The organism is Caballeronia sp. SL1002 (assembly GCF_057814995.1).
Genome location: NZ_JBYMUW010000001.1, coordinates 517,322 through 573,765, shown reverse-complemented (window position 1 = coordinate 573,765; position 56,444 = coordinate 517,322). Strand labels below are relative to the sequence as shown.

Here is a 56,444-nt window from a genome sequence, read left to right as displayed (position 1 = left end):
CTAGCGTGGGGCCATGGAAAAGCAACTACAGGAATTAAGAGCACTAACGTCCCGGGCTGAAAACAGGCGCACCGAGACGGGTATTCCGCGTGTCGCCATGGTCCAGGGAGAAATCCCCGAGCACCTGCTCGCTGCCGTCTACGAGCCTATGGTGAACCTGATCCTGACGGGATCGAAGACGATGACGGTCGGTGACCGGACCTTTCACTATGATCCGGCGACCTACTTCGTCATGTCCGTGGATCTACCCGCGGTTGGTACCGTCCATCCGACCGCGACCGGCGAACCGTATCTTGCAGTCAGCCTGACGCTCGATCCCACCATCGTCGCGGCGCTCATCCGCGATCTGCCGGTGCAGGTCTGCAGGACGCTGTTCGACTCTGGATTTTCAGTCGCACCGGTCAATGATGAACTGCTCGACGCCTGGATTCGGATGCTCCGGTTGATGGAGCGGCCGGACGAGATCGCGGTGCTTGCTCCCTCGTACGAGCGCGAGATTCTGTTTCGGGTGCTTCAGGGGCCGCTCGGCTGGATGCTGCGAGATATCGCATCGCCGGACACGGCGCTTTCGCGTATCGGCGTTGCGATTAACTGGATACGACGCAACTTCACCGAACAGATAAGGGTTGATGCCCTGGCCGAGATGGCGGCGTTGAGCGTTTCGGCATTTCATCGCCATTTCAAGGCGGTAACGGCATTGAGTCCGTTGCAGTATCAGAAGCGTATTCGGTTGTTGCACGCGCGGTCACAACTGATCTCCGGTCAGGGCAGCGCGACATCGATCGCCTTCAGCGTCGGCTACGAAAGTCCAAACCAGTTCAGCCGGGAATATGCGCGTCTGTTCGGCCTGCCGCCCTCTAGAGATCTTGCGAAAGCCGCGCAGGAACTCCAGGGTGATTAGCAAACGCACACGAAAAATATACCTTGGCGGTCTTCGTCCAGGTATCGAAGATTATTGACGCGCTCCAGGCGGACGACTGGACATCGACAAGTTGAGGGTCATTCGAGGTTCTCAGCCGATCGAATCACAGATCGTTGAGCCAACCGGAATGTTTGAGTTGAGCGTCCGGTATGTTGTTGTCAAGGGACGCTGGCAGGCTGGCCGCAATTGGCTGCTGAGGGTCGACTGCTGCCACCCGCCTTGCACCACCGTTTGAGGAGGGCGACGAGCTGACGTTGGAGTCATTCAAGCCCGGGCGACCTAACTCAAAAGACGAAGGCTTGTTACGCTCAGGTTGCGCGACGCGGGCACGGTGAGAGTCATTCACTCTCGATGCCCGCGCCGCGATGAAGCTCATGCGAGGGAGGGCTTACGCCGACCTTATGCCACACGAAACTGACCAACAGCGCTTGCCAGTTCGTTGGCCTGCGTTTGCAATGCCGAAGCTGCGGCCGCCGACTGCTCAACTAGCGCCGCGTTTTGCTGCACCATCTCGTCCAGTTGCGACACCGCACGGTTGATCTCCTGTATGCCGCGCGTCTGTTCGTCAGCCGCGTTGGTGATCTCGCCGATGATCGTCGTGACGCTAGATACTCGGCCAACGATGTCGTTCATCGTTTCACCCGCTTGCTGTACCAGCGACGCGCCGGCTGAGACGCTCGCAACGCTCGAGCCGATCAGTTCTTTGATTTCCTTGGCTGCCTGCGCGCTACGCTGAGCGAGCGTGCGCACCTCACCGGCCACCACGGCGAATCCGCGGCCGTCCTCGCCCGCGCGTGCCGCCTCGACTGCAGCGTTGAGCGCAAGAATGTTGGTCTGGAACGCAATCCCCTCGATGACGCCAATAATGTCGCTGATCTTCCCGGATGCGCCTTCGATTTCCTGCATCGTTGAGACGACGTCGGCAACGACGGAGCCGCCACGGGATGCCGCGCTCGCTGCGGTCGTCGCCGTTTGATCGGCTTGGCGAGCTGCGCTGGCCGACTGTGTCACCGTGGACGTGATTTCTTCCATTGAAGCGGCTGTCTCCTGCAAGCTTGCTGCAGCCGATTCAGTCCGACGCGACAAATCGTGATTCCCCGAGGCGATCTCGCTGGCGGCATGGCGAACGGATTCACTGGTGTCGCGGATCTGCACCATCACGCTGTTGATCTTGCCGACGAACGCATTGAAAGAACGGGCGATCTGCGCGACCTCATCATCGCCGGTCGCGGGCAACCGCTGCGTGAGATCTCCGCTCCCCGAGCCGATGCCCTCCATGGCGTCTCGCACCTTTGCGAGTCCTCTGAAGGCCGCGCCAGTGACGGCACTAATGATGGCGGCGGCGATCGCGGCGATCACCGCAAGGGAGGCGATCGATGCAGTCAGCAGCGAACACATACCGGCTGTCGCTTCCGACTTGTCGAGCGCAACGAGAGTCAGCCAGTTCGTTCCTGGCACCGCGCGAGTACGCACCAGCTTCGTCGCACCGCCGACCGTCGCCTCAATGGCGGTCGAATGTTGACCGGAAGCTGCCTTGATTGCGTCCGCCGTCAGTTCGTTGGCGACATCCGTCAGGGGTTTGAGCGTCAGTTTCGCATCAGCGGCCGCAACGATATGATCACTGTAGTCGACCAGCATGCCGAAGCTTGCGGGCGTCGGGTGGATCGACTTAATGTTCGCGACGACGCTATCCATCGCCACGTCGCCCGATACGACGCCTTTCACTGCGCCGTCGCGGACGATTGGCGCAGCAAAGGCGACCACGAGCTTACCGGTGCCGACGTCTACGTAGGGCGGCGTCACCACCGGCTTACCGGCCTCTACCGCCTGTTTGTACCAAGGTCGTCCTGTTGGGTCGTAGTCGGAAGGAATGCCGGTCGAATCCGAAAACTTCGCTGTTTTGTCGGCGTAGCCGACATAAACATTCGTGAAGCCGCCTGCGGATGCCACTTGTTTGAGAAAGGGTACAGGATCAGAACTTAGCGCTGCGTCTTCGACCGAGACGATCATCTGCGTTTTCGATGTGATCCATTCCTCGATACCCGCCTCGTGGCCGGTAAGGACCGCCGTGAGGCTGCTTTCGATGGAATCGCTGTTGTAGCGATGAGCAACGCTGTAATTGACGCCCGTATTGACGGCAAGACCGCCAACGACAATAGCGAGAGAAGCAGCAAGGACGCGACTGCGAATCGAAGAGAACATGTGAGCCGTGGAAAGATCAGGAATGGCTCAGTTAACGGCACGTCGGGCGCGCTCTTGACCCTACGCGGGTCAAGAACCGCAAGGCGCGAAAAATCCTGCACGCCGCTGCGGTCCTACGATGTCTGGCATCATCTGCGTCGGCAACGCTCAATGCGACTTAATCTTGCCATCAGCGATGGCCTTCGCAAGTTCGTCGGCAAGAGCCGCCTGCACCGACGCGTGTGTTTCTCGCACGGCCTCGGCGTCCTTCGTAAGCTCGGGAAGATCATGGACCAGAGATGCGATCTCTGCATCCCGTGCGGCCGCCAACTGCGCCAGATTCTCAGGCCGCAATGCGCGTTCGAGGAGTCCTGCGTCAATGCCGAAATGCTTGCTGATAGCGTCGCAAGCATGTACGAGCGCGAACGACACTTGTTTTTCCTCGTCCAAGCCTTTGCTCTTAGGGCAGAAATAGCCGGCGTACAAAACGTCGCCGACTATCTCCGTTGCCACCCAGTCTGTGAGGTCTTCCTCGAACGCTCGCGAGTCGCTGCTGGCTGAGGCGAACATGCGCACAGCGTCCGCCGTCGGTACTTCTCGCGAATAGATTTCGACGCGGCCGCCGCCGGCCTGCGCGTCCACCCATAACAAGGCTCTATCACCGTCCGACATGTTTGCCCTCTCTTGTCACCATCAGAAAAGTTCCTTCTGGGCGAGCGCAAGGCCTATCGCTTCGTTCTGTTCCGCCGTCAAGTTTCTAGCTTCGACGCGCTCTCGTCGATGAAAATCATCGTTCCGTAGACGTCTGCCAACATCCTTGCTCTTGGGCAGACAGCGAAGTCATCCGTCGCCGCCTGCCGCGACTGCCAGTAGTTGATGGCGTTTTCAATATCAGTGATCGAGTACTCGTTCATGCCGCTACCTGCCGTTGCTCTGCCAGGTGCGGATGATATTCCTCTTCGTCGCGTCTTGTTGCTGAGGCGTCGACGAATCCATCGTATTCCTCGGTGCATTCGCCAGCTAGTGCAACGGCCCGATCTTTGAACGCCGCACACCGCCGCGCGCCGTTGCCGTCGAGCACCTCGAAGTTATCAGTTACGAGTGGCGGCGACGGCTTAAACGCCGCCAGCCTCGCTGGACGCACAAGGGGCCAACAGCGTGGGCGGCACCGCTCCTAGTGCTTTACTTCGTCTTCCAACTCGATGGCCAGTTCCGCGGCCAACGCTGCCTGCACGGCTACGTGCCTCTCATGCAATGCTTTGGCACCGACCATAAATTTCGGATGGTCCCTCAGGAAAGAAGCTAGTCCGGCGTCTCGCGCAGGCTCTCAAGTTCGGCGCGCATCTCGAACTCCCCGAACCGCTCATACATCTTGACGAGCTGCCTTCCATCGCCCGCGCGGACGTTAATAGATGCCGCTAATTTGCCAAGGATCGTCGCCGCTTTCCGCTGCACGGCGAAGTGGGTCATCTGAGTGCCGACTCTTGACTTGATGATCTCTTCGACGGCCCGCCTTTTCATACTCGTGAGCACGCGCGCTCGTTCCATGTATGCGGCGGTTGTGTCCTGCGTGTGTTGCGTCGAATCTAGTCGGAAAAGCTTTAACCACAACGTTGCCGGTCGTCGGGGGCCCCGATGCCGAGCCTACCGGTGCATAACGGCATTCCCGGGCTGGTTTTTAGTACTTCTTGCACCATTGCCCTGACGCCAAAGCCTATCCAATGCCGCCCGAGGTCAAGCTTCCGTGCCAGATCGAGGCGCAGGCCGTCTCAGAGCGGCACCTTCGACGAGTCTTTTAATTGTGGTTGCATCACTAGTTGGTCGAGCACGGTCTTACCGGTCTTGCCGGGTGTCCCAGACACGAAGGATGGCTATTGCAATAGGTTCGTCCGCGTAGGCTGGCAGGACTTCGTAGTGAAGTTCGTAGCGTCCAGCGAGGCACACCCACCGATGCACTTCGCGCGCCGGGGGGCCATCGTAGCCGTCTAGTTCCTCCCCGATACGTTGAAAACGGTCCTGCCCCAGGCGCTCTGCCGCGTCGAGCAGCGCATTGACGACCTCGCGCGCGATGGCAGCGTCGTTGTATTTCTTCACATGCGCCGCGATCGTGCTCAAATCGGACATCGCTTTGCTGGTCTGGAGGACTTTGACGCTCACGCCTTCGGTACCGGCAGTTCGTTGTCCGCGCCCAGGCTATTTGCCCATGCACGAGCTTCGTCCATCGAGACCAGACGGCCCGCGGTGACGTCATCCAGACCTTCCTGAATCAAGCGTCGCTTCTCTGCCTCGCGAGTAAGGAACTGGACCAGCGCCTTCTTGATGATCCACTGGCGGGGCCGCTCAAGACGCTCGGACAACGCATCTACTTCCTGAGCAAGTTCGACGGGCACCTGTGCCGTCAACGTCCTGGTCTCTGCCACCATGCTTACTCTCCGTCGATGGTTCAATAGGAATTATTGTAGATCAATAATAGGCCTATTGTTACGCATGCGGTTTTGGCGGGTCCCAAGGTTCGTCCAGAGACGTCCGGCCGCATCGTCAGGTAGCTCGCCGGCGCGTTCCGACGTTCGGCGGCCGCCAACGCCGACTTTCCGCGACGTTCCATGCCTGATACTTCGTATTATCAGGCATGGTTTTAATGGGTAAAAATGGGGGGCAGGGCATCTAAGTTCCGTCCAGACGGGCCTCCAGACAACGAAAAGAAGCCGCTCACATGGCCAACAGACCACAGACCGTCACCGAAAGCCGAGCCGCGTATGCGCGCAATCACTTCGCGGCGCTGCGGGCGTACGTGCAGGGCATCCCCGCGTCGACGGTTGCGCGGCCGTACTTTTCTGAAGACGATCGATGCGGATTCGGGATTCGGGCATCTTGGTAGGGTGCCAAGCGAGCAGATCAGCCGGATGGGGCTCTCGTGAATGAACTGGCGACGAACGCTTGGAAGTATGGCGCGAAGTTCGTCTGAGTTGGCTTGTTCCGGTTGATGCCGGCCGGTACTGCCTGTCCGTCGCTGACGGCGGTAGGGGGCTGCCTGCCGATTTTAATGTCGATGCCTTGTCTGGCCTCGGCAACAAAGTCATTACGTCGCTGGTACGAAGTCTCGGCGGCACCGTTTGCCACGAATCTCATGCGCAGACAGGGGGCACACGAATTCTGGTGGCCTTTTCGCCGAACTGCGCGACGTAGCGTCAACCGAGTGCTGATATGTGCCTGTCGAAGGCGGTTTTTCCGGGCTGCACGGGAGATGCGGCGTGCGCAGTCGGCGATCAGTCGAACTTCAACGCGTCGAGGTAACGCACCGCGACCTGCCGCGCGGCTACCAGCGCCGCGCGGCCGGTGGCGATCGCCTGGTCGCTCTCTTCGTAACGATCCAGACCGCTCATCCAGTAGGCCCAGACCCAGCCGCCGCTCGTTGAAGGAAAAAGCCGGATGGTGACGGCTTGACCCCGGTATTCGAGATTCATCTCGTTCTCTCGTCGGTTTTCGGTTTTGAACATCTACGCCTGATGACCGCCGTCATCGCGCGTACTGATTGACTACGATGCTGCGTGCGCCCCAGCGCCGTTCGTCGATGCTGAAGCGCATCACGCGTCCGGCGCGAATGTCGCGCTTTAACCGGTCGATGCCATCGGCGTCGCTGCAACGGTATTCGCCCGTGTCGATCCGGCACGGCTCGCCCGCGAGACAGTCCGCGCGGATGTGCACGAGCTGCGCGATGACCGCCCGCGCGGAGCACACGAAAACGGCCCGTTGGTCCCGGCTCGCGAAAGCCTGTTGATCGTCGCGTTCCGGAAAACTCACGCAGCAGGCCGCGCGCACACCGGCGCACTGCCCTGAACGTCGTTCGTTGCGTTGCGCAAATCGAGCGCGGTCAGCAAGCGATACAGCGTCACGCGCGAGATGCCGAGTTCCTGCGCGGCATCGCCGAGGCGGCCGCGATGACGCAGGAGCGCCAGCTCGATCGCCTGACGTTCGGCTGCTTCGCGGGCCTGCGCCAGCGAAACCGGCGCGACTTCCACGTATTCGCCGAGTTCGAGATCGCGTGCGGTGATCTGCCGGCTTTCGGACATCACGATGGCCCGACGCACGCGATTGATCAGTTCGCGCACGTTGCCGGGCCAACCGTAGTTATGGATCGCGGCGATCGCGTCCGGCGCAAAACCGCGCAAACGGCGGCTCGCGTCCTTCTTGAATCGATCGAGCATGTGCTTCGCGAGCAGCTCGATGTCCTTGCCGCGTGCGCGCAGCGGCGGTTCGTCGATTTGCAGCACGCACAGACGGTGATACAGGTCGGCACGAAAGCGCCCTTCGATCATCGCGGTCTGCATATCGACGTGCGTCGCGGAAATAATGCGCACATCCACCGGCGTGGAACCGTGTCCGCCGAGACGCTCGACCTTGCGTTCCTGCAAAAAGCGCAGCAGGCTCGCCTGGCTTTCGAGCGGCAGATCGCCGATTTCATCGAGGAACAGCGTGCCGCCGTTCGCCGCTTCCACCCGGCCGATCTTGCGCTGGTTCGCGCCCGTAAATGCGCCGCGTTCGTAGCCGAACAACTCGGATTGCAAAAGATGCGCGGGAATCGCGCCGCAATTGATCGCGACGAACGGCTGCTCGCGGCGCACCGAACGCTCGTGGATCGCCACGGCCGTCAGTTCTTTACCCGTACCCGATTCGCCGGAGATAAACACGGGCGCGTCCGTCATCGCCACTTTGCGAATGGAGCGGAACAGCGCGAGCATCGCGTCGCACGAGCCGATCATTTCGCCCTCGGCAATTGCGCCCTCGACGTGGACTTCGCCTGCGCCGGCCGGATCGTTCAACGCGACCATGCCGTACGCGTGACCGACTGAATCGGCAATACGATCGTTCGATGCCGGCAAGGTCACATAATCCGAGCAGTAATTGCGCAGCACGCGCCTGACCGCCGGCTCCGAAACCAGATCCGGCATGGCGAGCCCGACCCAGCCAATTCGTGTCGACGAAAATAGCTGCTGTAAATCCGGGTGATCGAGTTCGTCCAGGCAGGCGGCGAAATCGACCAGTCCCGCGCAGGCCTGGATGTCGGATCGCGGGCTTTTGAGCCGCTTGCCCGGCGTTACTGATTCAATCGTCCAGCCGCGTTCGAGTAATTGTTCCCGCAATGGAGCGGGCATTTCGCGGCCTACGAAGTAAAGTGTTCTGATATTCCCCGGCATGGCTTTTCTCTCGTCGTTTTATTATTCGAGTTCAGTATGGGGGTTTACCATCGTTACGCGCAAAGAACGCAAACGTTTAGCGACCTGAAATATTTTTAGCTCGGATTCTTCATTTGATTTAAAACATTGCAGGATTTCTTGCCGGGCGGCAATCATCCCATCATTTCGCTGAGTAAGTTTTGCGGATATCAATCGACGTCAGGCGACAGTCGTCCGCCATACCGGAGTGTTCTCATAGCAATGCTTGCAACCCTCCTCGGTGGTGCTATCATTGATAGCATATCAATCGGGGATTTTTCAATGGCAAATCTACTAGTGCGCAACGTGGACGAGAGCTTGGCTCAGAGTCTACGCGAGCGGGCCGCGGCACACGGTCGTAGCGCCGAGGCAGAACATCGCGAGATCTTGGCAAGCGCGCTTCGCAAGCCGACGAAGAAGAGCTTCGCGGAAGTGCTGATGACTGTTCCTGACGTCGGCGTGGACTCGGATTTTGGACGCGTCGATGACGGTGAGGTGACGCGTGTATTTGATTGACACCAACGTTATCAGCGAGGTGCGGAAGTGGGATCGCTCAAATGAGGGCGTGCGAGCGTTCTTCCGCGGGGCGTTGCGAGATGGGAGCGACCTGTATATGTCGGTCGTCACCGTATCGGAACTTCGGCGTGGGGTTGAGTTAATCCGCCACCGCGGCGACATCGCGCAAGCAACGAATCTCGAAGCATGGCTTACTACGTGACAAATGCACCCGCTGCGGCACCCAAAGACGCTACATCGGCAGACCAGTCGCCGAGAAAACGTAGTCGGAATCAAAGTGGAATAGGAAGACAGAGTTACCCAATGATGAGATTAAACGTTGCAATGTTGGTTTGCGGGGGTGCGGCTAAAATCTTGGACTGTTATGCCGCAATTCTAAGACCCTCCCGGTATTCGAGGGGCTGAGAGAGCCGAGCGAACCTCATCCGCATAAAGAAGCTGCTGCATGATGACCGTCCTGCCCAGCGCGGATCTGGACGATGTGCTGCTTTCCGCGCGACGTCCATCGGGCGAGCGCACATGTGCCGCTTTCACGCATCGCTTGGTAAAGAAGCTGATAAGGCTTTCCGCCGCGCTTATCCGGCGCGAGATAGTAAGCCTTGTCCAGATAGATCAGGTCGATCGCCTCGTTGGGCATAAAGGAAACAATGTCAGCTCGCGATTACGACAATGAACGCGACTAGCAAGCGGTCTGATCGCAGCACACTGGTCGCGGATGCGAGAGCGCCAAACCAGGGCCGTCATGCCGGGTTGTTTTTGCTCATTTGATAGACACCTTGACACCGAATGGGCAAATTGCCATAATGGGCATATGGCCATACCCATTTGGAGACTGTGATGCCCGCGATTCGATCCTCGCCTAACAAGTCCACGCCAAGCGGCGCACGCGATTCGCGACTGGCCGCGTTTATTCAACTCGACCCGATAGCGCAAAGCCGCGAGATCCGGCTAGGCCTGGAGCCGAACATCATCGGTCTTGTTGCTTCTGAGGTCTTGAACACCAGCATCCAGTCCTTGCTTGCAAGCCTGCGTATTCCGTCGAGCACTGTGACGCGGAAACTTGCCGCTGGCGACCGCCTGAGTAGTGGAGAGTCTGATCGCGTGTCGAGAGTCATCCTGATCCATGCACACGCGGCTGACGTATTTGAAAGCGGTGAGCTTGCTGCAAAATGGATGCAGACTCCCCACGCGGAATTGGGCGGCGAAAGTCCCGTCTCGATGCTAGACACGCAGGCCGGGTACGATGAAGTTCAGAGAATCCTCCAGCGGATTGAGTTCGGCGTCGGTGTATGAGGCTCTTCCGTTTAGCCAAGAATAAGCCCGGAAAATATCACGCTGACGATCTGAGCGGCAATGGCGCTGCAATAGCCGGCGGACGCTGGAATCCGGCCGGAATGCCCGCCCTGGACACAAGTCTAAATGCGGCAACGGCGGTCCTTGAAGTGCGTGTGCATGCGTCGGGCATCCCTCCGGCTGGAAACCTCTTTCTCGTGGAGCTAGAAATCCCCGATCACCTGGTCGACAAAGGCTATGAACCAGTTCTGCCCGCAGACTGGACCACGTTGCCAATACCTGCGTCGACCGTTGACGTCGGCCGCCATTGGCTTATGGAGGGAACGTCGGTCGCGATGAAAGTCCCTTCTGTAGTGTGTCCGGCTGACTGGAACCTGATCCTCAACCCTCTTCACAGCGACTACGGCGAACTGAAAGTCATTCGTCAAGAGGCGTTTGGGCTCGATCCGCGACTGTTTTGCTGAACGCATTGGAAAACACGACGATGGGAAATACAACGATTTTGCTCCGCGCTTAAACAGAAAAGCGCTATGGACAACCGCGACGCTTACGCCCGACTCGTCAAGGAGCTAGGACACCTTTTGGTTGGCCATATCGAGCGGCATCACCCAGAGGCTTCGCGGTTTGCAAGGTTGACGCCAAATTGACGGTCGATTCATATGGTCGACGGCATTGCGTCTATTCAAGGCTCGGGCTTTCTCTTCTTCCTAATGCGCCCGTCTTCCCCTACGCCTAGCGTCTGAGCCATTCTTCGGTTCGATGTGAAGATGTCAGGCAGAACCGCCCGCTTACTACTTAGGAACAAAATACCACCGGCCATTATGCAGCCGGTCACAATCGGCGGAAGTGCACCTCACAAGATAAAGTCCAACGTGTTTCGACGTCGAATATCAATTATTCGCAGATCGAGGTTTTCATAGCGAGTCGCTCCCGTGACTGTCATATAGTCGCCCGGCGTCTCCTGGATCCGTCGTTCGACCGCATCTGTGAATTGGTAAAGCTCGCGTAGGTTGTCCTCCCGCCAAACACGAGTGTCCGACTCCAACTCCTCCACAGCAAACACATAGATTGCTTGGAATAGAAGAAAGAAAAACGATAACTGTTTGAAAGATATTGGGCTACCAGCGGTGTCCGCTAACGGTAACGTGACAGGTTCATGTTTGGTTTCCATTAGTCTTTTCTCGATAGGTTGGCAAGTGCAATGCTTGTATAAACTGTGAACGACAAAACAGCTAAGGTGAGCCCGACAAATACCCGGAGCAGGACCGATATCTGTGCTGGCCAATACGACGGGCTGATGTCGCCATAACCGACGGTAGTCATCGTAACGCTGCTAAAATAGAGCGCGTCGATTATTTTAGAAGCTTGATGGTTGTCTTTGAGCCAACAAGACGGCATCAGATAGTATAGCGTCGCGAAATTAAGTAACAATTCAAAATAGCTTCTGAACGCAAGTTTCAGCCGGTCGCCCGGGCTGAGTTCGCTTTTTGCCCTTTCGCCATTGAGTTTCGCCGCGGCATCGTTCAGAAAGGCAACGAAGATCTCGACGGCACGCGATGTTATTATAAAATATCCAAAACAAACGAGAATAATGTAGTTTACCCATTTACGATCGGCATCAAGAAACCAATCGCGTTGATAAAATTCCGAAGTTAGAAAAAAGCGCAAGAGCGATCAAAGATTAGAATAGGTTATATCGTTTTATGCCGGTTGTTAGCGCGGCGGCCCCGCCATCGGCCAGCAACCTGCGCTTTGTAAGCTCAGCCATCTTGAGCGTCGGCGATAACGGCCACAACAAGCCACAAATAATTTTTTTCATATCATCCGTGATTGCTTTGTTGGGTTGGCTTGTGTTCCCGCGTTGCGCACTGCTGAAATCTACACGTGCGTGGGCCGATTTGGAAAGGTGTAAGCTCTAACTGCGTGCTAGCCCTCCGCCGGCTTGCTAAGCCGCGAACGCGGCCGCGAGCTCGGTTGATATCGATTGGGAAAGCATGTCGCCCCCGGCACGAAGCTAGCAACGGAATCCTGAGACTGATGGACTGGCTCCGAGCTACTAGCTCAGTGAAAGTTCCGGCTCGACGTGGCCAAATTTCCAAGGAGCGCCGTCATGTCGACGAGTCGATTCGCGACAAGGTGCTTTACCTCGCCTTCCTTCTGCCAGACGCCGTAGACGCCTAGCAGCGAAGCACCGAGCGCCTCTTTCCTGAATTTCTCAACGAGAGATGGCCAGACGATGACGTTGATTTGGCCCGACTCATCTTCGAGCGTGATGAACAGCACGCCGTTTGCGGTTCCCGGTCGTTGCCTTACTGTCACGATGCCGCAGGCGCGCGCCAGACGCCCGTTGGGATAGGTCGCGAGCTTCGCGGCGTTGTAGATCTTCTTCGCATCGAGCCGTTCGCGCAGCAACGAAAGCGGATGCCGGTTGAGTGTCAGGCCGGTCGAACGATAGTCGCCGACAATTTCTTCTCCCTCACTCGGCGCGGCCAGCATGGGCGTCTCCTCTTCACGTGCCGTCGCGCGCAGCAGATCACGATCCGGCACGGCTGCCACCGCTTGCCAGAGCGCTTGACGGCGGTTGCCCGCGAGCGAGTAAAGCGCATTGGCGTCTGCGAGCACTTGCAGGTCGTGCCGATCAAGCTGCGCCCGGTTCGCCAGATCGTTGACGTCGGCGAACTGTCGCACCGCGCGTGCTGATTCGATGCGCGCGGCTGACTCGTCACGCATTCCGCGAACGAGCGAAAGGCCGAGCCGCACGGGCGCCATCGAGCCGTCGCCTTCGAGCGCCGAATCCCAGTTGCTGATGGTGACGTCAATCGGCAGGACGCGAACCTTGTGGCGCTTTGCGTCCTGGACCAGTTGCGAGGTGAGTAGAAGCCCATCGGCTGGCTGTTCAGCATCGCGCACAGGAACGCGGCCGGTTCATGGCACTTGAGCCAACTGCTTGCATAGACGAGCAGGGCAAAGCTTGCCGAATGGCTTTCCGGAAAGCCGTACTCCGCGAACCCCTTTATCTGCTCAAAAATCCCGTCTGCAAACGCCTTCTCATAGCCGCGTTCGGTCATGCCATTGACGATGCGGTCGTAGTACTGTTGCAGACCACCCTTGCGCTTCCAGGCGGCCATGGCTCTTCGAAGTTGGTCCGCTTCACCCGGTGTGAATCCGGCCGCGAGAATCGCGACTTGCATCACCTGCTCCGGGAAGATGGGTACGCCGAGCGTTCGCCCGAGCGCGACTTTGAGGGCATCGCTGGGATAAGTGACTGTCTCGAATCCCTGCCGACGGCGCAAATATGGATGCACGGCCCCGCCTTGAATCGGACCTGGCCTTACGAGCGCGACCTCGATCACGAGGTCATAAAACGTCCTTGGCTGAAGCCGCGGCAGCATGCTCATTTGCGCGCGCGATTCGATCTGGAAGACGCCGACGGTGTCGCACGGCAAATCATCTCGTAGGTGGCCGGATCCTCGGGCGGTATGTCCTGCATCTCAACCCGCTCGCCGCGCTGCTGCGACACGAGATCGAGCGTGCGGCGGATTGCCGACAGCATGCCGAGCGCAAGGACGTCGATCTTCAAAAGACCGAGTGCCTCCAAGTCGTCCTTATCCCACTGGATGACCGTCCGATCGACCATCGACGCGTTCTCGATGGGCACGAGCCGGGAGAGCTTGCCGCGCGCGATCACAAAGCCGCCCGTGTGTTGGGAGAGGTGACGCGGGAAGCCGAGCAGCTGAGAGGCGAGCGTGGCCCACTGCTGAATCATCGGCGCTTCCGGATCGAGTCCGGATTCAACGAAGCGATTCAGAAGGTCCGCGCTCGAATCGAACCAGTGGTGTGCTTTCGCGACCTTGTCGACGATCGCCGGGTCAATGCCCAACGCCTTGCCTGAATCGCGCAACGCGCTTTTCGGGCGATAGGTGGTGACGGCGGCCGCGAGGGCAGCCCGGGTGCGTGTGTACTTGCGATAAATGTACTGGATGACTTCTTCGCGGCGCTGGTGCTCGAAATCCACGTCGATATCAGGCGGCTCGGCCCGCTCTTTTGAAATGAACCGCTCAAACAGCATGCTGCTTCTTGCGGGATCGACCTCCGTCACGCCCAAGCAATAGCAGACGGCTGAATTCGCCGCAGACCCGCGCCCCTGACACAAGATTCCTTCGTTGCGAGCGAAGCGCACAAGGTCGTAGACCGTCAGAAAGTACGGCTCGTATTTGAGATCCGCGATCAATGCCAGTTCGTGCTCGATTTGCTTTTGTACTGCGTGCGGAATTCCGGCTGGAAAGCGCCGGTGCGCGCCGATATAGGTTTCTTGGCGAAGATAGTTTGTCGGTGTCACGCCGGGTGGCACCAGTTCGTCGGGATACTCGTATCGAAGTTCATCCAGACGGAACGTGCAACGGTTGGCGACGTTCAGCGTCTCCGAAAGTGCGCGCTCAGGGTAGAGATTCGCGAGTCGCAGCTTCGATCTCAGATGCTGCTCAGCATTCTGCGCGAGTTCAAACCCGCATTCAGCAATCGATCGATTCAAGCGGATCGCCGTGAGCGAGTCCTGTAGCGGTTTTCGCGAGCGCACGTGCATTGTCACCGCGCCAGTGGCCACGACCGGCACCTGATGCTTATCCGCGACGTACTCAACAATCCCACGATGGATATCGTCCATCGCGCGTGCGTGCAACGTGAGCGCCACCCAGCAACGGTCTTCAAAGGTTGAGGCAAGCCACTCCACCTGAGCATCGAGCCGTGCTTCATTCGCGGGAAATTCGGGCGACAGAATCGCGAGGCAGTCAGGCAGACCACGCAGGTGCGAGTAGGGAGCGTCCGGTCGCGCCAAGTCATTGGGCGTGAGGAGGTATGTGCCTTTCGATGTTCGCGTGCGCGCGAGCGTGATCAATTCGCTCAGGTTGCCATATCCGTCCCGGTTCTGTGCCAATGCGGTGAAGGCAAGGGCAGGGGTGCCGTCCGGATTCGTCACCTCAAAGTGCGCTCCAACGATCAACCGAATATTGGCTTCCTTTGCCGCGACGTGCGCGCGTACGACGCCGGCGAGCGAGCACTCGTCCGTGATTGCGACCGCGAAGTATCCGAGCCGTTCGGCGCGCTCGATCAGATCCTCTGCGTGCGATGCGCCGCGCAGGAACGTGAAGTTGGAAAAGCACTGCAACTCGGCATAGCCGGGCAGGCCGATAGGAACGGACGACATGGTCTTATCCGAACAACCCGTGCAGGAACCATCGCGGGTCCTCTTCGTCCCGGCTGCCGACGCGTTCTCGGTAAATCCAGTAGCAGGTACGGTCGTCTGCCTCGGCGACGAAATAGTCACGCGTTACGAGTTCGCCATCCCACCAGCCACCTTCGACGCGTTCGCCCGGCGACACCGTGCGCAGCGGGCTGCCGTAGAACGGCCGATGCTGGCGCGTCATCAGTTGGACGGGCGTCTCCAGCAGCCACGACGGCCGCGGCCGATCTCCCGGCAAAGCGCACCCTTTCGCGTCGCTGGTCACCGTCACCCAGTTCGCAATCACTTCTGGTCGGTGGTCGGCGATCGGCGCGGCGCGCAATACGTTCTCGGGGCCGAGCCGGGCGAATAACAGCTCCATCAACCGGTTGTGGTCTTCGGCATTGCCTCCGGGTTCAGGAAAGAGCGTGTCGGACGGGGGAGCCGCCGCCTCCACGTCGTTGACTTCGAGCCGTAACGCGATGACAGCGGCGACCAGTTCGATCCTGCCAAGGCGCTCTTTGAGCAGCCGGGTCAGGTGTTCTTCGTGCCATGTCGGCTCAGCAAGCGCGATCTCGATCGCGGTCGGCGGCAGCGCCGCGCGACCACGTTCGTGTTCGAGTTGTACAGTGAAACGACGACAGCCTCGAAAAATGCAGCATGCGCGTGGCAGCAAAGCGTTGCTATTGCCGATGCCGCGAGCCGACGCGGAGGCAATGGCGTTGCAGTTCCGATTGTCATTTGAAGCGATTCGCAACCAACGCGGCAGCCGAGCCCACGCCATTTGCATGGCGCAATCCGTTCTCTTGACAAGCTTTCTAACGCAGAAGGGGCACGGTCTACTTGACCTTCGGGCCATCCGAAAGGTTGAAGCGGACGTGCTTGCGGAACTGGACCGCAACGGCGCTGGCAACGGGTGGAACTTCCCAGACCAGCTTCTTCAGCCCCTACTCGATGTCGTCAACGAACACGACCGGCAGTTGAGAGAAGTGCGTTTCGGCGCAATTGTGGACGCACTTGAGCGGCTCGACCGGTTGATCGGAACGATGAAGAAAACGAGTTAGTTCATCGTGTAAGCGGGCCGAAGAAACTCAGGATCTCGGGCAAGCCAAAGGCGGGATTTCGGCGCCTTCGCTTCAATAAGCTTCGCTTTCTGCCGCGCCGACGGCCTTTTCATTTCGATGACGTACAGCTCGAAGTGGAGGAATAGGTGCTGCAACGCAGGGTAATTTGCGACCGCGTTGCTCACTTCCAAAGCATGCCGCAGGTGTTTCGACGATGCGTCAAACCCGTAGCGTATGGTATCTTTTCCCACTCAGCTTTCGCCGTCACGCGGTCGATCGACAGCATCGCGAGTTGCAGCGCATTGCCGGCCGCAATTAATTTTTTCGTGTGCGAATCCATCTCGGGGGTAACGGCTCCTTTCCTGAAAACTTGAATCAGCGCCGTTGCCATGGATCGGGGGGCGGGCGGCTGGCAGCGCGTATCTCCTCGTCGGGGTCATCGTCGCGTGGCCATTCCCACGCTTGCGAAACCCAGTCGGGGAAGGTTTCGCACGTCGCGAATTCGAATTCGCCCGGATTCTCGAAAATGTCCGGGAACGTTTCTTTGAGTATTTGCTGCATGTAGGCAACATGCTCAAGCAGCATCGGAGTCCAACGCTTATACCGTCTGTCCTAGCCCGCCAAAACAGTCTCGGTCGTTAGATCCAAGACGATCCGGTGGCTCACAGAGGGTTCGCTCGCCCACAAGGACTCCCAGCGCCCAACTGCATAACGTGCCGTCATTTCGCGCCTCGTTGTTACGACCGGCTCGACGGCGGCCGTCGAGCCGGAGCGCTCACCGAAGGATTTCGGCGAGCGCCTCATCAACCTCGCGGACGCCTTCGCGATCAACAAAGAATCCGACCGAACCACCGACAACGTCATGAGAGCGGATGTGGATCGCCTTTTTCTTCCCCGTACCTGTGACCGACACCGGGTTGCCGCGTTTTTGAAATTCGACCGCGTTGAAGTTGATCGGGTATTGCAGCAGCTTCGGTCCGGTCTGAACGACGAGTGTTATGCGGTCGAGACGGATCCCTTCAACCCCCGCTCTACGATTCGGTCGAGCAGTAGATCGAGGGCTGATTCAAGCGGCGAGTGATATGCGTGCGCCAGGTCGTCTTGCAGAAACTGGGTGACTGCAGAGACCGTATGCGTCGGCTCTGCGGTGAGCACAACACGGTATCGCGTGACGCGCGGCTCTCGAGTCGGTTCCGGATAAATGATGTCTTTGAAGCTGCCTTTGTAGACCACGCCAACCCTCGACGTTGCGCGCCGAATTGATTTTCGACGCACGGCCCAGTCTATTGAGCGCGAGAACAAGTCAAGTCAGCGGGGAGGGTAGGCATCGAGGTCGCATTTCGACCCGATTCGGCCCGTGGGATTTCTCCTAAGCGGACGTTCAAGCGCTTGGGTGGCAAGCGCGGCGACGCCGCGCATACCCCACGTATCGCCTAGCTCCACAGCGCGACAAACATTTGGCGCGCCCTCGGATTTTCACGATTTCGTTGCACGCGCATCAATTGCCCGCGATTCAGATGTTTGCGCCGACCGGCCGGTTGCTGCCGAAGGTCGCCCCCTGCTTACCCGTCGAGCCTTAATTTGCTGGAGGCGGCTCGAGCCAATGTTTATTTCATTTTCTAACCATTTCTTCATAGCCATGTAACACAACTTACATAGAATTCGCGCGTGTCAAATGCCGTCGGATCGATCCGGCCTATAACGAGGAGAAGTTGTGAAACATGCAGGGTTGCGCAGAGGTATGCTCTCGATGCTGGCAAGCATCGGCGTAATGGCAGGATTGTCTGCCTGCGGTAGCAGCAGCAATGGTTCGGACGCCGGTCCGAAGGTCAGCGGTCAGGTGCTCGGCAGCTATATCCAAGGTGCGGCGGTCTGCCTGGACGTAAACAACAACGGCAAGTGCGACCAGGGCGAGCCTGTCGCGCGCTCGGATGCCCAAGGCAAGTTCTCGATCGCCGATACGAGCAATGGGTCTTGGAAGTATGTTGTTGCCGATCTGAAAGGTGCAACGGAGAATGACGCATCGGGCAAAAACATGGGCACGGTGTTCAACAGCACGGCTACGTTCCGTTCGCCGCGTGGCGTCAGTTCCCTTAGCGCGATCACCACGCAGCTTTCACAACTGATGGACAGCGGCCTGTCGCAGGCGGATGCTCAAACGCAACTGGCGACCAAGATCGGCACGACGTCGGATGCCCTGCTGGGCGACTTCAACACCAACGGCAACGCCGTAGTGAAGGCCGTGAGCGACCAGTACATTGCAACCGTCGCATCGAGCAAGGCGATCAGGCACGTCTGGGTCATCGTGCTCGAGAACAAGGCCGCGGAATCGACGTACGGCACGACGAACCCTGATTCGAACCAGGACCCGTACCTGAAATCGCTGATGCCGCAGGGCACGTACCTCGCGAACTACTATGGCACCGGACACGTTTCGCTGGACAATTACATATCGATGGTGTCGGGTCAGCCATCGACACACGACACCGAATCGGACTGCTTCGCGATTTGGTCTGATATCGTCGATGCCGGAAACGACTCGGCGAACCCCAAGGTTCTCAAGGCAGGCACGGACGTAAACGGCCACCAGAGCGGCGGCTGCGTGTTCCCGGCTCGTGTGCAGCATTTGGGCAACCAGATGGAACAAGCCAAGCTCACGTGGCGCAGCTACAACGAGGACATGGGCAACAACCTGAACCGTGACGGCACGAAGACCTGTTCGTTCCCGCGCCGTACCGCGCAGCTTGCGGGCACCGACCCGACGAAGGCTGTCGACGGCACGCAGGCCGCGCAGGCTCCTTCGGCTTCGGGTGACGTGGAGGGCGATGAGTACGCAACGCGTCACAATCCGTTCCCGTATTTCCATTCGACCATCGATGATCTGGCAAACTGCGACGCGCGCGTGGTCAACCTGCAAGCCAACCTGGCAACGGATCTTCAGTCGATCGACACTACACCGAACTTCTCCTTCATCACGCCAAACCTGTGTAACGATGGTCATGATGGTGACGGTACGGGTACTGCGGGTAAGGGCTGCGCAAACGGTCAGCCTGGTGGTTTGACTTCGATCGACGCGTTCCTGAAGAAGACGATCCCGGTGATCCAGGCTTCGCCCGCCTACAAGCAGGACGGCCTGATCATCATCACCACGGATGAAGGCGTCGTGACCGGACTTACGCCGACAACGCAAGTCAGTGCTGATGGCAAGACGCTCTCCTTGCTGGAGCCGGAGATGGGCAATCAGTGCCCTGGCTGCAACCAGCAAACGGGCCCGAACGTGGCGCGTCCGGAACAGGTCACGTTGACCACGTACCCGGTGGCCCAAGCAGGCCTGCTCGGTATTAACCCGGCGACGCTGCCTGCATCCGTGCAGAGCGTGTCGATTTCGTTGAACTACCTCGGAGTCGGTGGCGATCAGATTGGTACGCTTCTGCTGTCGCCGTTCATCAAGGGCGGTCACGTGGATAACACCGGCTACAACCACTACGCGCTGCTGCATTCGCTCGAAGACAACTTCGGCATGGGCTCGTATCTTGGCTACGCCGATGATGCATCGCTCAAGCCGATCTTCACGTCGAGCAACATTGACAACCGCTAATCCCTAGCGATCTCAATAGAACTCTGTTGTCGTTTGCCCGGTTCTCTGTTCGAACCGGGCTGTTTTCTTGATGAGTCATGCGCCAATATCCTTCAAGGGCTGTTCTCGCGACGGCCCTTTGCATTTCCCTTCTGTCCGCATGCGGCAAACATGCGCTGGACGCTCAAGCGACATCTCCGGTTAGAGCGGGTGCTACTGATCTGGTAGCTATCGGCAAGGCGGCGTTCTTCGATCCGTCGCTGTCGGCTTCCGGCAAGCAGTCATGTGCGTCCTGTCACAGCCCCACGAATGCCTACGGGCCACCGAATGGTCTGGCTGTCCAGTTAGGTGGTCCAAACATGGATCGAGGCGGACTGCGCTCGGTACCGTCGCTGCGCTATCTGCGTTCTGTGCCTTACTGGACGTTCACGCAGGCAAATAGCCTGAAAGAGCGCCTGGAGGACGGCGACAATCAGCCCATTGGCGGATACACCTGGGATGGGCGCTACAATACCCCTGCAGAGCAGGCTGCATTTCCCCTGCTCAATCCGGATGAAATGGCAAACGCTAATGCGGATGACGTGGCGAAGAAGCTGAGCAAAAGCACCTACGCACAGCAGTTACGGGAAGCATTCGGCCAGGACGTTTTCTCGCGACCGGCAGAAGCGCTGGCAGACCTCGGAAAGGTATTGCAGGCATTCCAGTTTAATGATCCGTCGTTCGCGCCGTACTCCAGCAAGTTCGACCGCGTGCTCGACGGCAAGGACAAACTCACGCCACAGGAAGCGCACGGATTGACGCTGTTCAGCGACCCGGACCAGGGCAACTGCGCAAGCTGCCATCTGATCAACAAAGGCGCTCATGGCTCGCATCCGGCATTGACGGATTACAACTTCCAGACGCTGGGCGTGCCACGCAACAAGGACATTCCGGCCAACCGCGATCCGAATTTCTTCGACATGGGATTATGTGGGCCGCTGCGTGAAGACCAGGCGAAGCAACAGAAATGGTTCTGTGGAATGTTCCGTACGCCTACGCTTCGCAACGTCGCCACGCGAGGTGTGTTCTTCCACAATGGTATGTTCCATACGCTTGAAGATTCGATGCGCTTCTATGTTGAGCGCGACACGAACCCGGCGAAGTGGTATCCGAAAGACGCGCACGGGCACGTCGTGAAGTTCGACGATCTGCCGAAGAGTCTGCGCAGTAACGTGGATGTCAAGACGGCGCCGCTGACGAATCACGTGGGCGGCAAACCGGTCTGGTCGGGCTCGGATATCCGCGATGTGGTGGCGTTCCTGAATACCCTGACCGACGCGGACGCACAGGCAGTGCCTCGCTAACGTCGTGCAGAAAAAGAAAAGCCCGATTAGTCTTAACCGGGCTTTTCTTGTGTTAAGGGCCTGATACTACTGCGTCATAGAGTTACGGAGTCAATGCAGCAAATCGGGCCTCTCTGTAATCGACTGGATCGGTGTACCTCGCGAAATTGAAAAGGCCATCGAGCATTTTCAGCCGATTGTTGACGGTTCTACTTGCGTGCGTGAACGTCGCATTTTGGCCGAACCCGGTCCGACATCGACCTGGCGCGGTGACCCGCGACTGATCGGTCCGCGTCGGGCAGACGTCGACCCTCTACCGCCGTTCATCACGGCGAGCCAGCACTGGCGATTACGGCTTACTTCGGTCATTCCCACGATGCTTCGGTGCGGTGTTGACCGCAGATTGAAAAAGATCCTGCAAACAATGGACCAAACCGGTAATCTGCGCGATAAATGCCTCTAGCAATTCACGAGGAATTCCAGTTCTGAACCTGCGCGCCATGACCAAGGCTAGAGAAGAATGCCATCGCAAAGCCGCCGTGCGCGCCATAGTCTGTGCCGCGCTCGTTGTTGCCAGCGCGTCGGCACACGCGCAGGAATTTTCGGTTCTTGCCGGCGCGCTCAAGAGCAGCAGCAACAACACATATTCCTGGGAAGGGACCTATCGCGAGGGGCTCGGCCGCTACGCCGCGTGGAGTTTCTCGTGGCTGAATGAAGGCCATATTCCCGATCATCACCGCGACGGCCAGGCCGTGCAGTTCTGGGGACGGCTGCCGCTCTGGAACAACCGGCTGGAATTGTCGGCGGGCGCGGGGCCGTATCGCTGGTTCGACACCAAGCAGGCGCAACTGGGTGGCGACTATTCGAACACGCACGGCTGGGGCGGCCTGTTTTCGCTGCGCGGCGCGTACTACTTCGACAACCGCTGGCTCGCGGAGGTGAAGCTCAATCGCGTGCAGGCGAACGGCGGTCCGGATACGACCACGCTGCTTCTCGGCATCGGCTATCAGCTCGACGCGCCCGACGGCCTGGGGCCGCGCGCGCGGCCGCCGTCGCGCACGACGAACGTCACGAGTAACGAAGTCACAGTGATGCTAGGCACGACGATCCTGAACAGCCCGGATTCGGAATCGAATCTCGCGGAAAGCATCGAGTATCGGCGCGGGTTGTGGCACTACGTCGATTTCACCGCCTCGTACCTGCATGAAGGCGGCCAAGTGCAGTCGCGCCGCGATGGCGTCGCCGCGCAGCTCTGGGCGACGCGCGCCTTCGTCGACGACAGGCTCACGTTAGGCGTCGGCATCGGCCCGTATCTGTCGATCACACAAAACGACGATTTGCCGCAAAACCGCACCGGCGACGGACGCTTTTCTGGTCTCGTCTCGGTATCGGCGAGCTACCGGTTCACGGACTGCTGGCTCGCGCGCGTCACGTGGAATCGCATGGTCACGCGCTACGACCGCGACGCGGACATCATCGAGGCGGGCGTCGGCGTGCGTTTCTAGGGCTAGAACAGCTCTTTCCGACTGCTGATGTCCGGCCCATCGCAGACGACACTGAGAACCAGTCGACCGCAATCGATGGCGGTCAGTTATGCAGTTGAACATCAGGAGGCGGCTAACCGATGCCCTACAGCCGCCTGACGGTCTCCGACCGAACGGCGACGACCGTCGCATGTTGGCCAAGAGCGTGTCAAAACACGTAGTCGCTGGGAATTGACGAAACCTGTCCCGGCGCGGATCGCCGCTTGTCGACTGCGGCAAGCCGAACGTCAAATCACAGCCGCGCACGTCACTAACGCTCAACAAGCCCGCGCGGGCTTCACGCCCGCATCGCCTTCATAACCGCTTCTGAACCGAGCAGCTTGATCACGCGCTTCATGTTGTACGCCAGCACGTGCAAGCTCATCTCCGTGCTCACCCGCCCGATGGTCCGTGTCAGGAAATGAGTGGCGCCCATCCATGCCTTGATCGTGCCGAACGGGTGCTCGACATCTTGTCCTGTAGTCGCTCTGTTCTGGCCTTCGCGATTGCAGGCTCCTGACGATCCGCTGTATCCATTGCTTCGAGATAGCGGGCGATACTTGATTCGATGTCGCGCATGCGTCGTTCGAGCTTGGCGCTCCTGAAGTTGCGGTCGCGATGGTTCACCGCCTTGAACTTGCTGCCGTCTATCGCAACGAACGCTTCGGCGAACAGGTCAAGACGCTGGCACAGCATGACGAACTGACGACAGACGCTGCGGATTGCTTTGCCGTTGTCTTTACGGAACCGCGCAATGGTTTTGAAGTCCGGTGCCAGGCGGCCGGTCAGCCACATCAGTTCGACGTTGCGCTGGGCCTCGCGTTCAAGGCGACGGCTAGATTGAATACGGTTCAGGTAACCGTAGATATAGATCTTGAGCATCACCTCGGGGTGGTACGAGGGCCGACCAGTCAACGCTGGTTCGACACCTTCAAACCCGAGCTTCTGAAGATCAAGTTCATCTACAAAAACATCGACTACGCGCACGGGATTGGTGTCCGTCACGTAGTCGTCAAGTGCTTCGGGGAGGAGAAAAGCTTTGCGTACGACTGTTGCCTTGAACGAACCGCTTCATCTCGCTCACCCTCCGCTATCGGATGAACCATTTTAACGCGGCAAAATGGCGTTTTGACACAATCTGGGCCGAACGCGGACGTGATCGTCTCATGTTGAACTGACGTCGATCGTCTGCCGCAAGCGAGTGGCTGTACGGTGACTCGACAAGCCAAGCAGGTTGCTAACTTGTTCGTTGGTCTTTCCCGTATTGAGGTGCCGGCGAGCATAGGTGTTACGCAGCAATCGTGGACTTTCGTCGGCGGCCGAGATATCGGCGCTGTGAAGCGCCGCTCGGACGCAGATTCCCAGCGTGTCAGGCTTCATCGGTTTCCCGCCAGCGGTCGCTTGAAAAAGCCAGTTGGTCGGACATTGCATTTCTTGCCGGGCGCTGTGAAACGCGCGCAGTGTTGCTCCTGCGAAGTCGTCGATCGGAACCCTGCGCGCAATGCGCGGCCCATGCTTTTGCACGTATATGGTCGGGCGGTCGTCGCCGACATCGAGGTCATCGACCTGCGCGGTCCGGAGTTCGGCCGCCGTAATGCCTGACGCCAGAAAGAGGGCGACGATCGCGGCGTTTCGCAACGCCTTGAACGACTCGTACTCGGTCGCGCGCAACGAGTCCTGCAGACGCAAGTCGTCGGCCTCGGACAGATACACCGGTATTGGTTCATCCTCCGGCCAGCTTTCTCGCACCAGCATCTGCTCGGCGGGATTGTCCTTCCGCAGATTTAGCGCGATCAAATGTCGCGTGAGTCGATCGATCAACTTGAGGTAGCGCAGACGGGTCGTCGTTCCAGTCGCCCAGTCTCGTCCCGACGTTGCGAAGAAACCCTCGACGTGGTCTGCACCGAAGGTGGCCACGGTCAACCGGTGGGCGATCAAGTAATCGTTGAAACGGGAAAACATTGCGCAGTGCTGGATCACCGACTGATCTGAAAATGCGCGCCGATCGGCACCCGTTGCTTCGACGCGTTGCCATTGGAGGTAGGCATCCTCGGGGGATGTAAGCCAGATGTCCAAACTATTGAAATTCGATATACTGAAATCGCGCATTCCCAATCCCCACGAAGCTACCGCTTCGCCAAACCAGTCACCAAAGAGAGGGTGCCTTCAGACACCCACGTGGTCGTTATCGCATCAAGACATTCAGCCGGACCGCCAAAAATAAGCTTGGTCGAAGCGGAAATCATCAGGTTCACACTCGCGCCGAAGTCTTCGATCACATATCCTCCGGCGCAAAGCGCAGGCTGCCCGACCGCCGACGGCTTCCGCGAAACGCGCTCAATCAAGGGTTCGGCGCTCGACCGATACCCGAATACTGGTTTTCCAAGCGCGACGGCAAAACCGATTTCGAAAGCGGTCCCGCTGTCGGGTTCACCTGGACCACGAAAGTCATTGATGTTTGCCATGACGAGATCGGCCGACCGGATCGCCTCGACGTTAGCGCGGTAGATCCAATGAGCCGCGTCTTCGCGCTGGAGCGAAGCGGGCACGTCACCATCAAGCGGATAGAGACCAACGAAACCGCGTTCTCGGCAGAGTTGCTTCAAATGCTCGCCGTGCTCACGCGCGTCCGTGCGGAACACGTCGAAGCCTGCCAGATAGATTCGCGGCTCACGTGCGGCGTGCTCGATGGGCAGGGGCGAGGGCGCGAGCTTTCCCTCCCGCACGCGTTTTTTTATCCGCGCGACCTGGCGCCGCGCCGCGAGTACGCTCTCTCCAAGCCGTGCCGCGACTTCCTCAATCGAATACCCACGGTCGAGTTGCTCTAATAGTTTCGCCTGTGATTGAGTCGGCCGCCGCATCTGCTTTTCGAGTCCTTTTCGGTTAAATGCCCCTTCGACAGGCAAGGAACAACTTCATTGTGCCGGGGAAATGCGTGTGTCAAGGCCAGCGGTCACCTAACCTACCCACTCCCGGGCGCGAGATGTTAGAGCGGCAGCTCACCTTGCGAGAGCGCGAGGTTAAGCGCTTCGTTTTGCTCCGGCGACAGGCCCCGGGCATCGACGCTTCCCGCGCCTTCGAAAATCAGCTTCCCGTACACATTTGCGAGAACACGCGCACGAGGACAGAGCGCTGCGTCCTCGCCTGCCTGTTGCCGTGCGCGCCAATAGTTGATTGCTTCCTCGACTTGGTGGATTTCGTAGCGACTCATGTTCTTGCCTTTGGGGATCTCGCGGCTCTCTCGCCGGGCGCCTCGCGGATCAGCTTGTGCAGCTTCGCGCGGCTGAGCTCGGGATCGTGCCATTTGTCATCGATCGCCATTTGCACCACTTCGTCCGAGCAGACGACGAGCATGGATATTTCTCCGATTCCGAAAAGTCGGCTGGGTTCGTTTGGGAACGGCGAATCTCCAAAGCGCCTGTAAATTCGCACCTTCAGCCGGACGGCCGGCACTGCCAGATGCTGTTCGACAAACTCCCAAAACAGGGCCGCTGCGGTCCGCCGGTTTTTCGGGGTGTCGCCAGCTCGCGCGATGAAGTTCGCGATCGTTTCCTCGAACGCCTTTTGAAAATTCCGTCCCTCGTTGAAGGCGACCTCTACCTCTCTGGTGTGCGGACTCGGCAGTGGGTCTTGGGACTCAGCCGTGTCGAATAACGTGACTGTTTCAGTTTTATCTTGTTTCATATCCGGCGGCGAATTCGAATGCTAATCCTCGCTTACCGCGAGTGGTAGCCCAATGCTAACTGGACATCCGCAGAGTCAAGGCGGTCGGCGCAATGAACGCTGTCGCGACTGTCAGTAACGGCGTTGTTTCGCCGCGACGTCTAGCGAACAACGGAAAAGTCTGATCACGGGCGGCGAAAGCGACAAATCAGCCGCGTGCCAGAAGCTTCAGAATCCGGTCGTCGTGCCTGACGTGGAGTGCTTCAACAATCCGTACGGCGTTAGCGGCGGGGTGGGCCGGGTTAAGCAAAAAGTTGTGGGCGAAAGGGACGACCGCGCTCGGTACCTTCAGCAAAGTGCTCGTTTCTCCCTGCAGCCATTCCGTGCCTGCGCCGCGCGACCAGTCGGGATTTTGCCGCCAGTCCGCCGGGACATCAGCGTCCATAATCTCAGCGACGGTAACCTCCTCGTCTATCTGAACGCGCAACAGCTGGTAGCCATCAGGCAACTGGCCGATGCTGGCGATCTCCATGTGTACAAGAATTTCAAGCAGCGCCAATGCCGGGTGTTCCGCCAGGTAGATGATGGGCCGTCCCGCGAAATGCCAGCGCCCCGGCGCGCGGAGGCCGCCTGTCCCTTTGAGATCAGCGTTGTTGCTGATTCGCCAAAGGACCATCAGGCGAAATAGCCTTCGTCGATCTGGACAAGAGCTTCTTCCACGAGACGTGCCCCGTGCTCGCTGCTAGCCATATCGAGTGCCGATTTTCCGGCAAGGCGCACTTGAGCGGCCCTGAGCCAGGCCATCGCCTTGCCCGGGTCACCGAAAGTCGATTCGGCTTGAGCGAGGATCTTTGCGAGCCGGATCGCCTTGTCGGACTCGTCAGTCGATAACCGCTCGTGGTGCTGGCGCCGATGCGTCAGCGTGCGGCGCGGGATGATGAAGGAGAGTTCGTCCCCCTTCAGGCCGCGCGCTGACAGCCGGTCGATCACGGCAACGTCCACGCGGGCATTCGCTATCTCCGCAAGGTCTGCACCGGACTGAACCCTGGCGTTGAGCAGTTGCTCCAGGACATTGAACTCCGCCCTCCGCGGATCGTTCGAGCCAGTTGGTTTAAACGGAACAATTGTCATTGGAGCCTCCGTCGGCAATTTGCCCACAGATTATAGGCGTTCTGCCGGATCTTGGCTGATGGATCGCCCTCGTCGAGCTCCAACGGACGCCGAGCCCCACGTGCCTTGCTAGCGCGTCCACCGGCGGTCGCGGGACTCAGAACTCGGCGCAGCGGCGTCTCGCACGCTTCGCATGCGTGGAGCCTTCCCATGCGCGTTCGCGCCAGTGCCCATCGCGCCGTCCCTCTCACCAAATTTGACCGCCCTCTTCCGTGAGATTTCATAAATTAGGGCCAGTGTCCGCAAATGAAGGGTCGGATAGTCCTTACTATCCGTCCCTTCGCTTGATCAGCGAGTAGGCGCTGCGCGGGGCTCAGTTCGGCTACGAATTAAACCGGCCTGCATTGCGTCGCGCGTCTGACGCGACCGTCGGTCAGGCCGCGAAGTGTGTCGTAATCAAGCCGACTACGATTGGATGGCGCGTAGAGCTTGCGACGGGGTTGCTCGTTGCCAACGACGACGACCTGGCTCCCACACGGATCTAGATGTCATCACGGGACCCCCTCCACGCATCTTCGCTCGGCAGCTTAGTAAGGTGCCCGTACTCGGCTTCTATCCGCCGGAACGTATCGAGTTGTGCTGCTGTTTTCTTTTGCTTTTCATGTAGGTCGCCACCGTTGCTGGATGCTAGTCCGCCGGTTTATCGGCAAACGGAGGCTGCGACTTTAGTTGACGACTGGTCGAATGCTACGCTCAGAGCGAACACGAACGCCTAAGAGATTATTTCGGAGGCGTTCGCGCTGGTTGAGAAACACGATCCGGCCGACAGGTCTCTCATCCTTGTTCCCACCGGCTTTGGCAAGATGTTCGAAGAGGCGGAACAGACGAAGGAGTTCGACCGCTAACGTCCGCGACAATGGCGGCTTACACGGACTTAGCGGGACGCGGATGCCGTTATCGGCTTCCGCCGAAATTGCGGTAAATCGGGTTCGACGTCGGCATGGGGTGCGGGTCGCCTACGGTCGCGACATCTTGCGTCCGGGCGGCGGCGCCATCGTGAAGCGCACTTTCACTTCCGTCCACCCGGTCTGTTTCCTGGCGCAGAGCAACCAACTTTTGACTCGCGCCTGCGTCCGGCGATCCGTTGCTCGAGCGGAAACGCTCGCGATAGTCGGCGGGATTGATCTGCAGGCGTCGCTGGAAGATGCGCCGGAAACCTTCGGTATTGTCGAAGCCGCAGCGGCGCGCAATGTCGCGCAGCGGCAGGGCGGTGGCTTCGAGATAGTGACGCGCGGCGTCGATACGCGCGTTTGTTCAACCATGTTGCCGTTTCTCTCGCTTCACGCGCTCGCAACTCAACGGGGCGATGGATTGCGCCCTGAACTTCTAGCCTTATTTGAACGCCATGCAACATCAGATACCAGTCTCTTTGCCATCATCGAACCTGTCGAAACAGAGCCCCTTTCCTCGCCCACGGGGTCGCCCGCGGCCCCAACGCTCTGGTCCGTGGATGCCGGTGGCAGGAAGCTCGCTTTTTGCGACGCGGGCGTCGAGCCGCTCTGGATCCCTGTGTTGTTCGAGCCTCCCGCGCTGTTCGAGTCTGAGGAACCCGAGCCACCGCCGCATGCTGCAAGTACGGCGACGGTCAAGGCTGTTGCAGCGGAAAGGCGGATGGACGGCAATGCAGCGGACGACTGTTTCAAACCAAGCCTCGTTAAGTTCGTTGGACGCCTGAGGTGGCGTTCTGATCGTTTCTCGTATTCACCGACCCGTCGCTAGCGAGTGGATCGTTGACGAAACCAGTGTTGCGTGAGAAGGGTCTGGTCAAGGCAGCGAAGCCGCGCCTACTACGCCGGCGCGCTATGAACCGCTGCAAGTCGGGCACGCCTGCCCGGACCGGCAGGAGCATATTGAGCAGGAAGCTGGTTCTTGCGCGGCCGAAAGACGCGGCATTTCGGGCGTCTTTCGGCTGGACGAAAAAGAATGCTGGGTCGACAGGGTTACGCGTCGATCCCCGCTGGGAAATCGGTAACGCTTGTTTTAAACCTACCGGCGATATATGATATGTATATCATTACACGGAGGTGTCGCAATGAGCAGAATCTTGGTTGACCTACCGGATTCACAGGTCGATGACTTGGCTGCGATTGTGGAAGCAGAGCAACGTCCGCGCGCGGCAGTGATTCGTGACGCCATCGAGGCCTACATTGCACAACGCAAACGCACCCTTGGCACGGACGTGTTCGGCCTGTGGAAAACCAAAAAGGTCGATGGTCTGACGTACCAGCAGGAGCTTCGCTCCGAATGGTGAAAGCGCTGTTTGACACGAATATCCTCATCGACTATCTCGGCGGCATAAGCGCCGCGAAGAAGGAGTTGGGGCGGTATGAATACCGTGCCATCAGCACGATCACGTGGATGGAGGTCCTTGTAGGCGCGTCTTCCGAGGACGAGGGATCGATTCGGGGGTGGCTAGGCACGTTCGACGTTATTACGCTTGACAGTGCCATAGCCAATCGGGCGGTCGAAATCCGCAAAGCAAGGCGGATTCGTCTTCCTGACGCGGTCACTTGGGCAACGGCGCAGGTACATTCGATGTTGCTCGTTTCGCGCAATACGAAGGACTTTCCGGCGGACGAACCGGGTATTCGCGTCCCATACAAAGTGTTGGAAAGCACTATCCGGGCGTTAAGCTAGAGAATTGGCTGAGCGACTGATCAACGAAGGGAGTCACCGTGGCAGGAAACAAACCATGTTCAGCCTGACCCCAGCACTCGCTCTGGCGATGATGTGGTGGCGAAGCGCCCCCCGAAGCGATAGGAGCTCACATCCGCAAATCGTACGGGCTACAGACGGACGTATAGGCCACGATCGTCGCGCGACCGGACTTGTTCCCGCCGCGAAGTTCCGCGTTCGGCCAACTTGTGGCGTTCATGACCATCCTTAAATGGTCATTCGAGCGGCTGCTTCCCTTAATCAACGGACCTCAAACGCTCAAGTCAGAGCGGACGCCGACGCTGTCTATCCGTGAGGTACTTCTACGTCCCCAGGTTCTTAACGAGCAATCGGAAAAAAACGAGCCCCATGTGCAACCATGAGACTCGGGAAATCGGCGCACCACAATCGAAGGAGGAGTTGCAATCGCTCGCCCGCGCCGCGGCCTGGGACCAGGCCCACCTGTACCCTTTCCGTTAAGCAGGCATTACTTCGTGCCGACGGTTTGCAGCGCGGTCCACTTGCCGCCGGATACCTTGTAGACCGTCACGCCGCCGTATTTCAGATCGCCGCGATCGTCGTAGGCGAGTTCGTTGGTGGTCACGCCCTTCATCTGCGTAGCCTTCAGCACCGGCAGATAGACCTTAGGTTCGACCGAATCGGCCTTCTTCATCGCGTTCAACACTGCCGTGGTGCCGTCATACGCGTACGGCGAATAAAGTTCGACCGGGTTGCCGAAACGCTTCGTGTAACGGTCCACATACGCCTTGCCGCCCGGCATCTTGTCGAGCGGACTGCCACCCGAAGATGCCAGCGCGCCCTCCGCCGCCGGACCTGCGATCTTCAGCAGTTCGTCCGAGTGAATCATGTCCGGTCCAATCAGCGTGCTCTTGATGGCCAGTGAACGCATTTGCTTGAGGAACGGCGCGGCTTGCGTATCCGCGCCGCCGTAGAAAATCGCGTCGGCGTCCGACTGTTTGATGTGGGTCAAAATCGCGCGGAAGTCGACCGCTTTGTCGTTGGTGAATTCTTGCGCCACCACCGTGCCGCCCGCCGCTTTCACGGCCTTCGCGAATTCTTCGGCCACGCCCTGGCCGTAGGCGGTGCGGTCGTCGACAATCGCGAAGCGCTTGAACTTCAGATCCTTCACCGCGTAGGTGCCGAGCACGCCGCCTTGTTGCGAATCCGACGTGACGAGGCGGAACGTAGTCGCGAAACCTTGAGCCGTGTAGGCCGGCGCGGTGGCCGTCGCGAGTTCCGGAATGCCGGCCTTGGCGTAGATCGGCGCGGCCGGAATGCTGGTGCCTGAGTTGAAGTGGCCAATCACGGCGGCCACCCCGTCGTCGACCAGTTTCTGCGCGACGGTCGTGCCGGTGCGCGGATCGGCCTGGTCGTCGGCGGCGTCGAGCACGAAGTGCACGGGCTTGCCGCCGATCACCGGCTTGGTCGCGTTGAAATCTTCAATCGCCAGCGTTACACCGCTGCGGAAGTCCTCGCCGTAATGCGCTTGGCCGCCGGTCAGCGGTGCGGCGAAACCGATCTTCACATCCTGCGCCTGCACGAATGCGCTCACGCTGGTCGAACCGAGCGCGGCAGCGGCCGCGGCCAGCGCGATGTATTTCAAGTCCATGCGCATCTGATGCTCCTCTTTTCTCGTGGAATGGCGCGAGACGTCCCCCGCCGCGTGGAGTCCACGCAGCGTCCGTCCCGCTGTTGCAGTCACTTCTTCTTGCTCTTCAGACGCGCGGCGCTTCTTAGACCGCGCCGCTTGCATCGACGCGCGCTCAGGTCATATGCGGATAACCGTATTGGGTGGCGGGTACGTAGGTTTCCTTGATCGTGCGCGGCGAGACCCAGCGCAACAGGTTCAGCGCGGAACCGGCCTTGTCGTTGGTGCCGCTGCGACGCGCGCCGCCGAACGGTTGCTGACCGACCACCGCGCCGGTCGGCTTGTCGTTGATATAGAAGTTGCCCGCAGCGAAACGCAGTGCGGTCGCCGCCTCGACCAACGCCGCGCGATCCTGCGCGAAGACCGCGCCGGTGAGTGCGTACGGCGACGTCTCATCGACCAGTTTAAGCACCTCGAGCCATTGGGCATCGGGATAGACGTAGACGGACAAAACCGGCCCGAAGATTTCTTCGCGCATCGTGACGAACTGCGGATCGTCGACTTCGATCACGGTCGGGTGCACGAAATAGCCGGTACGATCGTCCGCGCCGCCGCCCGCCACGATCGACGCGCCTCCACTTTGCCGCGCTTGCGCGATATAGCCGGTGATCCGTTCGTGCGGTCGATCACCGCGCCCATGAAGTTGCCTAGATCGGCGACGTCGCCCATCTTGATGGAGGCGATTTCGTCGGCAAGGCGCGCTTTGACGGCGGGCCACAGCGACGCAGGCACGTAAGCGCGAGACGCAGCGCTGCACTTCTGCCCTTGATATTCGAATGCGCCACGCAGCAGCGCGATGCTGAGCGCGGTCACATCAGCCGACGGGTGCGCCAGCACGAAGTCCTTGCCTCCGGTTTCGCCAACCAGCCGCGGATAACTGCGATAGGTCGGCAGACGCTCGGCGGTAGCGCGCCACAGGGAATCGAACACCGCTGTCGATCCGGTGAAATGCAGCCCGGCAAACGCCTTCGAACCCAACACCACCGACGACACCGTCTGCGCCTCGCCCGGCACGAAATTGATGACACCTGGCGGCAGGCCGGCGGCTTCTAGCAACTGGAACACGAAGTAATTGCTGAGCGCAGCGGTGGCAGCAGGCTTCCACAGCACGCTGTTGCCCATCAACGCCGGCGCGCAAGCCAAATTGCCGCCGATCGCCGTGAAGTTGAACGGCGTGACGGCGTACACGAAGCCCTCCAGCGGACGATACTCGAGCGCGTTGCGCATGCCGGCCGGCGACATCGGCTGGTTCTGCTGAAAGTCGAGAGCGAACGCGACGTTCCAGCGCAGGAAGTCGATCAGTTCGCACGCGGAGTCGATCTCGGCCTGATAGGTGGTTTTGCTTTGGCCAAGCATGGTGGCCGCGTTAAGCTTGGCACGCCACGGGCCGGCCAGCAGATCGGCGGCCTTCAGGAACACCGCGGCGCGGTCTTCGAACGACCACTGCGACCAGTCGCGTTGCGCATCGGCGGCGGCCTTTACGGCGGCGGCGACATTCTCGCTGCTCGCCTGATCCAAGTGCGCCAGCGTGTGCGCGTGATCGTGCGGGCATACCACAGCTTGCGTCGCACCGCTGGTCAACCGTTTGCCGCCTGCCACCACGGGAATCCTGACCACCTCGGCGGACTGCTGTTCAAGTGCGCGCACCACCGGGTGAATACGCTAAGATCGGTTCGTTTCTTGGTGCTTCGAGCATGACGGTGCAAACCTTTGCTGACGGCTTATTGGATTCAAGTTATAAGGAAGTTATCCACTGGCACGTGGATTGGATCCAATCTTAGCAGCCCGCAATTTTGGCGACAACCTTTTTTCGTCGGTCGGCGTACGGCCGGCTTTTGCTCATGACGACAGTGCAGGCGAAGGCAGATCAGCGTTCGCTGCCGCAATCCATTCGGGATCAACTGCGCGATGAAATTCTGCGGGGCACGCTCCCGCCGGGCACGCAACTGCGCCAGGAAAACCTGGCGGAGCGTTTCGGCGCGAGCCGGATTCCAGTGCGCGAGGCGCTGCGACAACTCGAAGCGGAAGGTTTGGGTGAGCTATCAGCTCAACCGCGGTGCAGTGGTGATCGCGATGTCGACCAGGGAAATCTGCGAAAACTGCTCGACATCCGCGCCGCATTGGAGAGTTACACGGCGAAACTGGCTGTGCCGAACATGTTGGCGGCCGACATTGAGTTGATGAAGCGCATTCTGGCTTCGTACGAGATGGCCACGACCCCGGCCGAGTGGGCCGAGTGCAACCGTCAGTTCCATCTGGCGCTGTGCGCGCCGTCGAACAACGAGCGGCTCAGGAACATGATCGAAGAGTATTGCTTGAGCACGACGAATCGTTACCCGCACCTACGCATGTCGCTCGACACGCAGAAAGACGACGTGCAGCGCGACCATTATCAGATAGTCGACGCCTGCAAACGGCGCGCTGTCGACGAAGTCGTCACCCTGCTTGAACAGCACATTCTCGAAACCAAGCGGGAAGTCCTGGCCGCAGCGCGCGTGGCATAGTGGAGCTCGGTCTCGATGAACTCCGGTAGTACGACGGCAGAGCCGGCCTGGCACGGGAAGCCACGCAGGGAAATATGGAAGGATCAACTTCTGTGCGCGGTGCATGAAAGCTGCTCTGAAAAAAGCTGCAGCGAAGGGACCTCAAGCCGCTAGCAACTCGGCAAAGTGGCGGCTGCTTTTATCGTCCAGAGTTTCCGCTACTACTCAGAATGATTCAGGTACCTATAGGCATTTTCGACGCATGGCATTCTTGCGCACCCATGTAACAAAGACCGCGCTCGATCTGTCGAATATCTGAAGTCGAGTATCCGATGGCGTGCTCCTCTCTATTCCGACCATAGGCACCGCAGCTTCGGTGATGGCGTTCAAGCACACGCGATGATCACATATGCGATCACTTCACTCGTAAGACGGGTTTTGGCGAGTAACGGGATCATCGGAAAACACCAAGCGCAGGCGTTTTCGAGAACAACATGTTCCTCGCGCCTTCGGGGACGTGGAACTTCAGGCCACAGACACAAAATTGGATGGTGATGGACGACGGGCGCTCTGACGCGTCCGCCATAGCGGAGTGTTCTCATAGCAATGCTTGCAACCCCGCTCGGTGGTGCTATCATTGATAGCATATCAATCGGGGATTTTCAATGGCAAACCTACTAGTGCGCAACGTGGACGAGAGCTTGGCTCAGAGTCTACGCGAGCGGGCCGCGGCACACGGTCGTAGCGCCGAGGCAGAACATCGCGAGATCTTGGCAAGCGCGCTTCGCAAGCCGACGAAGAAGAGCTTCGCGGAAGTGCTGATGACTGTTCCTGACGTCGGCGTGGACTCGGATTTTGGACGCGTCGATGACGGTGAGGTGACGCGTGTATTTGATTGACACGAACGTTATCAGCGAGGTGCGGAAGCGGAATCGCTCAAATGAGGGCGTGCGAGCGTTCTTCCGCGGGGCGTTGCGAGATGGGAGCGACCTGTATATGTCGGTCGTCACCGTATCGGAACTTCGGCGTGGGGTTGAGTTAATCCGCCACCGCGGCGACATCGCGCAAGCGACGAATCTCGAAGCATGGCTTACTACGGTATTGGTTGAATATGCTCAAAACATTCTTGCGGTAGACGCGGAGATCGGGCAGCTATGGGGAAGGCTTCGCGTGCCGCATCCCGAGCATACTTTGGACAAGTTGATTGCGGCCACGGCCTTGATTCACGATCTCACTGTCGTTACGAGCAGTGTCAAGGATTTCGCGGGAACAGGAGTCCGTCTACTAAATCCATTCGTTAAAGAGTAACCAAAATAACAAACGCGCTTCGTCTCTCGCATTGACGAGCGTTGCCACGGCGTCGGCAGCGGCCGAGCAAGTGCCGCTTGTATTGGAGACAAGTTTGCATTCGGCCACGCCTCAGTTAGTGAGCCTCATGGACGCAGCGAAGTGCAGGTATGCAGGCACGCTCCAGCCGTCCGGGCGGTCCATCATCATCACGAAAAAGACCTGTGACGATGGAATCGTTTCGCCAGTGTCGCTCGTGGTGCCGCTTCGGAATTTGTAACACCGAGCCGGGGTACGGTGCCGGGGCGGTTGTGATGGCGCACCCGTCGAAGTAGCGACAACTCGGAAAACAGGCAGAAGGATATGAAACTGTTTCTTGATGACGAGAGAGGTGGCTCCGTTCGTCCGGACAGTTTTTTCGATTTTTAAGTGGAACGCTGGGCGGTCACGCTGCCGTTTTCATCGCGGGCAGCATCGCGAAGTAAGGTTCATCCGGGGTCTTGTCCGACAGACTTGAATGAGGCCGTTGCTGGTTGTACCACGTCAGGTAGTTAGCGATGGACTTGCGTGCCTGGCCGACGGACTCATAGGCTTTCAAATATATTCCTTCGTACTTTACGCTGCGCCACAGTCGTTCGATAAAAACGTTGTCCCGCCAGCTTCCCTTGCCATCCATCGACAAAGCGATTCCGCGCGAGAGGACCGCGTCGGTGAAGACCGTACTGGTGAATTGGCTGCCTTGATCGGTCCCGATCTCAGGCAATCCATATTTTGCGAATGCTTCTTCGAGCGCTGCTACCGCATGCTCAGCCTCCATCGTGATCGCGACCCCGTGCGCTAAAAACACGGCGGCTGGCCCAATCGATCACAGCAGTGAGATGGACGAAGCCATGTGGAGTTGCACCTGGAGCATCCGTTTGCCGGTGCGCGCATTGATGCGGCTGCTCAAGCGAGAGGGCATAGTGGTCGGACGCAAACAACTGCCAGCGTGCGCTCGCCACGTACCGCCGCCAGTGCCACCTTCGCCTTGAACGCCGCTGAATGCGTGCGCCAAATTCTCTTCGTCATCGTCTGGTTTCCTTTGTAGGCATTATGCCTATCTCAGAACCCAGCGATTCCACCTAACCGACTGTCCAGATTTCCGGGGCCACCTCTCGGAAAAGCGGCCCGGCCGAAAAGGCGGTATACGCGTTACATGTAACGCGTATAATCTGTTACACTAACTAGGGGGAAAGCCATGCCAGCCACACTTTCCGAACGCGTGCGAGCGCATCGTCAGGGACTTCGGGATGCGGGTCTGCGTCCGATTCAGATATGGGTGCCCGATACGCGCCGCGCAGGGTTCGCAGAGGAATGCGCCCGTCAGTCACGCGTCGTCAGCGAGAGTAAGTCAGAAACCAAGGTGCTCGATTTCATCGAACAGGCCGCTGACCTGGACGATTGGCAATGAAGCGGGGAAGCATCGTTACTGTCGCTATCCAAGGCGATTTCGGCAAAGGACGACCGGCGCTAGTTGTGCAATCGGACTTGTTCGTTGGTCATCCGAGTGTTTCGGTTCTATTGGTGTCCAGCGAGATTGTTGATGCACCGTTAATTCGCATTGAGATACAGCCGACCCAGCGAAACGGCCTGCGCGATCCATCGCAAATCCTAGCCGACAAGATTTTCACAGTGAAGCGCGAAAAAGTAGGCAGCGTTATCGGCCAGATCGAGGACGAGGCGATGGTCGCAGTCAACCGTGCGATGCTCGTTTTCTTGGGCCTCGCCTAACCATCGGAAAAGCGCTCTAACAGATCGGAAAAGGGCATACGATTCATTCCAGCTGTCTATTCGCCATCTGGCAATTCACTGCCTCGGACCGATCGTCGCGCTAAAGCCGATTTCATCCGGCAGCATGTGAGGCACGGGTGGACCGAGGGCGACGCTATTGCACGATATGAATTGTGGTTGGTGCAGGCAATCGACACGAACCCCAACCTGGTCGGCAACTCGCATCAGGAGCTGGGCGACGCGGTAATTACGAACGCTCGAAACTCATGCCGTTCGCAAGACTAGGAAAAGCTTGCTGTATCCGCACGCTACCGCTACTTGACTTTTAAGCGCACGAACAGGGTGCGTGCGGCCCCCAAAAAAGAAAATTGCTCGTGAAAAAGGTGTCGCAAAAAAAGCGGCGAGGGGCCCAAAAGCGCGGGGGCGCTCTCTAGGTCCGAATACATTTTCAAACTTGAGTGCTATGCCAGTTTCAAAAAAGCGCAAGAAGTCTTCGTTGAGCAACGGCTCTGAACAACCCCGCAACGCAAAGGCGCTTTTGCTGGCGATGCCGCGCGGTGACGCTGACCATCTCGTGCTTCAAGTCCGAGTAGGGCTTGAAGCAATACGACATGGACAGGCCGATGCGAAGGCTGCGCTGAACATGGATTCGACCATTCTGTTAACGATGGCGTTTACCGAAGACGGATATGGCGTGTTGCCGATGACACTTTTAGTCAACTCGAGTTGGGAAATCGCTGAGTTGATCCGGCGCGGCATTCAAGCTGATGAGTGGTCAGTCCCAGATGTGTTGATTGACGATTTGACGACGATCGTCAACGAGTATGACCGGCTGGTACACGGCGTTCCGCTGCAAGCCGTAATGAAGGCGACGCGACGTGTGGACAAGCTTGTTACGAAGAACCCTCCACGCGACAGCGAGGCATCTTTGCATCAAACTGTCTAGGACTTCAACGGGTACCATTAGGACGGCGAGCGGCTCGTGATTCGTGAAGTGGTGGAGGGTCGCGCCGAAGGTAGTGAAACGTGCGCAGTCAACCTCGTTCAGCAAATCATCGCCCCTTTACCGTTGTTCTCGCTAGTTTCGCACGCGGTGGTGCACGCTGTTTGCGGGGAATCCACAGACCGGCCTCGCCCATCCAGCGCCGCACGGTTTCTTTCGCGAGCATCACGCCATGACACTCGGCGAGCTTCTCGCACGCCAGCGTCGGCCCAAAATCGGCATCGCGTTCGCGCACCAGCGTCATCGCCCGCACCCGCAGATCCACGGGCAGTTCGCGATTGCTCGGTTGCCCGCGTCGCGCCGGAGCGAGCCCGGCCGGCCCCGCAGCCTCGTAGCGCCGCACCAGCCGGCTCACCTGACGTTCACACAGTTGCAGCCGTTCAGCCGCCAGTACGATCGTCAGGCGATGCTGCATGACCGCCTCGGTGATCTTCACGCGCTCGAGTTCGTGCATGTTGATCGTGATGAATCCACGTCCGTTGGCCTGGCTCCGGGCTGGCTGTGGTGCCGCGGCTTACGCTACAGCAGCCAGTCCGGCGCTGGAAACCAGACATTTCTAATGAGCCAGAACCGGACATTACTAAAAGCTCTGACACTCACCGAGGTTATAAATTTTCGTTATGTTCAATATTTCTCCGGGTACGATGAGCCTTACCCATATCGATGAACTACTCATTGCTTTCATCCTGCCACTCACGCTTCCGAGTCGGGCTTGCTGCGTGGATGAGCTGTGCTGGCATCAGGCTCGACGTCCGGGTCCTTGTGGTCGCGCTCCGGTTCGTAGGGCCCGCGCTCGGGGTGATCCCTTCCCTTCGGGACGAGCGTCGCGTCCATGCTGCCATGTTCCTTCTGTTCGATTGTTCCGTCGGGCTTTTCTACGACGTCGCCGGCGCCCAGTGCTTCCCGGCGTTTGTCGGCTCGCTCGACCGGATCGGATGGTTCGGGTTTCATGGCGCACTCCAGTTGGTTGACGCCGTTCTGACCAGCAACCGTGATGCCACCGACCATTAATCTCGTTGCAGCTTTCGATAGTGATTTAAATGGCGAATTGCCTTTGTCGCTTCGCCCAACTCTTCGTGGATCCGCGCGGCGTTGAAATGGGCGTCGGCGAAGTCATCGGACAGCGCAATGCATGCCTGGTATGCGTCGAGAGCTTCGCGCAGGCTGCCCGCGTCTTCCAAGGCTACGCCGAGACTGAAGTGTAGAACAGGGTCATCCTAACGGTATTCGAGTGCCGATCCATAGACGTCGATCGCTTCGTCGTACCTTTCCGCGTCCATCAGAATGCACCCGAGATTCAATGAGGCGTCCGTGTAATCCGGTGCCTGAGCGAGTGCTGCACGGTATGCGCTTTCGGCGGCCGCCGGATCGTCCTCTTCCAAGCGCTGGCCTTCGGCGAAGAAATCAACGGCCGCATTCTGCGCCCGCCGTGTGCGGGCAGGAGACGGGTCGTCCAACGAAGCGACCGATCCGCAATCTGGCTTGGGCTCAAAATCGATGAGCAGTTGGCCAGATTCAGCGTCCCACTGGCGGCTGTGCTGATCGCGCACCGCAATGTTGTTACCGATCGCCGAATCCGGAGACTCGTGAGCGCACCGTCTTTCGTCCAGCTCCGGCGCAGATGGGTCAGGGCGCGCACAATCTTGTGCGGTGAGACGCCGGCCGCCCGCAACGAGTTGGCCGTACGCAGCATCACGACGTCCTGAAAATTGAAGCGGCGCTCGCGTCGAACGCCTTGTTGAGGCGAGACAAATCCCGCTTTAATCAGCCGCTCGACGACGCTTCGGGAGACCCCAAGCATCCGCTGAACTTGCCGCAGGCTATAACCATCTCTCTTACGCATCGTCACTTCTTCGTTGCGGTACGGCGGTTTTGGAGTCGGCACTGCTTCCGGCGCGGCCGCGGCTTTGCGCACACCTTTACGAGTCTTGGCGGCTGGCGTGACGACCTCCGGCTCTTTCGGCTTTGCAGCGGCCGCACGGGCCGGTTTTTCTTTGACGGCGGCAAGCGGCCGTTTTTGAAGGCTCGCTCGGAGCGCTTCGACCAAATCAATGACGGCGCCACCGGTCTGCTGCACTTCCGGTGCGGCGACAATCTTCTTTCCTGCAATCTTCTGGTCGATCGCGGCGAGGATCCGTTCCTTTTCCTCGTCGGAAAAGGCGGACGGGTCGTATCCGTCGACGCGGTATTGATTGATTAATTGCTGCGCGAGTTGGAGTTCGGTTTCCTGGATCTCGGGATGCTCGATATCGAGTGCGGCCTGTGAGCGAACCTCATCCGCATAAAGAAGCTGCTGCATGATGATGCCGTCCTGCCCAGCGCGGATCTGGACGATGTGCTGCTTTCCGCGCGACGTCCATCGGGCGAGCGCACATGTGCCGCTTTCACGCATCGCTTGGTAAAGAAGCTGATAAGGCTTTCCGCCGCGCTTATCCGGCGCGAGATAGTAAGCCTTGTCCAGATAAATCGGGTCGATCGCCTCGTTGGGCATAAAGGAAACAATGTCTACGGTGTGGCTCGCGCTTGCTTCCAGCGCTTCAAGCTCCGACGGTTCGAAAATCACGTACTTGTCTTTCTCAAACTCGTAGCCCTTCACCATATCCGCGCGCTCGACCACCTTGCCGTCGGCGGGGCAGACATATTGCTGTTTGAGCCTCGTCCCACACCCTTAATGCATCAAGTTGAAGCCGACGCCCGACTTACTATCTTGTGCTGAGAACAGCTTAATACGGACAGACACAAGGCCGAAACTCAGTGTGGGCGCTGCCAGCGAACGGGGAGCCATGTGGTCTCCTTCGGTAGATGGGCCGCCGATGTTGACCAAGACGGCAAGGGTCTGAAAAGGCAGCAAAAAATTGGCCACTATGTCGATTTACGATAGACCGAACTTTCGGAGGCTTTTGATGTGCACGAGCTACGAGTCGCCGTCCGCTCCGCGCTTCGAGGCGTTCAGCTTGTTTTTTCCGCGCCGACCTTCGATTATCCGCGTGAGGTCTACAAGGACTATCAGGCGCCGATCGTGCGACGGTCGGATAGCGTCTACAGGACCGATCCCGCGATGTTTGGAATAGTGCCGCGCGCACACATCCCCGAGGGCGTAAAAATCTTTGACACGATGAATTGTCGCGTCGAGACAGCCGGGAGCAAGCGAAGCTTCCGGCCCGCGTGGACGCGCCTGCAACTCTGTCTGAATGGGGCAGAGCGGTTCTATGAACCGAACTATGAAAGCGGGAAGGCGGTGCGCTGGCGCATCGGCCTTGGCCTGTTTCCCGCTGACCAGACGCATGCCGAACCGTTTCCGTTGCCACCGCGCACCGCGAAGGCGGGCGGCAGAAACGCAAAGGCCAAACCTGCGAAGGGCACTGACACCGCCGCACCAGAGGCGCAGGCGGCATTGCTCGCGGACGGTTAAAACGCCAAAGACGAAAGCCCCGACTGATGGACTCAGGCCGGGGCTTCGCGTGGGCACTGCGTGATGCGGTCTACGATTCGGCTACTTCGACTTTCGCTACTTCGACTTCACTACTTCGACTTCACTACTTCGACTTCGCTACTTCGAGCTCGGTACTGCGGACTTCGATACTTCGTTCGGTACTTCGACCTCGGTACTGTGGACTTCCATACTGCGTTACGTCCAGACAACCCGATACAACGGTCTTGCATGAAAAACGCCGCACTTCTCCGGTACTCCGAGGCTACTTCGAAACACACTGCGATCGGTAGAGAGTGACGTTAAGCCGGTAGCTCTGGGTGTCGCGTTTTGCCTTTTCATCCGGTGCGGTGCCTTGCACCATAAGAACGAGTGTAATGCAGTGAGCGGGGCGGCAATTGCCCGATCAGGCCGCAAATCGGGGGCTTTTCCACGACGCTGAGCGGGGCCGCGTGACCTTAAGATTCGGTCCGGTCTCTCTGGTTTGCGCGTACTCTCCGGCGTGCGGACCGCTTCGAACCGGCTCATTGGGCCGGTTTTTCTTCGCCCGGTGGTTGGGCTGGGCGCGGGTGCCGGGGCTGTGCGGCGCGGGTATTGGGGCGGTGTGGCGCGGATATTGAGGCTCTGCACAAAAGGCGGATCGCGCGTGGAAGGCTGAACCGGTTGCATGGGCGGGCTAACCGGGCTAACATGTTTCAGCTAGTCCACCAGGAGCAGTGATGCAAACGGTCAACATTCACGACGCCAAAACCAACTTCTCGAAGTTGGTCGAGCAAGCGGCTGCCGGCGAGGAAATCATCATCGCGAGGGCGGGCACGCCGATGGCGCGGCTCGTGCCGCTGCAAAAGGAAAAGCGCAAAGTTCACTTTGGGTTGTTAAAAGGGCAGATCACGGTGAAGCCCGGCTTCTACGAGCTGATGAGCGACGACGAAATCGCACCGTTCGAAGGATCGGCCGATGCGCCTGCTGCTTGATTCGCACGTCTACCTGTGGGCGCTGATGGACGACCCCAAACTCACCCGGCCGATGCGCAATCTGATGAGCAACGCCGATGAGATTTTCGTGAGCGCGGCGACCATTTGGGAGTTCTCCATCAAGATTGCGCTGGGCAACCTCGATGCGCAGATAAGTGACTTGGTCACCGGCATTGAGGGCTTGGGCGCGCGCGAGCTGCCGATCACCGCGCTTCACGCCTCCCAAGTTCGACATTTGCCGCCGCTGCACAAAGATCCGTTCGACCGTTTGTTGGTCGGCCAGGCGGTCCACGAGCAAATGAATTTGCTGACTGCCGATAGCGTGTTGCGCGTCTATAGTCCGCTCGTCACCGTCGTCTAACGCCTCGCGGCGGCACGCGCGCGTGCCGCAGTGCGACGGGCGTACTTTCCGATGGTTGCTCGCGCGTCAGGATTGGCATGTTGATGTCCACCCAGAATTGACCCACCGGGGGTGCGGACAAAATCTTGGACTACCTGGAGGTAGTCCATGTACTCGTACGAAGACCGCGTTCAAGCGGTTCGGCTTTATTTGAAGTTGGGAAAGCGCATCAAGGCGACCATCAGGCAGTTGGGTTACCCGACAAAGAATTCCTTGAAGGCGTGGCATCGTGAATACGAACAGTGTCATGATTTACGAACTGGCTATGTTCGTGCGGCGCCGAGGTATTCGGCCGAACAGAAGCAGGCTGCCGTCGATCATTACCTGAGCCATGACCGTTGTGCCGCTGCAACCTTGAGGGCTTTGGGCTTTCCGAGTCGCGGGACGCTTGCAGCCTGGATTAACGAACTGTGCCCCGAAATCGGAAAACGCCTTGTCGGCAGAGTAGCTGGCAGCGTTCCGAAATCGCTGGCGGTGAAACGGGCGGCAGTCATTGAATTGTGCGCCAGAGAAGAAAGCGCACGCGTGGTTGCCCAGAAAACAGGCGTGAGCAGGCCGATGCTGTACAACTGGAAGAACCAGCTACTCGGCCGAGAGGTTCCAGCATCCATGAAACGCAAGAAGAAGCCAGCACCGGACCATGGGCGTCCGGAAATGGAACGACAGGTTGAATCGCTTCGACTCGACATCCGGAAGTTGCAGCTCGAGCACGACATCCTCAAGAAGGCGAACGAACTGGTAAAAAAAGGAACGGGCATCGACCCGCAGCTCCTGAGCAACCGGGAGAAGACGATGCTGGTTGATGCCCTAAAACAAACCTATCCGTTGCCAGAGCTGTTATCCGTCCTGAGGCTTGCACGCAGTTCCTACTTCTATCACCGTGCACGTATGCTTGTCGCTGACAGGCATGCTGGCGCGCGTCGCGTCATCGCAGACATCTTCGAATGCAATCACCGCTGCTACGGCTATCGTCGAATCCGCGCGGCATTGAGCAGACAGCAGGTCTTCATTTCGGAAAAGGTCGTGCGACGTTTGATGCGACAGGAGGGGCTGGCTGCTGCCACGACCAGACGACGTCGCTACGCCTCCTATCGTGGAGAAATAAGCCCCGCGCCGGAGAATCTCATCAATCGTGATTTCCATGCAGCCGCCCCGAATCAGAAATGGCTCACCGATATTACCGAATTCCAGCTCCCAGCCGGCAAGGTGTATCTGTCGCCGGTAATCGACTGCTTCGACGGTCTCGTTGTGAGTTGGTCAATCAGCACGCGACCAGATGCTGAACTCGTAAATACCATGCTGGATTCGGCCATCGAGTCGGTGGCCGATAGCGATGAGCGGCCAGTGGTCCACTCCGATCGCGGTGCGCACTACCGTTGGCCCGGATGGTTATCCCGGATGCGCGATGCCAGGCTGGTTCGCTCAATGTGTCCCGAGCCATAGAAAGCAGCCATAACCGGTCACAGGTCGTCGGCTCTCAAACTGTCGCCAATCCATCGACTGACCGTCAAATCGCCTTTCTGAGCGAGTGCTGTCCGAGGTTCATCGCACGCGCGCAACGCCTGATGCGCCGGTCAGCAAAACTTGGCGACCGAGCTTGACGTCTTGCCATGGCGCGACGACGGGAAAGGACAGCTTGAACCACGCTCTTGCGTCAGCTCGTTTTCTTGAGCTGATGTTCGACTTTTCTTCGAGATAATCGAGTCCGCGGTGCGGCTCACGGTCTAAACCGTCGCTCTTCGTACGTTTTCCGGACTTGTACGCTTTCGACGAACATCAGCCTAGAACGTCCATAGATCGCTCGCCGAGCTACGTTTTCTATCGGAGGCGTCGTCTCCGGCAATCCTGTACGCTATTTGCTTCTGTATGCTTTTGTCATACACTCGCCTAAAAACGTACAGGAGAGTTGCACGTGACCCTTTCGGATCGCCTCGCCAGTAGTGAACAGCGCGCGCTTACGCTGGCTTGCGAAGCGTTTTCAGATGCGACACACCTCTATCAGGCGACGCCCCTCAGTGCGTCAGGCAGGAAAGGGCAAACCAACGCGCAAATGTCGACGAAGGATGGCCCGGACGCGTGGATCCGATTCGACGTCGCAGGCTTGGCGCGGGGGGCATCGTCAACCGCATGCGCTCTCGCTCCACGCCTGAAGACAATCGCCCGATGATGCTGGTCACGCAGCATGTCACGCCGAAGCTGGCGGATGAGCTGATCGCCAAACGTAATTCAGTTCCTCGACACGGCGGCCAACGTCTTCCTCCAGGCGCCGGAGGCGACGATCATGATCGTCGGCCGCGGCAAACCAACACTGCAGCGACTGGACCAGACATCGCGTTCGACCACACCAAAAGGCATGCGCGTGACTTTTGCGCTCCTGACTCTGCCCGGTCTTGTGCATGAACCCTATCGCACAATTGCAGATTTCTCGGGCGTTGCCCTGAACACGGTGAACATGGCGATGGACGACCTGATGGATCGCGGTCTCGTGGTGGTCAAGGGCAAGAACAGAGTGATCGTCGACCGTCGCAGACTGGTTGACGACTGGGTGGGCCTCTATCCGACCCGGCTACGCCCCAAACTCAGCCCACAACGCTTTAAGAGTTGGGCGAAGGACAAGAATTGGTGGCTCAACGCGGAGGCGGTCGACCCTCAAGCCCGTCTTGGCGGCGAAGTGGCGGCAGACATCCTTACCCGGAATATAAAGCCCGCGACCGTGACGGTCTACGCACTAGGTGGGCTTGCGCCGAAACTGATGTCGAAAGCCATGCTGAGGCCAGACGAGCGTGGTGACGTTGAAGTGCTCGAGGCGTTCTGGCCCGTGGAGGCGGAAGACCGATGGGGCTTGCTCAATCGGGGAATCGTTCACCCTCTCCTCGTCTACGCGGATCTCATCATGTCGGGCGACGACCGGAATCGCGAAGTGGCCCAAGTGGTCTACGCAAGCTACATGGCGAAAACGAATGCTCAAAAGTCCCGCCGAACGTCCGGTCGAGCCGCTCACGATCGCCTTGCTTCGAGAGGTTAAAGACGCGTGCGCGCAACTCGGCACGCAATTCGTGCTCGCGGGCGCGACCGCGCGCGACATCCTCATGTGGCATCTTCACGACATTAAGGCCCCTGTCGCCACGCGTGATGTCGACGTGGCGGTCTGCGCGGTGAGTTGGGAGTTCCACGACATGCTGATCGGCCTGATATTGCAAACGCAGCTCTTTAGACGTCACCCAAAACAGCAGCAGAAACTCTTGTTCAAGCGCAGCCCGGACGACTACGAGATCGAGCTCGACGTTGTCCAACGTGGTTCCGTTCGGGCAAATCGAAGGGCCACCTGGTGAGATCCACTGGCCGCCGAACGGCGATATCGTGATGACGGTCCTTGGATTCCAGGAGGCGGTCGATACCGCAGAACCCGTGGACATTGGCGAGGAACTCGTGGTGCCCGTGGTGACGCTTTCCGCCTTCGTCCTGCTCAAGCTCTTCGCGTGGAAAGACCGTCGACTGCAGGAGAGCACCGACGCTGGAGACATCCTTTTCGTCCTGCGCAACTACTTCCAAGCTGGCAATATCGAACGGACCTTTGAGCAAGCTCTTGAGCTTCTGAAAGCGGTGGGTTCCGATCCGGCGCTGGCAGCCGCTGGGCTGCTCGGGCGCGACGTACGCAATCTTGCGTATCTAGAGACGCAGGCAGCGCTACAGGCGTTGCTCCAAGCGCCAGAGGACGCTGAAAGGCCGCGCGGACCTTAAGGCACGCGCCGCAACGCTGCTGGGCGGCTTCGTCGATGATTCCGACGCCCTCCTCGCAACCTTCACAAAAGAACTGTTGTCGATGGGCGACGCGAACGGGGGACGCCCAAACGAAGACCCTGAGGGGCCGGCATCCGGCGCCTGAACGCGCGGCGCGGACTGCGCTCGAACCCGGCCGCCCACTACGCTGTTGAGACCAGCGGAGGCGTTCTCTGATGGACTGCTATGAAGGGAGATTTATTTGCGCCGCTCGGGATGGTCGCTGACCGACCCCTATGCTCAGGTCGCAACTATGCGCAGATGGTCGGCCGCCGATGACGCCGCCTCAATCGTGGCGGAGCGTGGGCGGGTTGAACGCGTAAAGATCTGGACATAGTTTGTGTCTGAGGATGCAGTGGTGGTCCCACTTCTGGAGATCATCATGGGCATCGTTCGCCGTTCCCACCTTGCTCACATAGACCTTTTCCCCGACGGGCCGATCGGGCCATGCGTTGGTGCGTTCAAGCAGTACCTAAACCAACGCCGGTACGCTGCAAAGACGGTTGTTACCTATCTTCGCTGCATCATGCATTTCGCCCGATGGGCGCATTTCGCGCACCGTCGGCGGCAAAGGATCGACGAAGTGTTGATCGCTGAGTTTCTCGACAAGCATTTGCCGCAGTGCGAATGCCCCGGTCCGATCCGACGCGATCGGGGTGACCACAGTGCAGCGCTAGGACATCTGCTCGTAGTGTTGCGCGCGCAGGGCGTCATCGCGGTGCCCGCAAACCGCACGACACCGGCAGATGAGGAACTGCGCCGCTACGACGAGTACATGGATCACGTGCGCGGCCTGGCGCCTAAGACGCGGAGCATAGCTTTGCGCATCGTCGGACGGTTGCTGACGGCTCGTTTCGGCGAGGGTGCCGTAGACGTCGCCGCAATCAAACCCGAGCACGTTCGGCGTTTCTTTGCCGGTCAAGCGAAGCTCTACAGCAAACCGGCGAATGCTGGGCCGGTCGTGGCATCGCTTCGCGGCTACTTCCGCTATCGCGCCTCGCTTGGCGCTCTTGTCCACGGACTGATTGGCGCGGTGTCCTATCCTGCTAACTGGTCGCTCTCCTCGTTGCCCAAGTCGCTGACGGCGGAAGAGGTCGAGCGGTTGATCAGATCGCTCGGCCAACAGGGCCGCTCGATGAGACGAGCCGACGCCATCGTGCGATGTGCGCTCGACCTCGGACTGCGCAGCGGCGAGATCGCCCGTCTCAGCCTAGACGATATCGACTGGCAAGCCGGTACGCTCGTCTTGCGGCACACCAAGGGACGCCGCGAGGATATGTTGCCGCTACCTGCCACTACCGGCGAAGCCATAGCGGCCTACCTCGAGCAGGAGCGTCCCAAGACTTCCAATCGGGCCATCTTTGTCCGCCATATTGCGCCGCGCGACCAGCCTGCCGGCACCGATCTCGTCCGCAAGACGATCCGCCAAGCCTTCACCCGCGCCGGCCTTCCTTACACACGCTCGCATCTGCTGCGCCACACGATGGCGAACCGCTTGCTAGCCAGTGGCTCTTCGCTGAAGGAAGTCGCGGACGTCCTGCGTCACCGCTCGCTGAACACGACTCTGATCTATGCCAAGCTCGACAGTCGCAAGTTGATCGAGGTCGCGCTGCCATGGCCGAGGAGCGCAGCATGAGCACGCCGACCTCTATGCAAGCGCGCGTCGAACAGTTCCTAGTCGAGCGTCGCCAACTGGGATTCTCCGATGACGGCTACGTCCTGCGCAGCTTCGCGCGCCATGTCCACGCTGCCGGTCATCGCGGCGCCTTAACGGTGGAACTCATGGCCGCTTGGGCCCGAAGCGACCGCCGCGAGGGCAATGACCCACGGACCTGGGCGCGACGGCTGAAGAGGCTGCGCACGTTCCTGCGCTGGCTGCAGCAGTTCGAGCCACGCACCGAGGTACCCGACGATTCGATCTTCGGACGGTTGCCGCAGCGGCAAGCGCCCCACATCTTCAGCGAAGAAGAGATAGTCGACCTACTTGCTCGCTCGCGCCGACTTGGGCCTTCGCCGGCGCTCCGCGGCGCCGTCTACGAAACGCTGTTTGGATTGATCGCCGCCACGGGGCTGCGGATCGGCGAGGCGCTGGCGCTGTGCAACGACGATGTTGATCTCAAGGACGGGATGCTGACCATCCGTCGGACCAAGTTCGGCAAGTCGCGCCAGGTTCCTATGCACCAAAGCACCGTGGGTCGCTTGCGCCGGTATTGCTTGCAGCGCGACTTGACCGAGGGGACGCCGGCGGAAGATGGCCCATTCTTCATCGGCACCCGCGGTCGACGACGAGGTCTGCCACTCGGTGTGCGTCAAGTGCATCGCGTCTTCCGCGACCTAAGCCAGCAGCTAGGCTGGGCCAACCGCGGAGCGCACCATGCCCCACGCATTCATGACCTGCGGCATACCTTCGTCGTGCGCCGCATTGTGGAGTGGCAGGCCCACGGCGTAGACATTGATCAGGCCATGCTGTCGCTGTCGACCTACGTGGGACATACGATGGTTACCAACACCTACTGGTACCTCTCGGCGGTGACCGAGTTGATGGCGCTGGCCGCCGTACGTTTCGAGTCGTCTACGGCCAAGTGGGGGGTGCAAGATGCGTGAGACACTAACCCCTAAGCAGCCATCGTTCGCCGCGTTGGTCCAGACATTCTTTACGGAATACCTGGTCGCGCAGCGGGCGCTCAGTCCGCAGACAGTGGCCTGTTACCGCGATGCCTTGCTGCTGTTTCTGCACTTCGCCTGCCGTCAGCTCGGCAAAGAGCCGACCACGATGCGGCTGGCCGACATCCAACCCAATCTGATTCTGGCCTTCCTTGACTATCTTGAGCAGGATCGGAAGAACTCGGTTCGCAGCCGCAACTTGCGGCTCACCGCACTGCGCGCGTTCCTGAAGTTTGCCGGCCGCCGCGACGTGGCGTCGTTGCACTGCGTCGAGCGCGCACTGGCAGTGCCGATGAAGCGTTTCGAGCGGCCGATGCTGAACTACCTCACGCGTGCGGAGATGGTGGCCGTACTCAGCCAGCCGGGCGAGAGCTGGTCCTCGCGACGCGATCACTTGCTACTGACAATGCTCTACAACACGGGGGCGCGTGTTTCCGAGATTATCGGAGTACGGGTCGTCGATGTGGTCCTCGACGGTGCAGCGCGTGTGCACCTGCGCGGTAAAGGGCGCAAGCTTCGATCGATTCCCCTGTGGGACGCCACCGTCGCCGACATTCGCAGTTGGTTGCGATCGAATTCAGCGATGCGCGGCGAAGCCGCTTTGCTGCCCAACCGGGATGGGCAGGCGATGTCGCGCTCCAACGTCGCGCAACGCCTGGATCTTGCTGTGAGCCGCGCGAGTGTGGAACAACCCAGCCTTCTTAAGAAGCGCATCTCACCGCACATCTTGAGACATACAACCGCGATGCACCTGTTGCAGGCTGACGTTCCATTCAACGTAATCGCCTTGTGGCTCGGCCACGAGAGCCCGATGACAACCCATCGCTACGTTGAAGCCGACCTCGCGATGAAGGAGAAAGCGCTTGGTCAGCTGGAGGCGCCCGATGCCAAAATCCGCCGATATCAGGCACCGGACGCGTTGATTCGATTCCTGCGGACGCTGTAACTATGCGTAGGTTGTGCCAGCCCCAACCGCACCACTCAAGGGGCTGGCCTCGCTCGCGATGACCATCTGCGCATAGTTGCGACCTGAGCATAGGGGTCGCTATGCAAAGGTTTACATAGCGACCCAACCCGGCCGTTCGACCCTCGGTACGTCGAGCGTCTCTTGACTGAAGTGGAGCGGCCACTCGCCGGCAATTGCCTTCTACTTAGACCCGTTGGCAGTTTTAGGAAGCCGAGACCCAACTGCAACCATCGCCAACCTCTTCACGACCCGAAGTGGCCTGTCGCGATGGTGACGAAAGCGGACGTGAACGTTTGACATGAACGGCGACCAAGAGGCAGCCAAGCTGGCCTCTCAGGCGTCCGTTTGATGGAAGGGCTACGCGTCATAGGGGCCGGTCCGACAAGCTGCCCATGCTCGTATATATAAGCGCAATCCACATCGGCATTTGCTGCGTCGCTCAACGATGTGCGAGGTTCTCAGCTCGGTTGCGGCGACTGGTGCAGAAGGAGATGAGGGCCAAGAAAAACCCTGAGGTGCTGTTCACCGGTCATGATCCTCGCCTTCGGCTATCGTTTCTGGATTAACTTTGCGCAATGTGAACGGCGAGAATCATGTTGACCGGCCGTGCTGCTTGACCATATCGAGCGCAAGAGCTACTTGTTCAATTTCTCAGCCTCGCTCGGCTCCTCTCCAGGCGTGTAGCGCGGCGTGGGCTGTGGCAATAGAAAGAAGGTGACGCACAGCAGTGCAAGGGCGACTCCGATGCGGGACGCCGCGATCACGACGGGAACTGCAGCGATCTGGACCAGCGTCGCAAAGCCGTAGCGGCGCGTCATCTGCTGAAGGAAATCGGCGGCGAGCCGTTCGTCCATAAGCCGGCGGCCTAGCATTGCATAGAACCACTTTGCCATCCAGGCGCAGGCGGTCAGGGCAAGACCGGCAACCAGGGTCACTGACGCGACGGGTTCAAACCCGGTGCCGAGGTGGAAGCACCAGACGCGGATCGGATAAGGAATGACGACGATCGCCAACAGGAACAAGAGGTTGATCACGCCGAACCAGTGATCGCTCTTAGAATAAATGCGACCTGAATAATGGTGTTGCAGCCAGTAGGCCCCGATCACGACATAGCAGAGAACGAGCGCGAGATATTCGCGCCACTGCTCCGCCATGGCGCTAGCCAGGTCGCTGTAGCCATGCGGGCCCTCGGGAGATCCGGGAACTTTTATCTCGACGATCAGCAGGGTCAGCGCGATTGCGAAAACCGCATCGCTGAATCCTTCGAAGCGGTCAAGTCCGCGTTCGGCACCATGCGTTTCGGCGGCAGTAGGTTGGGTACGCGTATTACGCAGCATCATGTGAGTCCTTTCGCGCACGCCCGAGCCGCTCCTCGCGGCACAGCACGCACAATCTTTTTGGGACAATTTGAATTACATCCTGTCATGGTATTGTTGCAAAAGAAGCATCGAATTGTCCGCGACTAAGTAAGACCGCTTTTGGGCTGGCGAGAGACCCAGACGACCTCTCAAGTCCGCGCCTGACACTGATTGCCGCTTCCTTGAAGCCCCATGCGCGCAAAGGGCAGCAATGCGGCGATCCCAGAGTGCTTAGCGTAGGTCGCCGCGGGTCTTTCTGGAGATCCACGGAAAAAGTGCGTCGCCGCTTTCATGTCGGACGTATAGGCGCGGAACCACATCCATCATGTCATTACTCGTTACTTCTTCGGCGCTAAAACCCATCAGAGCGTTGGACAGCCAATGATGTCTCCCTAGGCGTCAAGTGCTTGGTGGATTCGCACATCAGGCGCCTCCCAGCCGTTTTGCATTTTGTCCAGCCTGGCGAGACCTCCAACTGCGCGTTTAACGCACTCCACTAAACAGTAGCGTAGCCGAGCTCAATATTGCTGCGCTTGATCATCTTGCAGGAACGACGGCACCTCCGCTTGACTCCCGCCCTCATTCTTTGCCATCGAAATGCAGCCGAGGCAACTTGTGATGGCAAGGAGATGAACCCCGAGCACCTAGCCGCTCGACGCGGCCCCGACCCACACGCGCGTAGAGGATCGTCAGGAAGACGTCGGCGAGCGTGAAGATCATGATCGCGGAACCGACAACTTGACCAAACAACTCATATGCGCACCACCGTAAGTGGATCGCCGCCAGAACGGCGTCGTGGAGAAAGTCGCAGCATCCCCTGTGCCGCACGTGTTCGATTACGAGAGTGAGTTTTCGATGTCACTCACACCTTCGCCGAGTTTGGCTACTGTTTCGACACGCGCATGGACAAACATGCGAAGCGCAGCGGCCCGTCGGCGTATGGCAGGAACGAGCACCATCCGTTCATCGCGAGTATTGGCATAAGCATAATGCTATGGCTCCCTCGAGGGACGCGCGCTTTTGCGTCGTGTAAGCCGTCATGAGATTCAAGTACGCGCCCCGGATGGATGATTCCCTAAAGGCCGCTTGTAAAAGTTGCAGCAGATCGGCAAGGAAACCATCCGGCGATGCTTGGACAACTCTTAAGCGGACGTCTACAGACCTGAACCGACAACGACACCAACCACCGCCAACGACCGCCAACGACCGCGCCACATGGACCGCAGCCGGTAGCTCCGGCCTGCGCGCGTGTCATTACATGCAACGTGCCGACGCGGGCACGCCAATAGCTGCGAGTCGAGGCACTTACCGTCAAAGTCAAGTCAACGACGCAAAACCAACAAATTAGGGTAGCTACAGACTTCCGGGTTCTAACTGCTCATAGCTGGTCGTGGTTGTGAGGCGACGGTCGGGATAAGGAAGGGGCACGACCTTACGTTCGGGATAGGCATCGCCAACCAGAGACCGACCGTCCCACAGGTGCGCCTGTGGGTTTGTCGACGTCATGAGCTGCCAGGCTGTTTCTGCGGCTCAGGCTTCCAGTCGCCTTCACAGGAGAAAGATATGAAAGCGGTTGTATATCGTGGCCCAAACCAGGTCGCCATAGAAGACGTGCCCGATCCGAGGATTGAGCGTCCAACCGACGCCATCGTCAGAATCACGAGTACCAACATCTGCGGGTCCGATTTGCACATGTACGAGGGACGAACGGACTTTGAGCCAGGCCGCGTCTTCGGTCACGAAAATCTGGGGGTGGTACAGGAAGTAGGCCCGGCCGTTGAGCGGATCAAACCCGGAGACTGGGTGTGCCTCCCGTTCAACATTAGCTGTGGCCATTGCGTCAACTGCGGGCGCGGCCTCACCGCGTTTTGCCTGAGCGCGAATCAGCCGGGAATCGCTGGCGGCGCTTTCGGATTCGCTGACATGGGTCCGTGGCCGGGCGGACAGGCCGAATATCTTCGGGTACCTTGGGCGGACTTCATGTCTTTAAAGCTGCCGCCGGACGCGGAGCAGAAGCAGACCGACTACGTCATGTGCGCGGACATCTTTCCGACCGGATGGCACGCGACCGAACTCGCCGGAATGAGGCCCGGCGACGCTGTGGTGATCTATGGCTCGGGACCAGTGGGTTTGATGGCCGCGCACTCGGCCATGATCAAGGGCGCGCGCAGCGTCATGGTGGTGGACTGCCATCCCGACCGGCTGAAGCTTGCCGAGTCGATCGGCGCAATCGCGATCGACTATTCGAAGGAGGATCCGGTGCAGCGGGTCATGGACCTGACGCACGGCTTGGGCGCGGACGTTGGTTGCGAGTGCGTCGGCTACCAGTGCCACGATCCGGCTCCGCATCGCCACGAGAACCCCAAACTGACGATGAACAATCTGGTGTCGTCGGTCAAGTTCACCGGCGGCATCGGAGTAGTCGGCGTGTTCGTTCCAGAGGACCCGGGTGCGCACGACGAACTGGCGAAGCAGGGAAAGATTGCCTTCGATTGGGGCAAATGCTGGTTCAAAGGCCAGCACATAGCCACCGGGCAATGCAACGTCAAGGCGTACAACCGGCAATTGCGCGATCTCATCGACGCGGGCCGCGCAAAGCCCTCGTTCATCGTTTCGCATGAGTTAAAGCTCGACGACGCGCCGGACGCCTATCGACACTTCGACGTGCGCGAGCACGGCTGGACCAAGGTGGTCTTGCACCCCTAAGTCTGGCGATGCGACGCGGCGATCTGGCGGCAAAAGCAGTTGCGCCAATCAGTCGTCCATGGAGACGCGAACCGGCCAATGGCATCTGCTGCGATGCAGCCCGTGGTGCAGTTACGCGAACGATGGACCCGCGCGCGTTGAGCGCAACGCAACGAACATATCTCACCGACCCCGCTGAGCAAATCAGCCCGGATGGTGGGACTTATCTTCGGAGCTCATGATGGCAAGCAACGTACCTATGCAACCGCGTGGAGTCTCGCAGCGCGGCCAGCCCACTTCTCGCATCTCCGCCGGCGGTTCGATGCAAGGCATGCGCTGGATCCCCGCTGCGCTCAGCGCTGCCTTCATTGTGTCCGGGCTCATGGGCCGAAAAAATGGCGTCGTGGCCCTGGCGCTGAGTGCGTGCGCCGGCATAGCCGTGGTGAATGCGGCATGCGCGGCGCCGCTTCATCGCGGCCGCGCCGATGATAACGACGACGCCCGAAACAGCGACGCCGAGCCGGAGGTGGAGCGCGCCATCACGATCGGCAAGACTGCGGACGAACTTCGTCAACGTTGGCTCGCCCCTCAAACGATCCCGCAAATCATGGAAGGCTTCGCGACGGTGCACGCGACCGGGCAGGGCCGCATGCGCTGGGAGGTAACGATGCCGCTCGGTCGCGCCTTCGAATGGAAATCCGAGACCGTCGAGAGGCCCGGCGGAGGCGTTGGGTGGCGCTCGCTACCTGACGCCGCCATTCCAAACGAGGGGTCCGTCCGCTTCGAGCCGGCCCCGAACGACCGCGGCACTGTGGTGACACTGCACATTCGGCTCGACCGGCCCGGCGGCATCCTCGGGGAAGGGCTGCTGAACCTCTTCGGACGCGCGCCGCTCAAGCTGGTCGCTGACGGAGCGCTGCGGCGCTTCAAGAGCCTCGTCGAAACGGGCGAGATTCCGACCACCGAGCGGCAGCCCGCTGCTCGCGAGAGCAAGCGCTAGGGAGAGCAACATGCGAGCACTGTACTGGAACGGCGTCAACGACCTGCGCGTCGGGACTGTGAAAGACCCGGAGATCGTCAACCCCCGCGACGCCATACTGCGCGTCAGTCTGTCGACGACCTGCGGCTCGGACCTGCACTTCATCGACGGCTACATTCCGACGATGAGGTCGGGCGACGTCATCGGTCACGAGTTCATGGGTGTAGTGGAGGAAATCGGCCCCGAGGTGAAGCGGATCGCGAAGGGCGACCGTGTCGTTGTTCCTTCATTCATTGTTTGCGGCCAATGCTGGTATTGCCAGCATTCCCTCTACTCGTTGTGCGACAACACGCACCCCACGCCCGAATTACAGGCGCCGCTGCTAGGCGGACAAACGACGGCAGGCATCTACGGCTACACCCATGCCTTTGGCGGCTATGCGGGCGCGCATGCGCAGTTCGTCCGGGTACCGTTCGCCGACAACGACTGCTTCAGGATTCCTGACGGAGTCGCGAACGAGACGGCGCTGTTCCTCTCGGACGCGGCGCCGACCGGCTACATGGGCGCCGATTTCTGCAACATCCAGCCGGGTGACACAGTCGCGGTTTGGGGCTGCGGCGGCGTAGGCCTGATGGCGCAGCAAAGCGCGCGTCTGATGGGTGCGGAGCGGGTGATCGC

General features: G+C 59.3%; 52 protein-coding genes and 10 pseudogenes (1 of these 62 cut by a window edge). 29 read left to right on the top strand and 33 right to left on the bottom strand.

Translation table 11 applies throughout. The annotated features are described in order from the left end of the window. Nucleotides 1-13: 13 nt before the first annotated feature. On the top strand, nt 14-901 hold the full coding sequence (locus AC3D25_RS02795) for an AraC family transcriptional regulator (protein ID WP_309911378.1): 888 nt from the start codon (nt 14-16) through the stop codon (nt 899-901). 420 nt (nt 902-1,321) lie between these two features. Here AC3D25_RS02795 and AC3D25_RS02790 read toward each other — a convergent pair whose 3' ends face one another. The 9 genes from AC3D25_RS02790 to AC3D25_RS02750 form a co-directional block, all read right to left on the bottom strand. Then, nucleotides 1,322-3,124 carry a methyl-accepting chemotaxis protein gene (locus AC3D25_RS02790; protein ID WP_488886946.1) on the bottom strand — a complete coding sequence of 601 codons (1,803 nt, stop codon included), beginning with the start codon at nt 3,122-3,124 and terminating at the stop codon, nt 1,322-1,324. A 147-nt stretch (nt 3,125-3,271) separates the two neighbouring features. Beyond that, nucleotides 3,272-3,775 carry a hypothetical protein gene (locus AC3D25_RS02785; RefSeq protein ID WP_488886945.1) on the bottom strand — a complete coding sequence of 168 codons (504 nt, stop codon included), beginning with the start codon at nt 3,773-3,775 and terminating at the stop codon, nt 3,272-3,274. Between the two features lie 77 nt (nt 3,776-3,852). Continuing rightward, nucleotides 3,853-4,017 carry a DUF3717 domain-containing protein gene (locus AC3D25_RS02780; RefSeq protein ID WP_488886944.1) on the bottom strand — a complete coding sequence of 55 codons (165 nt, stop codon included), beginning with the start codon at nt 4,015-4,017 and terminating at the stop codon, nt 3,853-3,855. Between the two features lie 388 nt (nt 4,018-4,405). Continuing rightward, on the bottom strand, nt 4,406-4,636 hold the full coding sequence (locus AC3D25_RS02775; RefSeq protein WP_488886943.1) for a hypothetical protein: 231 nt from the start codon (nt 4,634-4,636) through the stop codon (nt 4,406-4,408). Between the two features lie 300 nt (nt 4,637-4,936). Then, the gene (locus tag AC3D25_RS02770) at nt 4,937-5,260 is read right to left on the bottom strand and encodes a type II toxin-antitoxin system RelE/ParE family toxin (protein ID WP_488886942.1); all 324 of its coding nucleotides are present in this window, start codon (nt 5,258-5,260) and stop codon (nt 4,937-4,939) included. Continuing rightward, nucleotides 5,257-5,526: a CopG family ribbon-helix-helix protein gene (locus AC3D25_RS02765; RefSeq protein ID WP_488886941.1), complete on the bottom strand. Its 270-nt coding sequence runs from the start codon at nt 5,524-5,526 to the stop codon at nt 5,257-5,259. Before AC3D25_RS02765 ends, AC3D25_RS02770 begins: the two co-directional genes overlap by 4 nt. Before the next feature lie 843 nt (nt 5,527-6,369). Then, a complete protein-coding gene (locus AC3D25_RS02760) occupies nt 6,370-6,567 on the bottom strand; it encodes a hypothetical protein (protein WP_488886940.1) in 198 nt (65 codons plus the stop codon). A 52-nt stretch (nt 6,568-6,619) separates the two neighbouring features. Further along, the gene (locus AC3D25_RS02755) at nt 6,620-6,904 is read right to left on the bottom strand and encodes a hypothetical protein (protein ID WP_488886939.1); all 285 of its coding nucleotides are present in this window, start codon (nt 6,902-6,904) and stop codon (nt 6,620-6,622) included. Next, complete coding sequence (locus AC3D25_RS02750; protein WP_488886938.1) at nt 6,901-8,298, bottom strand: sigma-54 dependent transcriptional regulator; 1,398 nt, start codon at nt 8,296-8,298, stop codon at nt 6,901-6,903. The genes AC3D25_RS02755 and AC3D25_RS02750 overlap by 4 nt, the downstream gene beginning before the upstream one ends. A 300-nt stretch (nt 8,299-8,598) precedes the next feature. Here AC3D25_RS02750 and AC3D25_RS02745 point away from each other — a divergent pair, with 300 nt between their 5' ends. Together AC3D25_RS02745 and AC3D25_RS02740 are read left to right on the top strand one after the other, a co-directional pair. Then, entirely contained in the window at nt 8,599-8,832 is a 234-nt protein-coding gene (locus AC3D25_RS02745; protein WP_488886919.1) for a FitA-like ribbon-helix-helix domain-containing protein, read from the top strand. Beyond that, nucleotides 8,819-9,025 (top strand): annotated as a pseudogene (locus tag AC3D25_RS02740) (PIN domain-containing protein); the annotation flags it as partial. The gene AC3D25_RS02745 and the pseudogene AC3D25_RS02740, both read left to right, overlap by 14 nt. Nucleotides 9,026-9,243: 218 nt before the next feature. Here AC3D25_RS02740 and AC3D25_RS02735 read toward each other — a convergent pair. Then, nucleotides 9,244-9,484, bottom strand: a pseudogene (locus tag AC3D25_RS02735) (Ku protein); the annotation flags it as partial. Between the two features lie 185 nt (nt 9,485-9,669). On the opposite strand from AC3D25_RS02735, the gene AC3D25_RS02730 reads away from it, so the two are divergent. Next, nucleotides 9,670-10,125, top strand: coding sequence for an Xre family toxin-antitoxin system antitoxin (locus tag AC3D25_RS02730; RefSeq protein ID WP_488886937.1), 456 nt, complete (start codon nt 9,670-9,672; stop codon nt 10,123-10,125). Then, nucleotides 10,122-10,589 (top strand): RES family NAD+ phosphorylase, encoded by a 468-nt coding sequence (locus tag AC3D25_RS02725; protein WP_488886936.1) that lies wholly within the window; start codon nt 10,122-10,124, stop codon nt 10,587-10,589. Before AC3D25_RS02730 ends, AC3D25_RS02725 begins: the two co-directional genes overlap by 4 nt. 389 nt (nt 10,590-10,978) lie before the next feature. Here AC3D25_RS02725 and AC3D25_RS02720 read toward each other — a convergent pair whose 3' ends face one another. The 4 genes and pseudogenes from AC3D25_RS02720 to AC3D25_RS02705 form a co-directional block, all read right to left on the bottom strand. After that, the gene (locus AC3D25_RS02720; RefSeq protein ID WP_488886935.1) at nt 10,979-11,296 is read right to left on the bottom strand and encodes a hypothetical protein; all 318 of its coding nucleotides are present in this window, start codon (nt 11,294-11,296) and stop codon (nt 10,979-10,981) included. Further along, entirely contained in the window at nt 11,296-11,793 is a 498-nt protein-coding gene (locus tag AC3D25_RS02715; protein ID WP_488886934.1) for a potassium channel family protein, read from the bottom strand. Before AC3D25_RS02715 ends, AC3D25_RS02720 begins: the two co-directional genes overlap by 1 nt. Before the next feature lie 393 nt (nt 11,794-12,186). Continuing rightward, nucleotides 12,187-15,328: pseudogene (locus AC3D25_RS02710) on the bottom strand (error-prone DNA polymerase). 4 nt (nt 15,329-15,332) lie between these two features. Next, nucleotides 15,333-15,980 (bottom strand): annotated as a pseudogene (locus AC3D25_RS02705) (DNA polymerase Y family protein); the annotation flags it as partial. A gap of 151 nt (nt 15,981-16,131) precedes the next feature. On the opposite strand from AC3D25_RS02705, the gene AC3D25_RS02700 reads away from it, so the two are divergent. Next, nucleotides 16,132-16,407, top strand: coding sequence for a Fis family transcriptional regulator (locus AC3D25_RS02700; RefSeq protein ID WP_488886933.1), 276 nt, complete (start codon nt 16,132-16,134; stop codon nt 16,405-16,407). Between the two features lie 181 nt (nt 16,408-16,588). Here the strand turns inward: AC3D25_RS02700 and AC3D25_RS02695 are convergent, their stop codons facing one another. Continuing rightward, nucleotides 16,589-16,798, bottom strand: coding sequence for a hypothetical protein (locus AC3D25_RS02695; protein WP_488886932.1), 210 nt, complete (start codon nt 16,796-16,798; stop codon nt 16,589-16,591). Between the two features lie 1,350 nt (nt 16,799-18,148). On the opposite strand from AC3D25_RS02695, the gene AC3D25_RS02690 reads away from it, so the two are divergent. The 3 genes from AC3D25_RS02690 (at nt 18,149) to AC3D25_RS02680 (ending at nt 22,811) form a co-directional block, all read left to right on the top strand. Beyond that, nucleotides 18,149-20,005 carry an alkaline phosphatase family protein gene (locus AC3D25_RS02690; protein ID WP_488886931.1) on the top strand — a complete coding sequence of 619 codons (1,857 nt, stop codon included), beginning with the start codon at nt 18,149-18,151 and terminating at the stop codon, nt 20,003-20,005. A 77-nt stretch (nt 20,006-20,082) separates the two neighbouring features. After that, nucleotides 20,083-21,327, top strand: a complete 1,245-nt coding sequence (locus AC3D25_RS02685) for a cytochrome-c peroxidase (RefSeq protein ID WP_488886930.1) — start codon at nt 20,083-20,085, stop codon at nt 21,325-21,327. A 479-nt stretch (nt 21,328-21,806) separates the two neighbouring features. Then, nucleotides 21,807-22,811 carry a hypothetical protein gene (locus tag AC3D25_RS02680; RefSeq protein ID WP_488886929.1) on the top strand — a complete coding sequence of 335 codons (1,005 nt, stop codon included), beginning with the start codon at nt 21,807-21,809 and terminating at the stop codon, nt 22,809-22,811. A gap of 316 nt (nt 22,812-23,127) precedes the next feature. Here AC3D25_RS02680 and AC3D25_RS02675 read toward each other — a convergent pair whose 3' ends face one another. From AC3D25_RS02675 to AC3D25_RS02635, 9 genes and pseudogenes are all read right to left on the bottom strand, one after another. Continuing rightward, a complete protein-coding gene (locus tag AC3D25_RS02675; protein ID WP_488886928.1) occupies nt 23,128-23,265 on the bottom strand; it encodes a hypothetical protein in 138 nt (45 codons plus the stop codon). A gap of 20 nt (nt 23,266-23,285) precedes the next feature. After that, a pseudogene (locus tag AC3D25_RS02670) lies at nt 23,286-23,904 on the bottom strand (transposase); the annotation flags it as partial. Nucleotides 23,905-23,993: 89 nt separating this feature from the next. Beyond that, a complete protein-coding gene (locus AC3D25_RS02665; RefSeq protein ID WP_488886927.1) occupies nt 23,994-24,938 on the bottom strand; it encodes a tyrosine-type recombinase/integrase in 945 nt (314 codons plus the stop codon). Between the two features lie 17 nt (nt 24,939-24,955). Next, nucleotides 24,956-25,735 carry a nucleoside 2-deoxyribosyltransferase gene (locus AC3D25_RS02660; RefSeq protein WP_488886926.1) on the bottom strand — a complete coding sequence of 260 codons (780 nt, stop codon included), beginning with the start codon at nt 25,733-25,735 and terminating at the stop codon, nt 24,956-24,958. A gap of 80 nt (nt 25,736-25,815) precedes the next feature. Then, on the bottom strand, nt 25,816-26,040 hold the full coding sequence (locus tag AC3D25_RS02655; RefSeq protein ID WP_488886925.1) for a DUF3717 domain-containing protein: 225 nt from the start codon (nt 26,038-26,040) through the stop codon (nt 25,816-25,818). After that, nucleotides 26,037-26,513, bottom strand: coding sequence for a hypothetical protein (locus AC3D25_RS02650; protein ID WP_488886924.1), 477 nt, complete (start codon nt 26,511-26,513; stop codon nt 26,037-26,039). The genes AC3D25_RS02655 and AC3D25_RS02650 overlap by 4 nt, the downstream gene beginning before the upstream one ends. Before the next feature lie 187 nt (nt 26,514-26,700). Then, the gene (locus tag AC3D25_RS02645; protein ID WP_488886995.1) at nt 26,701-27,171 is read right to left on the bottom strand and encodes an RES family NAD+ phosphorylase; all 471 of its coding nucleotides are present in this window, start codon (nt 27,169-27,171) and stop codon (nt 26,701-26,703) included. Continuing rightward, complete coding sequence (locus AC3D25_RS02640; RefSeq protein WP_488886923.1) at nt 27,168-27,623, bottom strand: Xre family toxin-antitoxin system antitoxin; 456 nt, start codon at nt 27,621-27,623, stop codon at nt 27,168-27,170. The genes AC3D25_RS02645 and AC3D25_RS02640 overlap by 4 nt, the downstream gene beginning before the upstream one ends. A gap of 933 nt (nt 27,624-28,556) precedes the next feature. Continuing rightward, nucleotides 28,557-28,853, bottom strand: coding sequence for a hypothetical protein (locus AC3D25_RS02635; RefSeq protein WP_488886994.1), 297 nt, complete (start codon nt 28,851-28,853; stop codon nt 28,557-28,559). Nucleotides 28,854-29,694: 841 nt separating this feature from the next. Here AC3D25_RS02635 and AC3D25_RS02630 point away from each other — a divergent pair. Beyond that, nucleotides 29,695-29,913: a ribbon-helix-helix protein, CopG family gene (locus tag AC3D25_RS02630; RefSeq protein WP_309788797.1), complete on the top strand. Its 219-nt coding sequence runs from the start codon at nt 29,695-29,697 to the stop codon at nt 29,911-29,913. Next, the gene (locus tag AC3D25_RS02625; protein WP_488886922.1) at nt 29,907-30,299 is read left to right on the top strand and encodes a type II toxin-antitoxin system VapC family toxin; all 393 of its coding nucleotides are present in this window, start codon (nt 29,907-29,909) and stop codon (nt 30,297-30,299) included. The genes AC3D25_RS02630 and AC3D25_RS02625 overlap by 7 nt, the downstream gene beginning before the upstream one ends. A 505-nt stretch (nt 30,300-30,804) precedes the next feature. Here AC3D25_RS02625 and AC3D25_RS02620 read toward each other — a convergent pair. Next, a complete protein-coding gene (locus tag AC3D25_RS02620) occupies nt 30,805-31,953 on the bottom strand; it encodes a branched-chain amino acid ABC transporter substrate-binding protein (RefSeq protein WP_488886921.1) in 1,149 nt (382 codons plus the stop codon). Nucleotides 31,954-32,101: 148 nt separating this feature from the next. Further along, nucleotides 32,102-33,543, bottom strand: a pseudogene (pruA, locus tag AC3D25_RS02615) (L-glutamate gamma-semialdehyde dehydrogenase). 284 nt (nt 33,544-33,827) lie between these two features. On the opposite strand from pruA, the gene AC3D25_RS02610 reads away from it, so the two are divergent. The 3 genes from AC3D25_RS02610 (at nt 33,828) to AC3D25_RS02600 (ending at nt 35,777) form a co-directional block, all read left to right on the top strand. After that, nucleotides 33,828-34,490 (top strand): GntR family transcriptional regulator, encoded by a 663-nt coding sequence (locus tag AC3D25_RS02610; protein ID WP_488886920.1) that lies wholly within the window; start codon nt 33,828-33,830, stop codon nt 34,488-34,490. 644 nt (nt 34,491-35,134) lie between these two features. After that, a complete protein-coding gene (locus tag AC3D25_RS02605; RefSeq protein ID WP_488886919.1) occupies nt 35,135-35,368 on the top strand; it encodes a FitA-like ribbon-helix-helix domain-containing protein in 234 nt (77 codons plus the stop codon). Next, entirely contained in the window at nt 35,355-35,777 is a 423-nt protein-coding gene (locus AC3D25_RS02600; protein WP_488886918.1) for a type II toxin-antitoxin system VapC family toxin, read from the top strand. Before AC3D25_RS02605 ends, AC3D25_RS02600 begins: the two co-directional genes overlap by 14 nt. 424 nt (nt 35,778-36,201) lie before the next feature. Here AC3D25_RS02600 and AC3D25_RS02595 read toward each other — a convergent pair. After that, nucleotides 36,202-36,646, bottom strand: a pseudogene (locus tag AC3D25_RS02595) (transposase); the annotation flags it as partial. Nucleotides 36,647-36,993: 347 nt separating this feature from the next. On the opposite strand from AC3D25_RS02595, the gene AC3D25_RS02590 reads away from it, so the two are divergent. The 3 genes from AC3D25_RS02590 to AC3D25_RS02580 all read left to right on the top strand — a co-directional run bounded on the left by AC3D25_RS02590 (nt 36,994) and on the right by AC3D25_RS02580 (nt 38,472). Continuing rightward, the gene (locus tag AC3D25_RS02590; RefSeq protein ID WP_488886917.1) at nt 36,994-37,206 is read left to right on the top strand and encodes an antitoxin MazE family protein; all 213 of its coding nucleotides are present in this window, start codon (nt 36,994-36,996) and stop codon (nt 37,204-37,206) included. Then, complete coding sequence (locus AC3D25_RS02585; protein ID WP_488886916.1) at nt 37,203-37,526, top strand: type II toxin-antitoxin system PemK/MazF family toxin; 324 nt, start codon at nt 37,203-37,205, stop codon at nt 37,524-37,526. Before AC3D25_RS02590 ends, AC3D25_RS02585 begins: the two co-directional genes overlap by 4 nt. A gap of 496 nt (nt 37,527-38,022) precedes the next feature. Then, on the top strand, nt 38,023-38,472 hold the full coding sequence (locus tag AC3D25_RS02580; protein ID WP_488886915.1) for a hypothetical protein: 450 nt from the start codon (nt 38,023-38,025) through the stop codon (nt 38,470-38,472). A gap of 106 nt (nt 38,473-38,578) precedes the next feature. Here the strand turns inward: AC3D25_RS02580 and AC3D25_RS02575 are convergent, their stop codons facing one another. The 5 genes and pseudogenes from AC3D25_RS02575 to ku form a co-directional block, all read right to left on the bottom strand. Continuing rightward, entirely contained in the window at nt 38,579-38,983 is a 405-nt protein-coding gene (locus AC3D25_RS02575; RefSeq protein WP_488886914.1) for a helix-turn-helix domain-containing protein, read from the bottom strand. A 239-nt stretch (nt 38,984-39,222) separates the two neighbouring features. Further along, complete coding sequence (locus AC3D25_RS02570; RefSeq protein WP_488886913.1) at nt 39,223-39,480, bottom strand: hypothetical protein; 258 nt, start codon at nt 39,478-39,480, stop codon at nt 39,223-39,225. Nucleotides 39,481-39,536: 56 nt separating this feature from the next. Beyond that, nucleotides 39,537-39,710 carry a tetratricopeptide repeat protein gene (locus AC3D25_RS02565; protein ID WP_488886912.1) on the bottom strand — a complete coding sequence of 58 codons (174 nt, stop codon included), beginning with the start codon at nt 39,708-39,710 and terminating at the stop codon, nt 39,537-39,539. Between the two features lie 36 nt (nt 39,711-39,746). Beyond that, nucleotides 39,747-40,079, bottom strand: coding sequence for a tetratricopeptide repeat protein (locus AC3D25_RS02560; protein WP_488886911.1), 333 nt, complete (start codon nt 40,077-40,079; stop codon nt 39,747-39,749). Between the two features lie 134 nt (nt 40,080-40,213). Next, a pseudogene (gene ku, locus AC3D25_RS02555) lies at nt 40,214-41,146 on the bottom strand (non-homologous end joining protein Ku); the annotation flags it as partial. A gap of 288 nt (nt 41,147-41,434) precedes the next feature. On the opposite strand from ku, the gene AC3D25_RS02550 reads away from it, so the two are divergent. The 9 genes and pseudogenes from AC3D25_RS02550 to AC3D25_RS02510 all read left to right on the top strand — a co-directional run bounded on the left by AC3D25_RS02550 (nt 41,435) and on the right by AC3D25_RS02510 (nt 50,723). Next, nucleotides 41,435-41,941, top strand: coding sequence for an SOS response-associated peptidase family protein (locus AC3D25_RS02550; protein ID WP_488886910.1), 507 nt, complete (start codon nt 41,435-41,437; stop codon nt 41,939-41,941). A gap of 737 nt (nt 41,942-42,678) precedes the next feature. Next, nucleotides 42,679-42,933, top strand: coding sequence for a type II toxin-antitoxin system Phd/YefM family antitoxin (locus AC3D25_RS02545; protein WP_488886909.1), 255 nt, complete (start codon nt 42,679-42,681; stop codon nt 42,931-42,933). Continuing rightward, nucleotides 42,917-43,294 (top strand): type II toxin-antitoxin system VapC family toxin, encoded by a 378-nt coding sequence (locus tag AC3D25_RS02540; RefSeq protein ID WP_488886908.1) that lies wholly within the window; start codon nt 42,917-42,919, stop codon nt 43,292-43,294. The genes AC3D25_RS02545 and AC3D25_RS02540 overlap by 17 nt, the downstream gene beginning before the upstream one ends. Nucleotides 43,295-43,441: 147 nt before the next feature. Beyond that, nucleotides 43,442-44,761, top strand: a pseudogene (locus AC3D25_RS02535) (IS3 family transposase); the annotation flags it as partial. Between the two features lie 853 nt (nt 44,762-45,614). Then, entirely contained in the window at nt 45,615-46,358 is a 744-nt protein-coding gene (locus AC3D25_RS02530) for a type IV toxin-antitoxin system AbiEi family antitoxin (RefSeq protein WP_488886907.1), read from the top strand. Then, nucleotides 46,294-47,219: pseudogene (locus AC3D25_RS02525) on the top strand (nucleotidyl transferase AbiEii/AbiGii toxin family protein). The gene AC3D25_RS02530 and the pseudogene AC3D25_RS02525 overlap by 65 nt, the downstream one beginning before the upstream one ends. A gap of 276 nt (nt 47,220-47,495) precedes the next feature. Continuing rightward, nucleotides 47,496-48,749, top strand: a complete 1,254-nt coding sequence (locus AC3D25_RS02520; protein WP_488886906.1) for a tyrosine-type recombinase/integrase — start codon at nt 47,496-47,498, stop codon at nt 48,747-48,749. Further along, complete coding sequence (locus AC3D25_RS02515; protein WP_488886905.1) at nt 48,746-49,717, top strand: tyrosine-type recombinase/integrase; 972 nt, start codon at nt 48,746-48,748, stop codon at nt 49,715-49,717. The genes AC3D25_RS02520 and AC3D25_RS02515 overlap by 4 nt, the downstream gene beginning before the upstream one ends. Continuing rightward, nucleotides 49,710-50,723 carry a tyrosine-type recombinase/integrase gene (locus AC3D25_RS02510; protein WP_488886904.1) on the top strand — a complete coding sequence of 338 codons (1,014 nt, stop codon included), beginning with the start codon at nt 49,710-49,712 and terminating at the stop codon, nt 50,721-50,723. Before AC3D25_RS02515 ends, AC3D25_RS02510 begins: the two co-directional genes overlap by 8 nt. Before the next feature lie 656 nt (nt 50,724-51,379). Here the strand turns inward: AC3D25_RS02510 and AC3D25_RS02505 are convergent. After that, nucleotides 51,380-52,084, bottom strand: a complete 705-nt coding sequence (locus AC3D25_RS02505; protein ID WP_488886903.1) for a TMEM175 family protein — start codon at nt 52,082-52,084, stop codon at nt 51,380-51,382. 1,581 nt (nt 52,085-53,665) lie between these two features. Between AC3D25_RS02505 and AC3D25_RS02500 the strand changes: the two genes are divergently transcribed. The 3 genes from AC3D25_RS02500 to AC3D25_RS02490 form a co-directional block, all read left to right on the top strand. Next, nucleotides 53,666-54,808 carry a glutathione-independent formaldehyde dehydrogenase gene (locus AC3D25_RS02500; protein WP_488886902.1) on the top strand — a complete coding sequence of 381 codons (1,143 nt, stop codon included), beginning with the start codon at nt 53,666-53,668 and terminating at the stop codon, nt 54,806-54,808. A gap of 301 nt (nt 54,809-55,109) precedes the next feature. After that, on the top strand, nt 55,110-55,787 hold the full coding sequence (locus AC3D25_RS02495; RefSeq protein ID WP_488886901.1) for an SRPBCC family protein: 678 nt from the start codon (nt 55,110-55,112) through the stop codon (nt 55,785-55,787). Between the two features lie 10 nt (nt 55,788-55,797). Next, a protein-coding gene (locus tag AC3D25_RS02490) for a zinc-dependent alcohol dehydrogenase (protein ID WP_488886900.1) crosses the window boundary here: on the top strand, nt 55,798-56,444 show its 5' portion. It continues 526 nt past the right edge of the window; the window shows 647 of its 1,173 coding nt (coding positions 1-647); it begins with the start codon at nt 55,798-55,800; its stop codon lies off the right edge, out of view.

Excerpts from the sequence above, each read along its gene's own strand:
- AC3D25_RS02795 (WP_309911378.1), top strand. The coding sequence starts at position 14 with ATGGAAAAGCAACTACAGGAATTAAGAGCACTAACGTCCCGGGCTGAA.
- AC3D25_RS02790 (WP_488886946.1), bottom strand. The coding sequence starts at position 3,124 with ATGTTCTCTTCGATTCGCAGTCGCGTCCTTGCTGCTTCTCTCGCTATT.
- AC3D25_RS02785 (WP_488886945.1), bottom strand. The coding sequence starts at position 3,775 with ATGTCGGACGGTGATAGAGCCTTGTTATGGGTGGACGCGCAGGCCGGC.
- AC3D25_RS02780 (WP_488886944.1), bottom strand. The coding sequence starts at position 4,017 with ATGAACGAGTACTCGATCACTGATATTGAAAACGCCATCAACTACTGG.
- AC3D25_RS02765 (WP_488886941.1), bottom strand. The coding sequence starts at position 5,526 with ATGGTGGCAGAGACCAGGACGTTGACGGCACAGGTGCCCGTCGAACTT.
- AC3D25_RS02760 (WP_488886940.1), bottom strand. The coding sequence starts at position 6,567 with ATGAATCTCGAATACCGGGGTCAAGCCGTCACCATCCGGCTTTTTCCT.
- AC3D25_RS02750 (WP_488886938.1), bottom strand. The coding sequence starts at position 8,298 with ATGCCGGGGAATATCAGAACACTTTACTTCGTAGGCCGCGAAATGCCC.
- AC3D25_RS02745 (WP_488886919.1), top strand. The coding sequence starts at position 8,599 with ATGGCAAATCTACTAGTGCGCAACGTGGACGAGAGCTTGGCTCAGAGT.
- AC3D25_RS02730 (WP_488886937.1), top strand. The coding sequence starts at position 9,670 with ATGCCCGCGATTCGATCCTCGCCTAACAAGTCCACGCCAAGCGGCGCA.
- AC3D25_RS02725 (WP_488886936.1), top strand. The coding sequence starts at position 10,122 with ATGAGGCTCTTCCGTTTAGCCAAGAATAAGCCCGGAAAATATCACGCT.
- AC3D25_RS02720 (WP_488886935.1), bottom strand. The coding sequence starts at position 11,296 with ATGGAAACCAAACATGAACCTGTCACGTTACCGTTAGCGGACACCGCT.
- AC3D25_RS02700 (WP_488886933.1), top strand. The coding sequence starts at position 16,132 with ATGGCGCAATCCGTTCTCTTGACAAGCTTTCTAACGCAGAAGGGGCAC.
- AC3D25_RS02695 (WP_488886932.1), bottom strand. The coding sequence starts at position 16,798 with ATGGCAACGGCGCTGATTCAAGTTTTCAGGAAAGGAGCCGTTACCCCC.
- AC3D25_RS02690 (WP_488886931.1), top strand. The coding sequence starts at position 18,149 with ATGCTCTCGATGCTGGCAAGCATCGGCGTAATGGCAGGATTGTCTGCC.
- AC3D25_RS02685 (WP_488886930.1), top strand. The coding sequence starts at position 20,083 with ATGCGCCAATATCCTTCAAGGGCTGTTCTCGCGACGGCCCTTTGCATT.
- AC3D25_RS02680 (WP_488886929.1), top strand. The coding sequence starts at position 21,807 with ATGACCAAGGCTAGAGAAGAATGCCATCGCAAAGCCGCCGTGCGCGCC.
- AC3D25_RS02675 (WP_488886928.1), bottom strand. The coding sequence starts at position 23,265 with ATGGGCGCCACTCATTTCCTGACACGGACCATCGGGCGGGTGAGCACG.
- AC3D25_RS02665 (WP_488886927.1), bottom strand. The coding sequence starts at position 24,938 with ATGCGCGATTTCAGTATATCGAATTTCAATAGTTTGGACATCTGGCTT.
- AC3D25_RS02655 (WP_488886925.1), bottom strand. The coding sequence starts at position 26,040 with ATGAGTCGCTACGAAATCCACCAAGTCGAGGAAGCAATCAACTATTGG.
- AC3D25_RS02650 (WP_488886924.1), bottom strand. The coding sequence starts at position 26,513 with ATGAAACAAGATAAAACTGAAACAGTCACGTTATTCGACACGGCTGAG.
- AC3D25_RS02640 (WP_488886923.1), bottom strand. The coding sequence starts at position 27,623 with ATGACAATTGTTCCGTTTAAACCAACTGGCTCGAACGATCCGCGGAGG.
- AC3D25_RS02630 (WP_309788797.1), top strand. The coding sequence starts at position 29,695 with ATGAGCAGAATCTTGGTTGACCTACCGGATTCACAGGTCGATGACTTG.
- AC3D25_RS02625 (WP_488886922.1), top strand. The coding sequence starts at position 29,907 with ATGGTGAAAGCGCTGTTTGACACGAATATCCTCATCGACTATCTCGGC.
- AC3D25_RS02620 (WP_488886921.1), bottom strand. The coding sequence starts at position 31,953 with ATGCGCATGGACTTGAAATACATCGCGCTGGCCGCGGCCGCTGCCGCG.
- AC3D25_RS02610 (WP_488886920.1), top strand. The coding sequence starts at position 33,828 with ATGACGACAGTGCAGGCGAAGGCAGATCAGCGTTCGCTGCCGCAATCC.
- AC3D25_RS02605 (WP_488886919.1), top strand. The coding sequence starts at position 35,135 with ATGGCAAACCTACTAGTGCGCAACGTGGACGAGAGCTTGGCTCAGAGT.
- AC3D25_RS02590 (WP_488886917.1), top strand. The coding sequence starts at position 36,994 with ATGCCAGCCACACTTTCCGAACGCGTGCGAGCGCATCGTCAGGGACTT.
- AC3D25_RS02585 (WP_488886916.1), top strand. The coding sequence starts at position 37,203 with ATGAAGCGGGGAAGCATCGTTACTGTCGCTATCCAAGGCGATTTCGGC.
- AC3D25_RS02575 (WP_488886914.1), bottom strand. The coding sequence starts at position 38,983 with ATGCACGAACTCGAGCGCGTGAAGATCACCGAGGCGGTCATGCAGCAT.
- AC3D25_RS02570 (WP_488886913.1), bottom strand. The coding sequence starts at position 39,480 with ATGAAACCCGAACCATCCGATCCGGTCGAGCGAGCCGACAAACGCCGG.
- AC3D25_RS02545 (WP_488886909.1), top strand. The coding sequence starts at position 42,679 with ATGCAAACGGTCAACATTCACGACGCCAAAACCAACTTCTCGAAGTTG.
- AC3D25_RS02540 (WP_488886908.1), top strand. The coding sequence starts at position 42,917 with ATGCGCCTGCTGCTTGATTCGCACGTCTACCTGTGGGCGCTGATGGAC.
- AC3D25_RS02530 (WP_488886907.1), top strand. The coding sequence starts at position 45,615 with ATGATCGTCGGCCGCGGCAAACCAACACTGCAGCGACTGGACCAGACA.
- AC3D25_RS02520 (WP_488886906.1), top strand. The coding sequence starts at position 47,496 with ATGGGCATCGTTCGCCGTTCCCACCTTGCTCACATAGACCTTTTCCCC.
- AC3D25_RS02515 (WP_488886905.1), top strand. The coding sequence starts at position 48,746 with ATGAGCACGCCGACCTCTATGCAAGCGCGCGTCGAACAGTTCCTAGTC.
- AC3D25_RS02510 (WP_488886904.1), top strand. The coding sequence starts at position 49,710 with ATGCGTGAGACACTAACCCCTAAGCAGCCATCGTTCGCCGCGTTGGTC.
- AC3D25_RS02505 (WP_488886903.1), bottom strand. The coding sequence starts at position 52,084 with ATGATGCTGCGTAATACGCGTACCCAACCTACTGCCGCCGAAACGCAT.
- AC3D25_RS02500 (WP_488886902.1), top strand. The coding sequence starts at position 53,666 with ATGAAAGCGGTTGTATATCGTGGCCCAAACCAGGTCGCCATAGAAGAC.
- AC3D25_RS02495 (WP_488886901.1), top strand. The coding sequence starts at position 55,110 with ATGCAAGGCATGCGCTGGATCCCCGCTGCGCTCAGCGCTGCCTTCATT.